The following is a 56,805-nucleotide window of genomic DNA, read 5'->3' on the forward strand; positions in this document are numbered from 1 at the left end:
CCGGCGCGGGTGGCTCGGGCGGCTCGGGTGGCGCGGGTGGCGCGGGCGCATGACGTCACTCGACCTCGCGTTCGCCGCGTGCGGAGCCCTGGCCGTCGTCGCCGGCCTGCTCGCGGTGACGACCCGGCAGGTGGTGCACGCCGCGCTCTGGCTCGTCGTCGCGCTCCTCGGCGTCGCGGGGTGCTTGCTCGTCCTCGGGCACGAGCTCGTCGCCCTCGTGCTCGTCCTCGTCTACGTCGGTGCGATCGTCGTGCTCGTCCTCTTCGCGCTCATGCTCACCCGCGCCCCGATCGGCCCGGACCGCGCGCACGAGGTGCCGTGGTGGCGGCGGGTGCTCGCGGCGCTCGCCGGTGCCGCGACGTCGGCGCTGCTGCTCATCGCTCTCCTGCCGCTCGCCGGCGACGCGGTCGAGCGGCGCGAGGTCACCAACGCCGCCGTCGCGACCGAGCTCTTCGGGACGTGGGTGTGGCCCTTCGAGGCGCTGTCGGTGCTGCTGCTCGCCGCCCTCGTCGCCGCGCTCGCGGTCTCGCGCAGCGGCCGCGACCGCTCGTCAACCGACCGACCTCTTGCCCGTTTGGGACACGTCGTCCCGGCCGAAGGCCGCTCCGACGTGTCGCAAACGGGCAATAAGTCGAAGCATGGGGGGGCCTCGTGATCCACCTCGCCGGCCCCTACGTCGTCGCCGCGCTGCTCGTCGGCCTCGGCGTCATGGGCGTGCTCGTGCGCCGCAACGCCGTCCTGCTCCTCATCGGCGTCGAGCTCATCCTCTCGGGCTCCCTCGTCCTCCTCGTTGCGTCCGGCGCCACCTCTGCGTCGCGGTGGGAGGCCTCGAGCGTCCTGCCGCTCTTCGTCATCACCATCGCCGCTGCCGAGGTCGTCGTCGCGCTCGCCGTCATCCTCACGGCGTTCCGCCTGCGCGGCTCGATCGACCTCGACGAGCCGCTGTCCGGTGCCACGAGCGGCGGTGACGACATATGAGTGCGCTCTGGGTGGCCCAACTGCTCGTCGGCATCCCCGTCCTCGCCGCCGTCGTCACGCTCGCGCTGCGGCGCACACCGGCGCTCGCGGCCCTCGTCGCCACGGGCGCGTCGCTGCTGTCCGTCGTCGTGGCCGTCGTCGGGATGGCCGTCGCCCCGGTGCGCGGTGAGAACCTCGTGCTGCTCCGCCAACCCCTCCGCGTGGGTGCGATCGAGATGCCCTTCGAGCTGTGGTCCGGTCCGGCCACCGCGGCGGTCGCCGCCGTCGTCGGGCTCGTCGCCGCGGCGGTCCTCGTCTTCACCCGCTGGTACCTCGCCGACGACGACCGCCTGGCCCAGTTCGCCGCCACGGTCTCGCTCTTCACCGCGGCGATGATGCTCGTCGTCCACGCCCGCGACCTCGTCCTCACCCTCGTCGGGTGGGAGGTCATGGGCTGGTGCTCCTACCTCCTCATCGGCCACTGGTCGCGCAAGGAGTCCGCACGCCGCGCGGCATACAAGGCCTTCCTTGTCACCCGCGTCGCCGACATCGGCTTCGTCCTCGGCGTCGTCGGGCTCAGCGCCGGCGCCGGCTCGACGGGCCTCGACAGGGTCGTCGCCTTCTGGTCGCATACCGGCGGTGGCTGCGTCGACACCGTGACGCAGACGGCCGCCTGCGTGGCCCCGCCCGAGCCGTGGCTGCGCTCGCTCCTGCTCTCGCTCCTCGTCATCGGCGTCCTCGGCAAGTCGGCGCAGTTCCCCTTCCAGGACTGGCTGCCCGACGCGATGGAGGGCCCGACGCCCGCGTCCGCGCTCATCCACGCGGCGACGATGGTCGCGGCCGGCACGGTCGTCCTCGCCCAGCTCTTCGAGGTCCTCGTCCTCGCCGACGGCGCGCGCTGGCTGCTCGGCCTCTCGACCGCCGCGACGATGGTCGGCGCCGCCGTCCTCGCGCTCGGCCAGTCCGACCTCAAACGCCTGCTCGCGTGGTCGACCGTGAGCCAGGTGGCGATCATGCTCTCGGCGCTCGCGACGGCGACGGCAGAGATCGGTCCCGACCCCGCGCTCTTCCACCTCTGGTCGCACGCGATCTTCAAGTCGCTGCTCTTCCTCACGATCGGCTGGCTCTCGGTCGTCGCCGGGTCGACCCTCGCCCGTGCCCTGCGCGGCAGCGTCGCCGTGCACCAGCTCGCCCGCGTCGCTTGGCTCTTCGGACTGCTCGCCCTCGCCGGCGCCCCCTTCGTGGTCGGCGGGCTCTCCAAGGAGCACGTCATCTCGACCGCCTACGAGGGCGCGATCGGCGCCGGCGGCCCCGGCGTCATCGTCCTCGCCGCGCTCCTCGTCACCGTCGTCCTCACCGCGGCCTACGCCACCCGCGCCTGGCTCGTCGTCACCGCGTCGGTCCCGGAGACGGAGTCCGCCCACGACCACGCCCGTATGCCGTCCGCCCCCGTCCTCGCTGCCCTCGCCCTCCTCACGGTGCTCTCGGTCGTCGGCGGTCTCGTGCTGCTCACGGGTCTGTTCGACATCCACGGCACGTCGCTCTGGTGGATGGTCCTCACCGTGCTCCTCATCGTCATCGGCGGCGGCATCACCTGGCTGGCCCGGGGCAACGAGGACCCGCGAGACTCCTTCGTCCGCACCCCGCGCCAACGCGCACTCGCCGACGGCGGGCTCGGGTTCGACACGGCATACCGACGGGGTGTCGCCGAGCCGGTGCTGGGACTCGCGCGGGTCGTCGCCTTCCTCGACCGAGAGGTCGTCGACGGCTACGTCCGGGGCGCGGCGGCCTCGGCCGGCATCGCCGGCTGGCTCACCGAGCGCGGGCACCGGCGCGAGGCGGCGTCGGGTGGCGTGGCGCTCGTCGCGCTCGGACTCCTCGTCGCGGCTGGGACGGCGGTGCTCGCGTGGCGCTGATCCTCATGCTCCTCGTGCCCGGCGCCGTCGGGCTCTGGCTCGTCACCGGCGGACGCGCCCTCCCGGCGTCGACGGCGCGGACGGTGGCCCTCGTCGCCGCCGGTGTCGGCGGCCTCGCGGCGATCACGGCCACGGTCATGCGGCCGGTCGTCGACCGCGCGTGGATCCCCGACCTCGGCGTGCGGTGGCACTTCGAGGTCGACGGCGTGAGCGCGCCGCTCGTCGTCCTCACCGCCGTCATCGGCGTGCTCGTCGTCGCCCACGCCTGGGTCGAACGGCCGTGGGCCGACGCGCCCGGCAGCGGCAGCGCCGCGACCTACCTCGGCTGCCTCCTGCTCGTCGTCGCCGGCGCCTTCGCCGCGTTCGCCGCCCGCGACGCGGTCCTCTTCTTCCTCGCGTTCGAGGTCGTCCTCCTGCCGATGTGGGTGCTCATCGGGCGCTACGGCGACCCGCACAGCGCTAGGGCCCGCGCCGACGCCTCGGCCCGGTTCATCCTCTACACCGCCGTCGGCTCGACCCTCATGCTCGTCGGCATCCTTCTGCTCGTCACGCGCGCGGGCACCGCCGACCTCGGCGAGCTGCCCGCCGCGGCCGCCACCCTCGGGACCGGCGAACAGGCCCTGGTCGCACTGCTGCTCACGATCGGGCTCGCCGTCAAGGTCCCGGTCTTCCCGCTGCACACGTGGCTGCCCGCCGCGCACACGACCGCGCCGACTGCCGGGTCCGTGCTCCTCGCCGCGGTCCTCCTCAAGCTCGGCACCTACGGCCTCGTCCGGCTGCCGCTGGCCAACGTCCCCGACGGGTTCTCCCGCATCGCCCCGGTCCTCGCCATCGCCGGGGTCATCGGCATCCTCTGGGGTGGGCTCATCTGCCTCGTCGAGCGCGACCTCAAGCGGCTCATCGCCTTCTCGTCGGTCGCGCACATGGGCTTCGTCGTCCTCGGCCTCGCCTCCGGCACCGAGACCGGCGTGCAGGCCGCGCTCATCGGCAACATCGCCCACGGGGTCATCTCGGCGCTGCTCTTCGTCATCGTCGGCGGGCTCAAGCACCGCTGGGGCTCGGTCGACCTCGCCGTCGTCCGCCCCGCCCTGCGCGAGGTGTCGCCGCGCCTCGGGTTCGCGCTCATCCTCGGCTTGGCCGCAGGGCTCGGGCTGCCCGGTCTCGCCGGCTTCTGGGGCGAACTCGTCGCGCTGCTCGCGGCGTGGAACCCGGCTCAGCACACCGGCATCCTCCGCACCTGCGCCGTCATCGCCGCTGTCGGCGCGGCACTCGCCGCGGCCTACTCGCTGCGCGTCGCCCGCATCGTCTGGGTGGGGGAGCGGGTCGCCGACGACGCCCGTGAGGCTGCCGTCGCGCAGACCCCCGACGCCCGCTCCGTCGAGCTCGGCGTCATGGCGTTGCTCGGCGCGGCCGTCGTCGTCATCGGCGTCGCGCCGTGGGTCGTCTTCTCGGTGACCGCCGACGCCGTGACCGCCCTCGTCGGAGGTGGCCGGTGACCCTCGACATCCAGTGGGCCCTCCTGCTGCCCGCCCTCCTGCCGGTCGCCGCGATGGTCCTCGTGCTACTCGTCGACGCCGTTGCGCCCCGGACCCGCCTCGCCGCACCGGTCCTCGGCGCACTCGGGCTGCTCGGCGGCGCCGTCGCAGCAGTGCCCGGCCTCGTCGCCACCGAGCCACGGCTCACCCTCTGCACCCCCGCGCCCGACGGCCGGTGCATGTGGGACGGCAGCCCGCTCGCGAGCACCCTCCAGCTCGGGGCACTGCTCGCGACCCTCGCCGTCCTCGCCCTCGTGTCCGTCCGCCGGGTCGGGGTGGTCGAGGTCGTCCTGCTGCTGGCCTCGGTCAGCGGTGCGGCAGCCGTCGTCGCCGCCCGGGACCTCGGCACGTGGCTCGTCACGCTCGAGCTCGCCACCCTGCCGGTCATCGCGCTCGTCGCCTGGCGCGAACGCCGCGCCGCCGCGCACGGCGCCCTCACCCTCCTCACGACCTCGCTCGTCTCGTTCGGGCTGCTCGTCCTCGGCACGGCGCTGTGGGTGACGGCGACCGGCGACCCGACCCTCACCGGCTCCTCGCTCGCCGCGGCGTGGGAGGTCTCCGAGCAGCGCACGCTGGCCGGGCTCGCCACGGTCGTCCTGCTCGCCGGCCTCGCCTTCAAGCTGTCGGCCGTGCCCTTCCACGCGTGGACTCCGACGACCCTCACCTCGGGGCCCCTGCCCGTGTCGGCCCTGCTCGCGTCGGCGTCGAAGCTCGCCGCCGTCGGCGCCCTCGTCGTCGTCCTCGCGCCCTACGAGTCCGTCCTTGGCGGTCGCCCTGGCCCGCACGTCGTCGTGGCCGCGCTCGTCGTTCTCGTCGTCGCGTCGATGCTCGTCGGCACGGTGATGGCGCTGCGCCAGACCGAGGTCGTCCGCCTCCTCGCGTGGTCGACCGTCGCCCAGGCGGGCTGGATCCTCCTGCCGCTCACCGCTCTCACCGTCGCCGGCCGCCAGGCTGCCGCGGCCTACGCCGTCGTGTATGCCGTCGCCAGCCTCGTCGCGTTCGCAGCCGTCCGCGCGGTCCACGGGTGGCGCGTCGAGGACGGTCGGAATTTGACGGCATACAGGGGGTTGTTGCGTCGGGACCCGGTCGCGGGCGGGACGCTCGCGCTGGCCCTGCTCGTCCTCGCCGGGCTCCCACCCGGCGTCATCGGCCTCGTCGCCAAGGTCGTCGCGCTGCGCCCGGCTGTCTCTGCCGGGTTGTGGCCGGTCGCCGTCGTCGCCGTCGTCGCGGCGGTGCTCGGGATCGCGGTCTACGTGCGCTGGTTCGCGGTGCTCTTCGGTGAGCCCGAGACGGGTGCCCCGGCACGTCCCCGACGCCGGCGTGCGAGCGTCGCCGTCGCGGTGGTCGGCGCCGCGGTCCTCGTCGTGACGAGCGTGCTCCCGCAGCTGCTCGTGGGTCTGGTGTCATGAAGGTTGTCGCGGAACGTTTCCGCACGGCTCGCGCGTTGGAGGAGACATGCACAACCATTTCAACGGCCTGAAGACCGCCGGGCTCTTCGGAGCGATCTTCGGACTGCTGCTGGCGCTCGGCTGGGCCGCGAGCGTCTACTTCGGCAACAGCTCATTCATCTGGATCTTCGCCCTCATCGGCGTCGCGATGACGTTCTACTCCTACTGGAACAGCGACAAGCTCGCCATCAAGGCGATGCACGCGTTCCCGGTGAGCGAGGCCGAGGCGCCGGCGATGTACCGGATCGTGCGCGAGCTGTCGACGAAGGCCGGTCAGCCGATGCCGCGTCTCTACGTCTCGCCCACCGAGGCGCCCAACGCGTTCGCCACCGGCCGCAACCCGCAGAACGCCGCCGTCTGCTGCACCCAGGGGATCCTCCAGCTGCTCGACGAGCGCGAGCTCCGTGGCGTCCTCGGGCACGAACTCATGCACGTCTACAACCGCGACATCCTCACCGGCTCGGTCGCGGCGGCCATCGCCGGTGTCATCAGCAGCGTCGGGCAGATGCTGTCGTTCAGCGCGATGTTCGGTGGCGGCAACCGCGACAACGACAACCCCGGCGGTGCGATCGCCGGGCTCGCCATGGCCTTCCTCGCGCCGATCGCCGCGATGTTCATCCAGCTCGCGATCTCGCGCACCCGTGAGTACGACGCCGACGAGGACGGCGCCACGCTCACCGGCGACCCGCTCGCCCTCGCGTCGGCGCTCGCCAAGCTCGAGGCCGGTGTCTCGCGCGCCCCGCTCGCCCCCACCAAGGACCTCGTCAACGCGAGCCACATGATGATCGCCAACCCGTTCCGGGCGCAGGACATCTCGCGGCTCATGGCGACGCACCCGCCGATGGCCGACCGCATCGCCCGACTCCAGGGCATGGCGACCGGCTACCGCCCGAACTGACCGGGGTCCAGCCCGGATGAACTGACCGTGCTCCAGCCCGGTCGACGGCCCGGGTCCGTGACACGGTGGAAACCGTGGTCCGGACCCGGGCCGTCGCACGTCGTCTGGAGGTCGTCATGGCGCACAAGGTCGGATATCTCATCGGAAGCCTGTCCAAGGACTCGATCAACCGGGTGCTGAGCCAGTGCCTCATCGCCGTCGCCCCCGACGACCTCGAGTTCCACGAGATCCCCATCAAGGACCTGCCGCTCTACAACCGCGACCTCGACGACGACTACCCCGCGGAGGCGACGGCGCTCAAGCAGGCGATCGCGGACTCCGACGCGCTGCTCTTCGTCACCCCGGAGTACAACCGCTCGATCCCCGGCGCGCTCAAGAACGCCATCGACTGGGCCTCGCGTCCCTGGGGCCAGAACTCGTTCGACCACATCCCCGCCGCCGTCATCGGTGCCTCGGTCGGCGCCATCGGCACGGCCGTCGGGCAGCAGCCGTTGCGCTCGATCCTCAGCTACTGCAACGCCCGTCAGATGACCGCGCCCGAGGCCTACATCCACTTCGACCCGGAGGTCTACCTGGCCAGCGGCGAGGTCACCGACGAGGAGAGTCGCGAGTTCCTCCGCGCGTTCATGACCGAGTTCCGCGACCACGTCGAGCGCGTCCTCACCGTCCTGCCGCGCGACTGACCGCGGGTCCGAACGGTGCCCCCGGGCGGCCCAGCGGCCCTGCGGTGCCGGTGTGGTGTGTGACACCATCTCGGCGTGCCATCTCTGACTCGCGACGAAGCCCGGCAGCGGGCGCAGCTCATCACCGTGAACCGCATGGAGGTCGACCTCGACCTCGACCGCGGCGCAGAGCACTTCAGCTCGACGACACGGATCCGGTTCTCCTGCAGCACTCCCGGTGAGGCGACGTTCCTCGACCTGCGGGCGGTGAGCGTCGAGGCGATCGAGCTCAACGGCACGCGCATCGAGCCCGCCGCAGTCGTCGACGGGCGCCTCCCGCTCGAGGGGCTCGCCGCCGACAACACCGTCGAGGTCACGGCGACGATGGCGTACTCGCGCGACGGCCAGGGCCTGCACCGCAGCACCGACCCCGCGGACGGCGAGGACTACGTCTACGGCCACCTCTTCCTCGACGCGGCCCCGACAGTCTTCGCCTGCTTCGACCAGCCGGACCTCAAGGCTCCGTATGTCGTGACCGTCCGCGCGCCGGAGGAGTGGGTCGTCCTCGGCAACGGCCGAGCGACGCGGACCGGCGCCGGAGAGTGGGAGCTGAGCGAGACGCTGCCGCTCGCGACCTACTTCGTCACCGTGTGCGCCGGTCCCTACGTGTCGGTGCACGACGAGCACGACGGCATCCCGCTCGGCATCCACGCCCGCCGGTCGCTCCGGACCGAGCTCGAGCGCCATGCGCCCCAGATGTTCGAGGTGACGAAGCAGAGCTTCGACCACTTCCACCGCACCTTCGACGTCCGCTACCCGTTCGGCGACTACGACCAGGTCTTCGTCCCCGAGTTCAACGCGGGTGCGATGGAGAACCCGGGCTGCGTGACCTTCCGAGACCCCATGCTCTTCCGCGGTGCGGCGACCCGCGAGCAGGTGCTGCAGCGCAGCAACACCATCTCCCACGAGATGGCGCACATGTGGTTCGGCGACCTCGTGACGATGGGCTGGTGGGACGACCTCTGGCTCAACGAGTCGTTCGCCGAGTTCATGGCCTACACCGCGACGTCGCGGGCGACCGAGTTCACCGACAGCTGGGTCGAGTTCGGCATCGTTCGCAAGCAGTGGGGCTACGCCGCCGAGCGCGCGCCGTCGACCCACCCGGTGGCCGGCTCGCCGGCCCCCGACGCCCAGAGCGCCCTCGCGAACTTCGACGGCATCTCCTACGCCAAGGGTGCGTCGGTGCTGCGCCAGCTCGTCGCGCACATCGGTGAGGAGGCCTTCAACGCCGGCGTGACGGCATACCTGCGTTCGCACGCCCACGGCAACGGCGAGCTGTCGGAGTTCCTCGCGGCGATGGAGGAGGCCGCAGGTGTCGAGCTGGACGGCTGGAGCAAGGCGTGGCTCGAGACCGCGGGCGTCGACGCCCTCGCGCTCGACCGCGAGGGGACCCTGCGACGCACGACCCCGACCGAGCACCCGGCCGACCGGCCGCACGCGCTCGACGTCGCGGGCTTCACCGAGGGCGCCGAGGTCTTCCGCACGACGTTCACCCTCGACGGCGACGAGGCCACGGTTGACGGTGTCGACACCGGCGCCGCCGTGCTCGTGCCCAACGCGGGCGATCTCACCTGGGCGCAGGTCGATCTCGACGAGGCGACGCTCGCCGCCCTGCCCCACGAGCTCCCGCTCGTCGAGGACGCGACCGCGCGGACCGTGCTGTGGGGAGGCGTGCTCACCGGGGTCTACCGCGCCACCGTCGACCCGCGGGTGGCGCTCGACGTCTTCACCGCGGTCTGGCCGCAGGAGCCGCACGACGCGCTCATGGCGCGCGTGGCGCTCGCCTTCACCGACCGGATCGTCCCGCAGTTCCTGCCCGAGGCCGTCGCGCAGGAGGCGCGCGGCCGCATCGCCGACGCCGCCCTCACGGCCTTCGAGGACGCCGAGCCGGGGACGGACCGCGCGCTGGTCGCCGCCCGCGTCCTCGCGGCGACGACGACCGACGAGGACCGGTTGCGTGCTTGGGTCTCCGGACGGTCGCTGCCGCAAGGGCTCGATGGCGACACCGACTTCCGCTGGGCCGTCGTGCAGTCGATGTCGCGGCTCGGCCTCGCCGACGACGCGCTCCTCGACGAGGTCGAGGCCGCCGACACGACCCTCTCCGGTCGGCTCGCCGGGCTCTCGGCCCGCGCCGCCCGCCCGGGCGCAGACGACAAGGCGTGGGCGTGGTCCGAGATCACGACCAACCGCGAGCGGTCCAACTACGAGCTCAACGCCCTCGCCACCGGCCTGTGGTCGAGCGGCTCCGTCGACGACCTGCGCCCGTATGCCGGCCGCTACGTCACCGACATCCCTCGCCTCGCCGAGTGGGTCGGGGCGGATGCCCACGACCGGGTGGCGACGCTCGCCTTCCCGTCGCGTGTCGTCGAGCCGGAGACCGTCGCGCTGGTGCGTGCGGCGCTCGGGCGTGACGACGTGCCGTCGGGTGTGCGCCGGTCGATGGCCGACGAGCTGAGCAAGCTCGAGGAGGCGCTGGCCTCCCGCTCACGCTGGAGCTGAGGTCGGTCGAGCGTCGGGCACAGCGGACACGCTCCGAGCCCAGCGTCCAGGGTCCTGCCTCCTCGCAAGGTGGGCCCGCCACGTCGTGCGCCCATGGCCCGGTGACCCTGTCCGGGCAGCCCCCGTCGAGCGCCATGGGTCCGTTCGGGGTCGAGTACCTATAGGTGCGCACGAACACCTATGGGTACTCGAGCTCGAAGAGCGTCATCGGGGGGCCGCGGTCCCGGCACGGATGGCTCGCGCGACCCGTCGATGCGGCTCGAAGACCTGCGAGGAAAGCGCGGGTCAGAGGCCGACGCGGGCCTGGATCTGGTCGGCGTAGGCGCGCTCACCTGCGGTGTTGGGGTGCACCGGCACGTAGTTGAGCGACGCGGCGAGCGGCTCGACCCAGCGCACCCACGGCAGCTGGCAGGCGTCGCGGCCGGCTGACGGACCCCACATGTCGACGAACGTCGCACCGTTGTCCTTGGCCGCCTGCTCGAGCGCGGCGTTGAGGACCTGCTCGATGCCGTTGACGTAGGGCACGTCCCCGACGGCGATCGGCATGGTCGCGTAGCAGCCGACGGTCGGCGGCAGGATCTGCGGGTAGCCCGGCACGACGATCCGCGCCCTGGGGGCCCGGGCCTTCGCGGCGGCGATCGCCGCACGCACGGCCGGGTAGGTCTTCGTCCGGATGGTGTCGGCGTAGGACGTGCCGTAGGTGTCCTTGCACGGACTTCCTTGGCCGAGCGTGGTCAGGCCGGCCGTCGCACACTGCTGGATGATGCTCGTGAAGACGCTCGAGTCGTTGCCGCCGATGCCGATGGTGACGAGGCGGGCCTCGGGCGTCACGGCGTCGAGCTGCGGGGCGACCCCGGGGAACTGGGAGCCGGTGAAGTCGCCGGTGTCGGCGCCGCCGCAGGTCACGTCGGTGAGCGCGCGGCCGGTGCGCTGTGCAAGGAGGTGCGGGTAGTTGAGCGCCGACTGCGTGCACTGGGGGTTGGCCGTGGCGCTGAGCGGCAGGACCCCGGAACCGGCGGAGAAGCTGTCACCGAGCGCGACGTAGGGGCCGTCGGCGACCCGTGGCGCACCTGAGGACGAGGCGCCCGGCGCCGCGAGCGCGGGGGCGGCGAGGCCGAGAGCGAGGGTTGTGGCGCTGGCAAGGGCAGCGAAGGCGAGGGTGGGGCGGCGCATCCTGAACTCCGTTGTTCGGTGGGCACGAGGTCGTCTGGCTACTTTCAGGTAACCACAGAATCGTGCGCCACCGGGGGCCGAGGTCGCGCACATCACGTGGGCGGACGGCATACCCGCCCGGGCGGACGGCATACCGATGCCTTCCGGAGGAAAGGTTGAGGGTCCGGAGGGACATGTTCCCTCCGGACCCTCAACGTCCCCTCATGGGGCGCACAAACTGCCGCCCGGGCGCCCGGCTCAGCGGTAGTTCGTGTACTGCAGCGCGACGTCGAGGTCGGCGCCGTTGAGCATGCGCTGCACGGCCTGGAGGTCGTCGCGCGACTTGCTCGACACGCGCAGCTCGTCGCCCTGGATCTGCGACTTCACGCCCTTGGGCCCCTCGTCGCGGATGAGCTTGTTGATCTTCTTGGCGTTCTCGGTGGAGATGCCCTGCTTGAGCGGGACGTCGAGCTTGTACTCCTTGCCCGACAGGCGTGGACCGGCCTCGGGGACGTCGAGGTGCTTGAGCGAGACCTTGCGCTTGACGAGCCAGGTCTGGACGACGTCGAGGACGGCGAGGCAGCGCTCCTCGGAGTTGGCCTGCATCGAGATGGACTCACCGGACAGCTCGACCTTGGCGCCGACGTTCTTGAAGTCGTAGCGGTTGGCGACCTCCTTGGCCGCAGCGTTGACCGCGTTGGCGATCTCCTGCTTGTCGTAGTTGCTCACGATGTCCATGGAGCTGTCGGCCACGGATCCTCCTCGTTCGGGTGCCCCGAGGGTGTCCTGGGAGCACGGTTTCGTTGTTGCGCGGTTGGCTTGCTATCCTTCCACGCGCACGGCGGGTTGCCCGAGCGGCCAATGGGAGTGGACTGTAAATCCATCGCGAAAGCTACGAAGGTTCGAATCCTTCACCCGCCACCCGTGCACGAAAGGGCCCCTGACCGGTATGCCGGTCAGGGGCCTTCGTCATGCGTCCCACCGTCCGTGCCGGGCACCGATCCGGTATGCATGACCTGACAGCGACGTGACGTGACGTGACGTGAAGCGGCGAGGAGGTGCACATGCCGGTGTGGGCGCAGGCGGGCCTGTGGGGCCTGCTCGCCGGTGGCGCACTCGTCATCGGCGCCGCCGTGGCGTGGTTCGTCCGGGTGCCGCAGCGCGTCGTCGCGACGGTCATGGCGTTCGGCGCCGGAGTGCTCATCTCCGCTCTGTCCTTTGACCTCGTCGACGAGGCCGAGCGGACCGGCGGGCTCGTGCCGACCGCCGGGGGCTTCCTCGCGGGTGCCGTCGTCTATGTCGCCGCCAACGTCCTGCTCGCCCGGCGCGGCGCCCGCCACCGCAAGCGCTCGCACGAGATGCAGGGCTCGGAGGAGGAGACGCCGGGCAGCGGCGCCGCCATCGCCGTCGGGGCCCTCCTCGACGGCATCCCCGAGTCGATCGTCCTCGGGCTGACGCTGCTCACGGGGGAGGGTGTCGGCGTCGCCGTCCTCGTCGCGATCTTCCTGTCCAACCTGCCCGAGGGTCTGTCGAGCGCGGCCGGGATGAAGGCCTCGCACCGCAGCGCCCGCTACGTCTTCGGCGTCTGGGGCGGCATCGCGGTCGCCAGCGGGCTCGCCGGTCTGGTCGGCGTGCTCGTGCTTGAGGGCGCCTCACCCGAGACCGTCGCGGCCATCACCGCGCTCGCGGCCGGCGCCATCCTCGCGATGGTCGCCGACACGATGATCCCCGAGGCCTTCGAGAAGACCCACCTGTATGCCGGTCTCGCCGCGACCGTGGGCTTCCTCTCGGCCTTCGTCCTCAGCCACGCCTGAGCGCGGGCTGCCTCAGGTGGCCGGTGGCGTCGGGCCCCGGCGGCGCCGACGCCCGAGGAGACCGGTGATGCGCAGCCGGTTGTAGCGCTGGATCGCGATGAAGGGCAGGTTGACGAGGACCCCGTAGGCGACGAGCAGGACCGACGGCAGCGGCGGGTTCCACAGGACGAAGAGCGGGGCGCACGCCATCGCCCACCAGTGCCCGAGCTCGGCCCGGCGCGTCTCACGGGTGAAGGCCTCGAGCCCGTCGTCGTCGAGCGACGCCAGCTCACGTTTGCTCACACCACCGGCGAAGAGGTTCCCTGCCTCGGGGAGCCGGTCCTTCCAGCGGTGGATGCGCAGGCGGTCGCGGTAGAACCGCGCGTCCTCGAAGGCCCGGGTCCGCAGGAGCCAGCCGTCGTTCTCGAGCCGGTGGCGCGGGAGCCGGTGCGCGAGGTAGCCGGTCACGGCGTGGAACAGGCCCCACGCGACGACGTCGATGACGACGACGAGCGGGAGCGGCACCTGCTGGGCCAGCATCACTCGCTCCGCAGCCGTGCGCCCACGGCCACGTCGCGCCCTCGCCACGTCACCCTGCCGAGGAGGTGGGTGAGGACCAGCGACCGGAGGAAGACGAGGGCGAAGAAGGCCAGCGGCACCGGGAAGAGGACCCAGGCCCACCAACGAAACGTGCCGATGCGTGCGAGCAGCCCGCGCAGGTGGGTCGCGGTCGCGACCCAGGCGAGCAGCCAGACGAGGACGGACAGCCAGGCCGAGACGGCCCCTCGGGTGGTCGCCACCGTGACGAGGGCCGAGACGACGCCACCCGCGACCGCACAGTGGGTCGCGACCCACAGCCCGGCGAGGACGGAGGAGCGAGGGTCGGCCTGCGTGGCGCCCGAGGCGAAGTTCTTGGTCCAGCCCTCGACGAGCTGGCGCGCGCCGCCGGGATACATGCGCATCGCCACGGCGGCGCCGCCCACGACGCACGACACCGGCAAGCCGGCTCGGTCGTAGGCGGCGGCGAGCGAGGCGTCGTCGAGGATCTCTCCCCGGATGGCCTCGTGGCCCCCGGCCGCGACGTAGTCGGCTCGGGACGTCACGAGGCACGGCCCGAAGGCCATGGGGACGCAGGGCGGACGGGGGGCGAACAGGCCCGTGCCCATGAGCGACACCGCGTTGAAGTAGGCGGACAGCTGCTCGTAGGCCCGGACCGGGCGGTGGTGCGGCTGGACCGAGACGAGACCTCCCTCGCGCGTGTGCTGCTCGAGGAGGGCCGGGAGGGCCTCCGTGGACAGGTCGGTGTCGGCGTCGAGGAAGACGAGCACCGAGCCGGAGGTCGCCTGCACGCCCAAGTGGCAGGCCCACGACTTGCCGACCCATCCCGCCGGGGGCTCCGGCGCCCGCAGGACGTGCGCGCCGCCCGCGGCGGCCAAGTCGGCGGTGCCGTCGGTCGAGCCGTCGTCGACCACGACGAGGTCGCGCAGCGAGGCGCGCACCGGGGCGAGCGAGGCCAGCAGCGCAGGGACCGAGACCGCCTCGTTCCGCGCGGGGACGACGACCGACACGTCCGGGAGGCCGGGCTCCTCCGGGCCCGGTGCTGCCGCCTGCGGGGCGGGGAGCGTGCGCAGCCGGGCGAGCTGGTGGCGTGCCAGGACGACCATGGACGCGACGAGGACGACGCAGAGCACGACGTCCCACGCGAGCGACCAGGCGGAGGCGGTCACGCCGAGGACCCGACCCGCGACGTGACGACGAGCCGCATGCCGCCGCGGGGGTGCAGCGCCACCCTGGCCTCGGCGAAGGGACGGGACCAGCCCGGTGGCGTGTCGAACCGGAAGTCCGCCAGCACCCGGGTGAGCACCACGACCATCTCGGCGAGCGCGAACTCGCGCCCGATGCACAGGCGTGGTCCCGCACCGAACGGCAGGTAGGCGCCGCGATGGTCCCGCCCGGCCGCGAAGCGTTCGGGGCGGAAGTCGAGCGGCGCCTCCCAGAGCCCGGGGTGGCGGTGGACGACCCACGGGCTGATGATCGCGAGCGTCCCCGCGGGCACGTCTCGGCCACCGATGGCATCCGCTGCGGCAGCCCGGCGCGAGATGGCCCACGCGGGGGGATAGAGACGCAGCGCTTCGTCGACGACCGCGCGGGTGAGCGGCGCTGCCGCCCCAGCACCGACGATGGGAGGAGGCACCGGCAGCCCCACCGCCTCCCGGTGCAGGTCGTCCTGGTCGGAGGGGTGCTCGGCGAGCAGCATGAGGGTCCAGGTGAGGCCGGCGGCGACCGTCTCGTGCCCGGCGATGACCATCGTCACGAGCTCGTCGCGGATCTCGTCGTCCGACAGCCCCGCGTCGAGGAGCAGGCCCAGCAGGTCGTCACCCGAGCCGTCGCGCCTGGCGGTCGAGCGCCGCCGGCCCGAGATGATCTCGTGCGAGAGCCGGTCGAACTCGCGGCGGGCGGCGCGGATCCGCCGGTTGAGCGGTGTGGGTGCGGCGTGCGGCAAGGGCAGGATCGAGCGACCTGCCTTGACGACGAGCACGGCCGCGGCGCTGGTCGCGTCGAGCAGGCGCTCGGCGTGCCCCGAGAGGTCCGAGCCGAAGAGGGCGCGTCCCACGACGTCGAGGGCGAGCCGGGCCATGACCTCGGAGACCTCGACCTCCCCCGGCCCTGCCCGCCCGACGTCCCAGCCGCGCAGGGCCTCGTCGGTCGCGCCGACGACGTGCTCGCTGACGGCGGCCAGCCGGTGCCGGTGGAAGGCCGGAGCCGCCGCCCGACGGTGCTCGATCCACGACGGCTCCGCGCTCGCGAGCAGCCCGTCGCCGGTGATCCGGCCCAGTGCGGAGTACTGGACGGTGTTCTTGGTCCACCGACGGGCCGAGGTCTGCAGGACGTGGCGGACGTCGTCGGGTCCCGAGAGCAGCAGCGCCGGTGTGCCCGGCACCGGGAAGGCCGCGACGTCGCCGAACTCGTCACGGACCTCGTCGAGGAAGCTCAGGGGGTCGGCTCTCACCCGACGGAAGGCCCGGGCCATGTCGAGGGCGCTCGGCCCGGGGAAGAGCATCGGCGCGCTCACGTCGTGCTCCGGGCATCCTCGCGGGGGCCCAGCCGAACCCAGACCGCACAGGTGAGCAGGAGCAGTGCGAAGCCGAACCCGAGGTCCTCGACCGGGGCGAACGCGATGCGCCCGTCGCCGAGGGCCTCGACCGCACCGCTGCCGAGGATGGCGTCGCCGTCGTAGCTGACGATGCGGCGACCGGTCAGCCACCCGTTGGTGAGCAGCTGGAAGCCCACGACGATGGCGTAGGACAACCACCAGGTGCTCGACGACGTCAGCCGGGTGCGCAACACCCAGCGGTCGAGGACGACGGAGGTGACCAGGGCGATGAGCGTGAGGGAGGTGTAGGTCACGTCGTCTCCTTCACCCGCGGTGCGTCGGTGCGCTCGCGCGCGAACCAGCGTCCCGGTCGCCCGCGAAGCGTCCGCACGGCCTCGTAGGTGAGGATCGCGCAGAGCGGGATGACGACGAAGAAGCCGATCTCCTCGAGCGGGATGCCGGCCACCCGCACCGGCAGCGTCTGCTCGGGGTCGAACCACCAGTGCCCCGCGTCGGTGGCCCACAGGTCCCAGAGCACGAACGGCCCGGCCGCGAGCAGGATCGTCAGGCCGAGCCGGCGCACCTGTCGCAGCACGCCGAGCCCGAGGACGAGCTCGAGCGGGATGGTGCCGACGAGGCAGAAGACGAGCATGGCGACATAGGCCCAGCTGCCCAGCGTCACGAGCCCCGCCCCGCCGTCGAGTCGTCGGCGCCGACTCCGGCCGCTCCGGTCGCCGTCGGGGTGAGCGGCTCCGGCAACGGCGTGGTCGACGAGTCGCCGCGCACCGACTTGAGCACGACCTCGGCGCTGATGAGGCACATGGGCAGCCCGATGCCGGGGATCGTGCTCGACCCCGCGAAGTGCAGCCCCTCGACGGTGCCGGACGAGACCCGGCCCCGGAAGAACGCGCTCTGCGTCGTCGTGTGGGCCGGACCGAGCGCTCCGCCGGACCAGGCGTTGAGGTCGGTCTCGAAGTCCTTCGGTCCGATGGTGCGGCGCACGACGACCCGTTCGGCGAGGTCGGGCACGCCGGCCCACGCGGCGATCTGGGCGATGGCGGCGTCGGCGATCCGCTCGACCGCCTCGTCACCGGCACCGTCCACACCACCGGCTCCGAGGCCGGGGTCGGCCGGCGTCGGCACGAGCACGAAGAGGTTCTCGTCGCCGTCGGGGGCGACGGTCGGGTCGGTCGCCGACGGACGGCAGACATAGATCGACGCCGGGTCCGGCATGGGGTCGCCCGACCCGTGGAGGACGTCGAAGTGGCGTTGCCAGTCCGTCGTGAAGAGGAGGGAGTGGTGGGCGAGCTCGGGCACCCGGCCGCGGACCCCGAGCAGGACGAGCACGGCGCCGGGGCCCGGGTCGCGGCGTTCCCACCACGCGTCGGAGTGCTCGCGCAGGTCGGCCGGCAGCAGCTCGGTCTCGACGTGGTGCAGGTCGGTCGCCGCCACGACGAGGTCGGCGGGCCGCAAGGACTCGCCGGAGTCGTCCCGGACGCGGACACCCGTGACCCGTGCGCGCCTCCCGCGCCCCTCGAGCGGCTCGGTCTCGATCGCCGTCGCGGTCGAGCCGGTGACGATGCGGACCCCCTCGGCCTCGGCCAGGGCCGCCATCCGGTCGACGAGCCGGGCGAACCCGCCGTGCGGGTAGTGCACGCCCTCGACCAGGTCGAGGTGGCTCATGAGGTGGTAGAGCGCCGGCGCCCGCTTCGGTGACGTGCCGAGGAAGACGGCCGGATAGCCGAGCACCTGGCGCAGCCGTACGTCGCGCACCTGCCCGGCGACGAACGACTCGAGCGGCTGGGTGAGAAGTCGTCCGAGGCGCCCGAGTCGTCGCAGGACCTGGAGCCGCACGAGCGGGGTGAACGACTCGAACGTCGTGTAGAGGAAGCGCTGCACGGCGAGGTCGTAGGTCGAGCGCGCGGAGTCAAGGTAGCGAGCGATCGCGTCGCCCGCTCCCGGCTCGACGGCCTCGAAGGTCTCCACGACCTCGTCGCGACCCGACCGGACCTCGAGCGGCGTCGGGTCGCCCTCGAAGAAGACCCGGTATGCCGGCTCGAGACGTTCGAGGTCGAGCTCGGCCTCGGTCGTGGTCCCGAGGAGACGGAAGAAGTGGTCGAAGACATCGGTCATGAGCCACCACGAGGGCCCGGTGTCGAAGACGAAGCCGTCGGACGCCCACCGGCCCGCCCGGCCACCGACGACCTCACCGCGGTCGTGCAGCTCCACGTCGTGCCCGTCGCGCGCCAGCAGTGCGGCCGCGGCGAGTCCGCTCACCCCACCCCCGATGACGACCACCCTGCGCCGCGTGCTCACGGCGTCAGTCCCCGGACGAGGGAGGTCATCGCGATCCGGTTCTTCACGCTCGAGGGGACCCGGACGCGCTGCTGCGGGATGAGCGACGCCGGTGTCGCGCGCAGACGGGCCGAGAGCTCGTCGAAGAGCGAGTGCGCGGCCGCCACGGCCACTCGGCTGCTCTTGGGCAGGGCGTCGACCGAGGCCTTGGACGTGGCGAGGTCGGAGTCGATGTCGTCGAGGATCCGGTGCTTGTCGGCCTCGGTGAGCGCATCCGGGTCGATGCCGGGGAAGTAGCGACGCCCCCGCACGTGGAAGTCCTCGCCCAGGTCGCGCAGGAAGTTGACCTTCTGGAAGGCCGCGCCGAGACGGCGGGCGCCCTCCTCCAGCTCCGCCGACGGCGTCACCACGACGGGTGCAGGTGCCCCGTCGATCATGAAGACCCGCAGGCACATGAGACCGACCACCTCGGCAGACCCGTAGACGTAGTCGAGGAAGCTCTGCTCGTCGTGCTCGGTGACGGTCAGGTCGGCCCGCATCGAGCGCAGGAACGGCGCGATGAGCTCGTCGTCGATGCCGCAGCGGCGTGCGGTCCCCGCGAACGCGTGCACGACGAGGTTCGGGCTGTAGCCGTCGACGAGGGCCTGCCGCGTCTCGTCCTCGAAGCGGTCGAGCGCCGCCTCCGCACGGTCGGGCCGCGAGACCCCGATGGGTCCGTCGACGATCTCGTCGGCGAGGCGCACGAACGCATAGACGTCGCGGATCCGGCCGCGGACGGGCTCGCCGAGCAGTCTCGAGGCGAGCCCGAACGACGACGAGTAGGTCCGGATGACCCGGGCCGCGGTGTCCCGGGCGACCGCGTCGAACTGGCGTTGTTCGGCCTGGGCCCATCCGGACGAGCCGTCCTTGGGGTGGCGACGGAGCATCACGCGGCGCTCTCCAGCATCTGGTCGGTGAGGGACGACAGCTCGTCCACGAGGGACGCGGGCAGACCGGAGGTCCGGGCCGTGCGCAGGCCCTCCCGCAGGTGGTTCTCGGCGAGCCGGGCGACGAACTCCCGCGACCCGGACTCCTCGAGGAGGGCCCGGACGCTGCGCGCGGTGGTCTCGGTGAGGGACCGGTCGCCGACGTGGGGGGCGATGCTCGACCACGCGGCGGTGCCCCGCGCGTGCACGATGAGGGGGGTGAGCTTGCCCTCCCGGAGGTCGCCGAGCGTGTCCTTGCCGGTGGCTGCCTCCTCACCGAAGACCCCCCGCAGGTCGTCGACGAGCTGGAAGCCGATGCCCACGAGCCGGCCCACGACGCCGAGGGGCTCGTGCGCCTCCGAGGGTGCGGACGCGAGGAGCGCACCGGCCTGGAGCGGCAGCCGGAAGGAGTAGGCGGCCGTCTTGCGGTAGTGCATGGCCACGATGTCCTCCACCGTCGTGTCCGTCGACTCGCACACCGAGAGCAGCACGTCGTCCAGCTCGCCGGCCGCGCTCACGGCGATGGCGTCGTCGAAGAGGTCGAGCAGGCGTTCGGTCCGCGCGGCGTCGGCGCCGCAGAGCGCGACGATGCGCATCGCCCCCGCGAGGGCGAGGTCGCCGGCGAGGACACCTGCCGCGACGCCGGCCGACGCGGAGCCGTCGGGCGAGGCGCCGCGCGCCGAGGCCCACGTGACGAAGGTGCCGGAGATGTTGTCGGCGCCACGACGCACCAGGTCGCGGTCGATGACGTCGTCGTGCACCAGGAAGGCCGTGTGCAGGAGCTCGAGGGCGGCGGCCACCCGCAGGGCGACCTCGTCCTCGTTCCCGCCGTAGCAGCGATGTGCGGCGAGGAGGAGCTGCGGTCGCAGCCGCTTGCCTCCGGAGGAGCAGCGGTCGAGGGCCGACCACAGCTCGTCGATGCCGGGACCGAGTGACCGGGCGCGGAGGCGGCCGCTCTCGAGCCACCGGCGCAGCTCGGCCTCGAGGGCCGGCGAGGACGGGGGAGCCATACCAGAAAGTACCTCGCGAACCTTCAGGCCCGTTCCTCCGCCGCCGGGGTCCACCTGACGTCTCGCGCCTCGACCCCCGGCCCCGAGTCCTCCGGGTCGGTCCGGCGCTCGCGAAGGAGGGTCGACAGCCGTGCCGTCGCGACGGCGGCGCCGGCGCCCAGCCACCCGGCGAGGACGTCGACGACGTAGTGCTCGCCGGTGTAGACGAGCGTCCAGGCCATGAGCAGGGCGTAGCCGCAGGTCGCCACGCGCCACCACCAGCGCGAGCCGGGCCAGAGGAAGACCGCGAGGAGCGCGGGGACCGCCGCATGCAGGGAGGGCATCGCGGCCACCGGGTTGCTGTCACCCTGCAGCCCTTCCAGGGCGGCGCCGACCGGCTCGAGACCGAGGCCCTCCCATCCGAAGGCGGACAGCCGCTCGACCGGCTCGACGACCCCGAGGTCGGCGGCGAGCCAGGGCGGTGACGCGGGGAAGAGCATGTAGGTCGCGATCGAGGCGAGGGTCAGGACGAGCACCGACGTCACCCAGCCGGCGAACCGCTGCCGCGCGAGGAACCACAGGCACCCGGTGGCGACGGGCAGCGCGACGTAGTGCGTCACGTAGACGACCGAGGCGACGACGTCCCACCACTGCGCCTCGGGGCGCAGGAGCAGGTCCTGCAGCCAGACGGTGGGGAGGGTGCCGAAGGTCGCGCGGTCGGCGGCGGCCGGCCAGATGATCTGCAGGCCCGCGCCGAGGCGGTTGACCTCGCCCTCGGTGAGCTCGCCGTGCGACAGCGGGGCACTCACCCACTGGGCGACGGCATACGCGACGAGGATGACCGAGAGGGGCGAGAGGGCGATGAGGAGCTGGGCCCACGCGGGACGCTCGGAGGCAGGGTCCTGACCTGGGGGGCGCTCCTCCCCCTCCGCGGTCGCCGCTCTGTTGTCGGCGGCCGTGGGATCCATGGACACAGTGTGCGTCAGCGGTGGCCCGGGAGGAGGATCTGGCGGACCTCGGTCCCCGCGTGCAGCCGGTCGAGCGCTGCGTTGACGTCGTCGAGCGGCACCGAGCGCGAGGTGACGAGGGCGTCCGCGGGCAGCAGCCCCGCGGCATACAGGTCGAAGAGCCGAGGCAGGTCGCGGCGCGGCACGGCCGAGCCCATGTAGGAGCCGAGGATCGACTTCTCCTCGCCGACGAGCGAGGCGATGGGCACGTCCACCGTGTGCCGCGGGTGGGGGAGCCCGGCGACGACGACGCGGCCGCCGACCCGGGTGGCCGCATAGGCCGTGGCCAGCGCGGCCGGGTGTCCGGCCGCCTCGACCGCCACGGTGACCCCGCCCCCGGTGAGCTCGCGGACCCCCTCGACGGCGTCGTCGCCCGCGAGGACACCGTGGGTGGCGCCGACCGCGAGGGCCGACGCGAGCTTGGACTCGACGGTGTCGACGGCGATCACGGGATGGGCGCCGGCGAGTGCCGCGGCCATGACGGCGGAGATGCCCACACCTCCGAGCCCGACGACCACGACCGAGTCGCCCGGACGGACCGCGGCGGTGTTGAGGACCGCGCCCGCGCCGGTGAGCACCGCGCACCCGAAGACCGCGGCGAGCTCGAGCGGCACGTCGTCGGGGACGGGCACGAGCGAGCGCGGCGAGACGACGGTGAGCTCGGAGAAGGCCGAGACGCCGAGGTGGTGGTGCAGCTCGGCACCGGACGCGTCACGGAAGGGGCGGCGGCCGGTGACGAGCCGGGCCTCGCGGTTCGCGGCCTGGGCGTCGGCGCACCGGACGGGGTGGCCGGCGGCACACTCGGCGCAGGTGCCACAGGACGGCACGTAGGAGCAGACGACCCGGTCGCCCGGCGCCACGTCCGTGACGCCGGACCCGACCTCTTCGACGACCCCCGCCGCCTCGGCCCCAGCACCATCGGCAGCGGTCGCGGCCGGTCGCCGTTGACGACGGAGAGGTCGGAGTGGCACAGGCCCGCGGCGGCGATGCGCACGAGGACCTCGCCGGGGCCGGGCCCGTCGAGCTCGACCTCCTCGACCGAGAGCGGGGCCGACTCGGCGAAGGGCAGGTCCCCGGTCGACCGTCGCAGCACCGCGGCCCTCGTCGTGATGCTCATCGGTGCCTTCCGTCTGGTCCATCGGGGTCGGTCGGATGGTGCCCATTGTTCACACCGCTCCGGTCCGAAGGCTGGGGAGCGCCGGACCGGGGTTCGGTGACACAGTGTGCGGATGGCTGACGGTGGGGTCGCTGGGCTGGTGCTCGCGGCGGGGGCGGGGCGGCGCATGGGCGGGCCCAAGGCCCTGCTGCGGCTCTCGCCGTGCGGACCCTCGCTGGTCGAGAGGGCGATCGACCGGCTGCACGCGGCGGGGGTGGGCGAGGTTCACGTCGTCGTCGGGTCGGCAGCCGCCAGCGTCACCGTGCACGCGGAGCACGCCGGCGGGGTCGTCGTCGAGGCGACCGACTGGGACGAGGGGATGGGCGCCTCGCTGCGCCGAGGGCTCGAGGTCCTCGACAGCACCGACGCCGAGGCGGTGCTGCTCATGCTCGTGGACCTGCCCGACGTGTCGTCCGACGTGCACGTCCGGTTGCTCGCCTCCGCGGGCGGCGACCTGACCGACGTCCTCGTGCGGGCGGCATACGGAGGGGTTCCCGGGCACCCGGTGCTCCTCGGGCGAGAGCACTGGAAGGGGGTGTGCGAGAGCGCCGTCGGCGACCACGGCGCCCGCGACTACCTCGCCTCGCAGCAGCCGCGCCTCGTCGAGTGCGCCGACCTCGCCACCGGGCGCGACATCGACCGGCCCGCTGACGTCTGACCCCGTCCGTGTGACGATGCACGGTATGGACCTCGCCCCCGGGAGCACCGCCACCGCAGCCGACCTGCGCGCCGCGCTCGAGGCCACCGGCTACCTCGTCGACGACGACCTCGCGACGATCGCCTGGCTCGCCACCCGGCTGTCGCGTCCCCTGCTCCTCGAGGGCGAGCCCGGCACCGGCAAGACCGCGCTCGCCGAGGCGCTCGCGGCTGCCGCGGGCGTGCCGCTCATCCGGCTCCAGTGCCACGAGGGCATCGACGCGAGCCAGGCGCTCTACGACTGGGACTTCCCCCGCCAGATCCTCCACCTGCGCGCGGTCGAGGCCGTCGACGGCGCCGGGGCCAACGGCACCGGATCGCTCGCCGAGGTCGAGGCGGGTCTCTTCGAGGAGCGCTTCCTCGTCGCCCGTCCCATCCTGCGTGCGCTGCGCGAGGCCCCTGCCGTGCTCCTCGTCGACGAGATCGACCGGGCCGACGACGAGTTCGAGGCGTTCCTCCTCGAGGTCCTCTCGACGTGGCAGGTGAGCATCCCCGAGCTCGGCACGGTGCGCGCCTCGGTGCCGCCGCTCGTCGTCCTCACCTCCAACCGCACCCGCGAGGTCCACGACGCGCTCAAGCGACGCTGCCTCTATCACTGGCTCGAGCACCCCTCTCTCGAGCGCGAGCTCGCGATCGTGCGGTCGCGGGCACCCGAGGTGGCCGAGGCGCTGGCGGCTCAGGTGGTCCGAGTCGTGCACGCCGTGCGCGACGACACCGAGCTCGTCAAGCCGCCCGGCGTCGCCGAGACCCTCGACTGGGCCCGGGCGCTGCACGAGCTCGGCGTGCGCGACCTCGACACCGCCTCGGCCGCTGCCTCGCTCGGCGTCGCGGTCAAGTACCGCGAGGACGCCGACCGCGTCCGCGCCTCGCTCGACCGGATCCTCGCCCGGTGACGTCGTGACCACCACCCGCGCTCCCGAGGAGGTGCTCCTCGGCTTCGCGCGCGCCCTGCGCGCCGCCGGCGTCCCCGTCACCGCCGATCGCGAGCGCACCTACCTCCTCGCCGTCGCCACCGTGGGCCTCGAGGACCGCGCGGCGGTGTATTCCGTCGGGCGGGCCACGCTCTGCGGCTCGCCTGCCGACCTCGAGCGCTACGACCTCGTGTATGCCGTGTGGTTCGGTGCCGAGCGCCCCGCTGCTGCGCGTCGCGCGCCCTCGACGCGGCCACCGGCCTCGATGGCCGACCTGCGCGACGGGCGCGACGACGGCTCTGGCGTGGAGCCGGACGAGCCCAGGGCGGACGACGTCCGAGCACAGGCGAGTGCGATGGAAGTGTTGCGGCACAGGGACATCGCCACGATGTCGGCTCGTGAGCGTGCTGCCCTGGCCCGGATATTCGCCGGGCTGAGGCCGCGTCCGCCGCGCCGCCGCACGCACCGCTGGACGGCTGCCCCGCGCGGCCGTGTCGACGCCCGCGCCACGATGCGCGAGATGGTCCGGCGCCATGGCGAGCCGGGTCCGGTCCGATGGCGGACCCAGGCCGAGCGCCCGCGCCGGGTCGTCGTCCTCCTCGATGTCTCGGGGTCGATGAGTGCGTATGCCGACTCCTTGCTCCGTCTCGCCCACGCCTGGTGCCGGTCGGCCGGACCCGTGGAGGTCTTCACGGTTGGGACGCGGCTCACCCACGTCACCGTCGCCCTGCACCAGCGCGACCCCGACCGCGCGCTCGTCGCCACGGGCCGCACCATCCCCGACTGGTCGGGCGGCACGCGGCTCGCCGACGGGCTCAAGGCGTTCCTCGACCTGTGGGGGCGCCGGGGCATGGCGCGCGGCGCCGTGGTCGTCCTCGTGAGCGACGGGTGGGAACGCGGGGACCCCGAGGGCCTCGCGGAGCAGATGCGGCGGCTGCGTTCGCTCGCGCACCACGTCGTCTGGGCCAACCCGCACCGCGGCCTCGACGCCTACGAGCCGGTCCAGCAGGGCATCGTCGCTGCGCTGCCGCACGTCGACTCCTTCGTCCCCGGCCACTCGATGGCCGCGTTCGCCGACCTGCTGGACGTGGTGGCCGATGCGTGAGGTGCTGCGCGAGCTGCGCGCGTGGTGGGAGGCGGGTGAGCCTGTCGCGATGGCCACGGTCGTCGACACCTTCTCGTCGTCGCCACGCCCGCCGGGTGCGTCGATGCTCGTCGGACCGGACGGCACCGTCGTCGGCTCGGTCTCCGGGGGCTGCGTCGAGGGTGCCGTCCACGACGTCGGTCTGGACGTCCTTGCCTCTGCCACACCGGAACTCGCGCACTACGGCGTCTCGGACGAGACGGCATACGGGGTGGGTCTCACGTGTGGGGGCGAGCTCGACGTCTTCGTCGAGAAGGTGACACCGGAGTCGTTCCCGGAGCTCGGCGAGGTCGCCGACGACATCGAGGCCGGGCGGCCGGTGGCGGTCGCGACCGTCGTCGCCCACCCGGACCCGGCATGGGTCGGCCGGCGGCTCGTCGTGCGACCGGACTCGGCGTCGGGGAGCCTCGGGCTCGACCGGGCCGACGCCGCCGTCACCGACGACGCCCGGGGCCTGCTCGACCACGGCACGACCGAGACCCTCACCTACGGGCCGGAGGGGGAGCGGCGCGGCGAGGGGATGCGGGTCTTCGTCGCGTCCTACGCGCCGCGCCCGCGGATGATCGTCTTCGGCGCCATCGACTTCGCGGCGGCGGTCGCCGAGATGGGCGCCTTCCTCGGGTATGCCGTCACGGTGTGCGACGCGCGTCCGCTCTTCGCGACGCCGGCCCGGCTGCCGGCGGCCGACGAGGTCGTCGTGTCCTGGCCGCACACCTACCTGCGCGACGAGGCCGGTGCGGGACGGGTCGACGCCCGGACCGTGCTGTGCGTGCTCACCCACGACCCGAAGTTCGACGTGCCGCTGCTCGAGGTCGCACTGCGGCTCCCCGCGGTCGCCTACGTCGGCGCGATGGGCTCACGCCGCACGCACGAGGACCGGATGCGGCACCTGCGCGAGGCTGGGCTCACCGAGGAGGAGCTGTCGCGGCTGTCGTCGCCGATCGGGCTCGACCTCGGTGGCCGGACCCCGCAGGAGACGGCGGTGTCGATCGCGGCCGAGATCGTCGCGCTGCGCTGGGGTGGCGCCGGCGACCGGCTGAGCGAGCGGCAGGGGCCGATCCACCCCTGACCCACCCGGCTCCTGCGACTTCTTGCCCGGATGCGACACGCTCGCTGGCGCTCGCTGTCGCATCCGAGCAAGAAGTCGAAGGACGGTGCGCGGGGGCGGTGCGACTTCTTGCCCCGTTGCGACACGCTCGCTGGCGCTCCCGTGTCGCAACGGGGCAAGAAGTCGGGGTCAGGCGGCGCGGTCGTAGGCGCGGGGGTCGTTGGCCTCGAGGTCGTGGACGATGCGGCGGACGTCGGCGTCGGAGTCGACGTGGTGGCGGAAGTCGTCGGACCACGGGGCGGTCTGCTGGCGACGGTTGCTCCGCTCGAGCGCCCAGACGAAGAGGGCGACGAGGATCAGCGCGGGGCCGACGGGGGCGATGTCTGCAAGGAATGTGCTCATGGCACAAGTTTGCTGCCCGACCATATCCTGCCACGAGTGGCAGGACTGCCCGTCTTGCACAAGATGCTGCCAACCTGTCATCCTGCGGGGATGACCCTGCGTTCCGTCGCCGTCGTGCTCCAGGATCCCGTCGCGCTCTTCGAGTTCGGGGTGCTGTCCGAGGTGTTCGGCATGGACCGCACCGACGACGGCGTGCCGCCCTTCGACTTCCGGGTCTGCGCCGAGGACCCGAGAACGCCGCTGACGACCGACGTCGGCGTGTCCCTCACCGCGACCCACGGGTTGGAGGCGACCGCGGACGTCGACCTCGTCGCGATCCCGGCCAGCCCCACGGCATACACGCCGTCCGAGGCGGTCAAGCAGGTGGTGCGCGACGCGGTCGACCGGGGCGCCCACGTCCTCTCGGTGTGCTCCGGTGCGTTCACGCTCGCGGCGGCCGGAGTGCTCGACGGGCGCGAGTGCACGACGCACTGGATGCACACCGACCGGCTGGCCGCGGACTACCCGCTCGCCCGGGTCAACCCCGACGTCCTCTATGCCCACGACGGCAACGTCATCACGAGCGCGGGCACGGCCGCCGGCATCGACGCCTGCCTCCACCTCGTGCGCAGCGAGCACGGGGGAGCGGTCGCCAACCGGATCGCACGACGGATGGTCGTCTCGCCGCACCGCGACGGCGGGCAGCGCCAGTTCATCGACCGGCCGGTGCCCGTCACCGAGGCCGACAGCCTGGGGCCGGTGCTCCAGTGGATGCTCGAGCACCTCGACGAGGCGCACACCGTCTCGGCCCTCGCGCGGAGGGCGTCGATGTCGTCGCGGACGTTCGCGCGGCGGTTTGTCTCCGAGACGGGCACGACGCCGCACCAGTGGGTCACCGACCAGCGGGTGCTGCGGGCGCGCGAGCTCCTCGAGGAGACCGACCTGTCGATCGAGCAGATCGCGGGTGACGTCGGCTTCGGGTCTGCCGCGTTGCTGCGTCACCACTTCTCGCAGTGCACCGGGCTCACCCCGACCGTCTTCCGGACGCGGCACCGCTCCCCGGCCTGAGCCGAGGAGCGGTGCGGCGACTGTTTGCGTCCGCACCTCTGGTGGCTTGGCCGTCACCTTGCCGGACGCAAGACTGCGGCGACTGCTTGCGTCCGCAACTCTGGCGCTGATGGCCACCAGAGGTGCGGACGCAAGCGAGTCAGGGTGTCACTTCGGTGCGTTCGGCACGAGGCACATCACCGACGCGGAGCGGTTGCCCGACCCGTCGACGGCCCACACCTCGGCGTCGCCGCGACCCTTGAGGTTCCACTCGACGACACCGTCGCCGGGCTTCTGGCTGGGCTTGGCGCCGTTGGCCTCGACGTACTTGATGTCGGTGTCGACGGCGAACGGTCCCCACGTCGTCGAGCTGCCCGAGTCCTTGACGAAGAGGTCGAGGTCGCCGGCCGGCCACACGTCGTCGGTGGCGACGAGCCGGTAGAAGCCGTCCTGGTTCTGGCCCTGACCCCCGTTGCCGGGAGCGCCCGGGACGTCACCGTCCGGGTTGGTCGACTCGACACATCGCGCGACGGGCGGCGTCGTGTCCTGCCACAGCTTGGAGACCGACCGGGTCGTCTCGTCGCCGTTGATCGTCGCGGTCGCCGAGATCGTGTCGGTGCCGAGCGAGGCCGGCTCCTTCGGCACGGTGTAGGTGAACGTCACGACTCCCGACGCGTCGGTCTCGCACGAGGCGGGGGCACAGGTGCCCGCGTCACCGGCGTTGGGACCGGCCGAGATCGAGAACGCCACCAGGTGGCCGCCGAGGTCGGAGGCCGGTCCGGTGACCGTCGCGGTCACGGTGTGCGTGTCGTCGCTGCCGAGCTCGTTCGTCGCCGTCGGCGGCGTGAGCGCGAAGGCGAAGACCGAGAAGCTCTCACACCGCGTCACCGAACCCGTGGCGGTCGGGTCGCTCGCGGGGCCGACGCCGGTCGCCGTCGCGCAGACCTCATGCAGGCCGGGAGCGAGGTTGTCGCCGGGGGCGGTCCACGTGATGTCGGCCGGTCCCGCGGTCGGCAGCGCGGTGCTCGTCGTGGCGGGGACGGGGTTGCCGTCGAGGGTCACGGTGAGCCCGGTGAGGGTCGTGGCGGTGACGTTCTTGATGACGTTCGGCAGGTTGGCCGGGTTCGGCACCGCGAAGCACGTCGTGCCGCTCGCGGCTGCCATCTGGTCGAGCGTCCCGACCGAGCCGCCCCCACAGGAGCTGCCCGCCCCGACGGCGAACGGATAGATGGTCGCGCCCGCCGCCACCGCGGTGAGTGCAGAGGTGAACTGCGCGCTCGTCCCCGCGTTGGACTCGCCGTCGGACAGGAAGACGACGTTGACCTGGGTCCCCGACGCCGCAGCGACGAGCGACTGTGCCGCTTGGAGGCCGGCGGCGTAGTTCGTGGCCGCGTCGCCGACGTTCTTCGTCGTGAACAGGTTGATCCGACCGGCCTGCAGCGAGCTGATGACCTGGTCGACCTCGGGGCTGGCGGGGTCGATGAACTGCTGGTCGCCCGCCGCGGAGGACATGTCGGCCGTGGCAGAGCCGCTGCCGAAGGCCGCGAGCCCGCTCTCGAGCGCGGAGCCGTCCGTGACGACGAGGTCGTTGAGCCCGGCGACCGCGACCTTCTCGCAGGTGAGGATGGTGCGGGTCGAGTCGCAGGGAAGGTCGGTGCTGCCGGAGACGTCGACGACGTAGATCCAGCTCGTGCTCGGTGCACCGGTCGCGATGCTGGCCGTGCCCGACAGTGGCACGTCGACGGTGCTCGCGCCCTCCGGCACGAGGAACGAGTCGCCGTCGACCGGCGACGTGACACCCACGGTGAGCGCGGCGCCGTTGGGGAGGCTCCCCGACGACGACCCGGCCACGGCCGCGGGCACGACGAGAGCGGCGACCGCGAGTGCGGCACCGCCCGTGAGACAGGCGCGTCGGCGCGCCCGAGCTGGTGAGCTCATGATGAATCCCCTTCTGTGTCTGACGACCGCTGCCCGTCCCCCGACGGGCGGCGTCGCGGCCGCTGACGGGAAGGAGGCCCGCACGCGGCCCCAGATACACGCCCCACGGCATACGACTGGACCCGTATGCCGTTCGCTCATCTTCACGAGATCTCCACAGGTCGCGCCCACGCGCCGTGCAGCAAGGCTCCTACTGTCGGTGCCATGACAGGAACAGGTGCGGGGACCGGCGGCCAGGCGAAGGCGACCGTGCTCGTCGTCGAGGACGAGCCGACGATCAACCAGGCCGTCACCGACCGTCTCCGCGCCGAGGGCTACGCCGTGCACCAGGCCCACGACGGCCCCGGCGCCGTCGAGGCGTTCGGCGAGCACGACCCAGACGTCGTCGTCCTCGACGTCATGCTGCCCGGGTTCGACGGGCTCGAGGTGTGCCGTCGCATCCAGGCGATCCGCCCCGTGCCGGTCCTCATGCTCACCGCCCGGGACGACGAGACCGACATCCTCGTCGGGCTCGGCGTCGGCGCCGACGACTACGTCACCAAGCCCTTCCGCATGCGCGAGGTCGTCGCCCGCATCCACGCCCTGCTGCGGCGGGTCGAGCGGGCCGCCGAGCTCGCGTCGGTGCCCGCGCCGACGACCCAGCTAGGTGCCGTGAGCATCGACGGACCGGCACGCCGCGTCATGGTCGAGGGCGCCGAGGTCCACCTCACCCCGCTCGAGTTCGACCTGCTCGCCGCGTTGGCCGCCCACCCGGGCGCCGTCCGCTCGCGCGAGCAGCTCATGAGCGAGGTCTGGGGCTGGTCGGACGCGTCCGGCACCCGCACCCTCGACAGCCACGTCAAGTCGCTGCGCGCCAAGATCGGCGCGAGCCGCGTCCGCACCGTCCACGGCGTCGGCTACGCCCTGGAGACGACGTGAACACCGTCGAACCCCTCGAGGGCGTCGGCTCGATCAAGGCCAAGCTCGGCCTCCTCGTCGGCGCGAGCTGCGTCGTCGCCGCGCTCTTCGCCACGATCGGCGACCGCGCGGGAATTCCGTTGTGGCTCACCCTTCCTGTGACGGTCGCGGCGGCCCTGGCCGTGGTGCAGTGGCTCGCCCGGGGGATGACCGCGCCCCTGCGCGAGATGACCTCGGCGGCGAGCCGTATGGCGGCCGGTGACTACGCCCAGCGCGTCTCGACCGCGTCGACCGACGAGGTCGGCCAGCTCGCCCGCGCCTTTAACGCCATGTCGTCGGACCTCGCCTCCGCCGACTCCCAGCGCCGCCAGCTCATCGCCACGGTGTCGCACGAGCTCCGCACGCCGCTCACGGCGCAGCGCGCGCTCCTCGAGAACCTCGTCGACGGGGTCGTTCAGCCGGACGATGCAGCGCTCAGGGGTGCGCTGACCCAGTCCGAACGCCTGAGCGACCTCGTCGGCGACCTCCTCGACCTCTCCCGCATCGACGCCGGCGTCGCCCCGCTGCGGCTCGAGGAGGTCGGTGTGGTGGCGTTGTTGCGTGGGGCGGTCGCCGAGGCGGAGCTCGGCTCCCGCACCGTCCGTCACGTATGCCGTGTGGTCCCCGAGGACCTCACGGTCACCGCCGACCCCGCTCGCCTCGCGCAGCTCGTCGCGAACCTCCTCGACAACGCCGCCCGGCACAGCCCTCCCTATGGTGAGATCCGGCTCACCGCAACGGCGCTCGACGACGACTCGTGGTCGCTCGAGGTCGTCGACGACGGCCCCGGCATCCCCGCCGACAAGGCGGCCAGCGTCTTCAGCCGCTACGGCACCGGCGACGACTCAGGTGGAGGGACGGGCCTCGGCCTTGCCATCGCCGCCTGGGTGTGCGAGCTGCACGGCGGCTCGGTCTCCGTCCTTCCCACCCCGCCGGGCGGCAGGGGAGCGCGACTGCGCGCGGTGCTGCCACGGCATACCCGATCCCGCGTGCGCGAGGCGAGCCTGCCGACCGCCCCACCGACCTCGGAGGTCACGATGACGACGACTCCCGCCCAGCCGCCGGCGCAGCCCGCCCAGCCTGCCGCGGTGGCTGGTCCCGGCACGACGGTCGCGAGGCCCGGGCCGCCGCCGTTCACCGACCAGCTCTTCGGCAAGTTCTGGCCCGAGTCGGGTCTTGGCCCTCAGCCGGCGCTGCTCATCGGTGCCCTGCTCATCGGTCTGCTCGCGTCGATCCTGCTGCCGGACAGGCGGATCGGGCTCGCGGCCGGTCTCGTGACGTTCGCGGCGGCGGCGCTCATCCTCTGGCCGTCGCAGAGCAGTGGCAGCCCGTGGAGCATTGCGTGCGTCGCCGTCGGGGTCGGTCTCACGGCGATGACGTTCGTGCGGGCCACCGAGTGGATCGCCGTCCTGGCGGTGCTCATCGCGGCCCTGCTGCTCGCGGCGACGGTGACGCGGGCGCGCTCGTTCGTCAGCATCCCGCTGTCGGCGATGTCGTGGGTGCTCGCCGGGCTGCGCGGCTTGCCGCTGCTCGGGCGCACGCTCACGGCGACGAGCCGCACGCCGCTGCTGTGGCCGGTGCTGCGCACGGTCGCGATCGCGGCGGTCGGGCTCGTCCTCTTCGGCGGGCTCTTCGCATCCGGTGACGCGATCTTCGGGTCGTGGGCGCAGTCGCTCATCCCCGACCTGCGGTGGGACTCGATCATCGCCCGCATCTTCGTCTTCGTCTTCGTCGCCGGCATCGCGCTGGCCGGTGCCTACCTCTCGCTCAACCCGCCGCGCATCGCCGACCTCGACGTGCCGCGCGGTGCGCCGGTGCGGCACCGGTGGGAGTGGCTCGTGCCGCTCGGCGTCGTCATCGCCCTTTTCGCGATGTTCCTCGTCGCCCAGGCGGCGGCGATGTGGGGTGGGCACGAGTACCTCCGCGAGACGACCGGTCTCACGTATGCCGAGTACGTCCACCAGGGGTTCGGCCAGCTCACCACCGCGACGTTCCTCACCCTCGTCGTCGTCGGCATCGCGACCCGCAAGGCGGCTCAGGAGACGGCGTCCGACCGGATGGCGCTGCGGGTCTCGCTGCTCGCGCTGTGCACCCTCACGCTGGCGGTGGTGGCCTCGGCGCTCTACCGGATGTCGCTCTACCAAGAGGCCTACGGCTACACCGTGCTCCGCGTCTTCGTCGACGGCTTCGAGCTCTGGCTCGGGCTCATCGTCGTCTTCATGATGGTCGCGGTCGTGCGGCTCAAGGGCACGTGGGTCCCGCGGGCGGCGCTGCTCTCCGGGGCGCTCTTCTTCCTCGGCTTCGGCCTGATGAACCCCGACGCCTGGGTGGCGACGCGCAACATCGAGCGGTTCGCCGCGACGGGCGAGCTCGACACCTACTACCTCGCCGGGCTCGGGGTCGACGCGACGCCGGCGATCCTCGAGGGGCTCGACGACAAGCAGGCGGCCTGCGTCGTCACGTGGCACATGGAGAAGAGCGACGACCGCGACGACGACCTGCTCGAGTGGAACCTCGGCCGGGCTCGGGCGTTCGACGCCGCCGAGGGCAGGGACCTCACGGTGGACCCGACGTTCTGCCGCACCTTCGGTGAGGGCTTCGTCCCCACCGGGACCCGCTCCGAAGTCTTCGACTGACAGACGGAAACCCCGACTTATTGCCCAAAGGGGACAGTTTCGGCCGCTCTGAGCGCCCCGAACTGTCCCCTTTGGGCAATAAGTCGCCGAGGAGGTGGGCGGGGGATGGGCGGAAGGGGCGGGCTGAGGTGGGCGAACGGCATACTCGGCGCATGTCCTCCGATGCGCTCGACTCCTCACACGCGCTCGACGCGACGACGGTGCTCGTCCTCAACGGACCCAACCTCAACCTGCTCGGCGAGCGCGAGCCCGACATCTACGGCCACGACACGCTCGCCGACGTCGAGCAGCTGTGCAAGGGCGCGTGCGACGCCGCCGGGTTGACGCTCGACTTCCGGCAGACCAACTCCGAGGGCACGCTCATCGACTGGGTCCAGGAGGGGCGGCACGGGATCGCGGGCATGGTCGTCAACGCGGCCGGCTATACCCACACGTCGGTCGCGCTGCGCGACGCGCTCTCGGCGGTCACGGTGCCGAAGGTCGAGGTCCACATCAGCGACATCTCGAAGCGCGAGGAGTTCCGGCACTTCTCCTACCTCACCGACGTCACCGACCACCACGTCATCGGCCGCGGGGTGCCGGGCTACGTCGAGGCCATCGTGTGGGTGGCGGCGCGACGGTGACCGACCTCCCGGCCCGGTGGCGCAGCGATGAGTGGCGGGCCGAGCTCGAGGGGTGGCTCGTGCCCGCGATCGAGGCGACGGGACGGCGGGTCACGGGACCGCTCGTCCAGGAACGTGTCAGGTTCTGGTCGACGGTGCTCACCGTCGAGACCGACCACGGCAAGGTCTGGGTCAAGGAGAACGCGCCGTCGCAGGCGTTCGAGGCCGCGCTGGCGCAGGTCGTCGAGGAGGTCGTGCCCGGGACCGGCGCGCCCATCGTCGCCGTCGAGCCCGACCGGGGCTGGCTCGCCACCGCCGACCTCGGAGCGCCGATGTGGCACGACGACACGGTGCCGCCGCTGGAGAGCTGGGTGGCAACGGCACGGCAGTACGCCACGGCGCAGCGGTTGCTCGCCGACCACGAGGACCGGATGCTGGCGTCCGGTCTCAGCCGCTTCGCCAGCGAGCCTGAGCGGGTCGTCGCGTGGTGCGAGGCGTTGCTGTCGAGCCTGCTCGGCCTGCCCGCGGACGACCCGCGACGTCCCACGACCGACGAGGTGTCGCAGGTCCGGGACGGGCTGGGTCGGGTCGAGGAGGCAGCTGCGGCGCTCGAGGCGAGCGGGCTGCCCCACTCGCTCCAGCACAACGACCTGCACCTGCGGAACGCCTTCCCGCTCGGCGACGGCGCGGCCATCATCGACCTCGGCGACGCCCTGTGGGCGCACCCGCTCACCGTGACCCGGATCCCGATGTGGATCCTGCGCAGCCGCGGTGACCTCGCACCCGACCATCCGGACCTGCGGGCAGTCGAGGACGCCTTCCTCGAGCCGTGGGCCGACGTGGGCGACGCCGGTGGTGTCGAGTCGTTGAGGGCACTGTTGCCGGCCGCCGACCGGATCTCGTGCCTGCACCGGGCCGAGTCGTGGCGGCGGCTCATGGGCGATGTGCCGTTCAGGTGCGTCGACGAGGTCTTCCAGCGCTCGGTCACCGAGTGGCTCGTGGACGCGACGGCGCCCGACCCCTACTCCTCGGCCATCGCCCGCTGAGACTTCGCGCCTCCTCCCACATGAGGTGCGCAGGCGCTACGTTGGCCCCACGCCGGATCCACGGGCAGCAGGGGAGGCACGCATGGTCTACATCGTCGTCGGGATCGTCGTCGGGATCGGGCTGCTCGCGTGGTTCCTCAGTCGGCGCGACTCCTCCAGTCACGCGCAGGACCCGTGGCACTCGTCGGCGGACGCGCAGGCTCCGTTCCGCCAGGAGGGCAACGGCGGCAGCTTCGGCAGCGGCTCCTACACCGGCGGCGGCAACACCTGACTCCGGGTTTCACTCCTGTCCAAAGGTCACCACGACCGCTAGGTTGAGCCCACGCTGGACGTTCCAGCAGCAGGGGAGGCAGTCATGTGGCAGCTCATCGTCGGTTTCGTCGTCGTCGTAGCCCTGCTTGCGTGGGTGCTCCATCGACGCGGCAACTCGGGCCTGAGCGGCAGTCCGGCGCGGGACTCGGTCGAGGGTTCCTTGGGATCGTCCCGCCATGAGGGTTATGGCGGCGGCTTCGGCGGCACCAACCCCTGAGACCGTCAGGTCGAACCCGCCTACTGCTGAGGCACGATCTGCTGCAGCGTCCAGTGGTTGCCGTCAGGGTCGGCGAATCCGACGAACCGGCCCCACGCCTGCTCTTCGACCTCACTTGCGTCGACCCCGGCCTCCAGCAGCGCCGCCCGCGTCGCATCGGCGTCGTCGATGACGACCTGGACGTTGCGCAGCGACCCCGGCTCGTCCTCGCTGATCCCCTCACCGAACGCGATCGAGCACGCCGAGCCCGGCGGAGTCACCTGCACGAACCGCAGCCCCTCCTGCACGGTGTAGTCGTGGTCGACGTTCCACTTGAGCTTGCCCTCATAGAACTCCTTCGCCCGGTCGGTGTCCGAGACGGGCACGAAGATGAGCTCGATGCGGTAGTCCATGGCTGTTCCCCTGTCGACTCGCCACCCGGACGCCGTCGTCCGAGCACTAAGGACGACGCTAGACCCGCCCACCGACAGCGGCACCTCCAGACTGGACCCGCCCCCGAAGGCGCCGACCACCAGCCCAGACCCTTCGTGACTTCCGGGTAGTTAGTAGGACGTCCTACTATTTCTCCCATGACTGCGACGTCGCCCCAGGCTCCCGAGCTCCACGTGCCCACGAACCCGGTGCGCATCGTCACCGCCTCCAGCCTGTTCGACGGGCACGACGCGTCGATCAACATCATGCGGCGGATCATGCAGAGCCAGGGCGCCGAGGTCATCCACCTCGGTCACAACCGCTCCGTGCAGGAGGTCGTCGACGCGGCGATCGAGGAGGACGTCCAGGGCGTCGCCGTGAGCTCCTACCAAGGCGGCCACGTCGAGTACTTCGAGTACCTCGTCCAGCTCCTCCGCGAGGCGGGCGCCGGCCACGTCAAGGTCGTCGGCGGTGGCGGCGGCGTCATCGTCGCCGACGAGATCGCGCGGCTGCGCGAGGCCGGCGTGACGATCTTCAGCCCCGAGGACGGCCAGCGCCTCGGCCTCGTCGGCATGATCAACACCGTCATCAAGGACTGCGACACCGACCTGTATGCCGTCCGCTCGGCTTCCGTCGCCGGTGTCCTCTCGGGCGACCGGGCCGCCGTCGCCCGTGCCATCACCGGCGCCGAGACAAGCAAGCTCAGCGACGAGGACCGCGCCGAGCTCACCAAGGCAGCCGAGGGCCGCCACGTTCCCGTCCTCGGCATCACCGGCACCGGCGGCTCGGGCAAGTCGAGCCTCACCGACGAGCTTGTCCGCCGCCTGCGCGTCGACCAGCAGGACAAGCTCCGCGTGGCCGTCGTCGCCGTCGACCCGACCCGCCGCAAGGGTGGCGGCGCCCTCCTCGGCGACCGCATCCGGATGAACTCGCTCGACGGTGATCGCATCTTCTTCCGCAGCCTCGCGACCCGCGGCGGCCGCGAGGTGCCCGAAGCGCTCGAGGACGTCATCACGATCCTCAAGGCGGCGGCATACGACCTCATCGTCATCGAGACGCCCGGCATCGGTCAGGGCGACGCCGCGATCGTGCCGTTCGCCGACGTGTCGATGTATGTCATGACGCCAGAGTTCGGCGCGCAGAGCCAGCTCGAGAAGATCGACATGCTCGACTTCGCCGACCTCGTCGCCATCAACAAGTTCGAGCGGCGCGGCGCCATGGACGCGCTGCGCGACGTCGGCCGCCAGCTCGTCCGCAACCGCAACGCCTTCGGCAAGAAGCCCGAGGACATGCCGGTCTTCGGCACCTCCGCCGCGACGTTCAACGACGACGGCGTCACCGCGCTCTACCAGGAGCTGCGCAGCCTGCTCTCCGAGAAGGGACTCGAGTTCTCCGAGGGCGTCCTGCCGCCCGTCTCCGTGCGCCACTCGTCGGTGCTGCGCCAGATCGTGCCAGCTTCGAGGGTCAGGTACCTCTCGGAGATCGCCGACACCGTCCGTGGCTACCACTCACAGACCGAGGCGTATGCCGCCCACGCCCGTCGCGTGCAGCGGCTCGAGTTCGTGGACGACGAGCTCGCTGCGGCCGGTCACGAGGATCACGCCGTCGATGCTCTGCTTGTCGAGGCGCGCAAGGCGCTGCCGACCGAGGTGGGCGAGGCGATCGAGAAGTGGCCCGCGACCGTCGAGGCGTATGCCGGTGACGAGCAGGTCGTGCGGATCCGCGACAAGGAGCTGCACACGTCGCTCGTCAAGGAGTCGCTGTCGGGCAACAAGATCCGCCGCGTCTCGGTGCCGTCGTTCGCCGACCACGGAGACCTCGTGTCGTTCCTGCGGCGCGAGAACCTGCCGGGCTTCTTCCCGTTCACCGCGGGCGTCTTCCCCTTCAAGCGCGACAACGAGGACCCGGCGCGCATGTTCGCCGGCGAGGGCGACCCGTTCCGCACCAACCGCCGCTTCAAGCTGCTGTCGGAGGGGCAGCCGGCGACCCGCCTGTCGACGGCGTTCGACTCGGTGACGCTCTACGGCCGCGACCCCGACCCACGCCCCGACATCTACGGCAAGGTCGGCACGTCCGGCGTCTCGGTCGCGACACTCGACGACATGAAGGCGCTCTACGACGGGTTCGACCTCACGTCGCCGTCGACGAGCGTCTCGATGACGATCAACGGCCCGGCGCCGACGATCCTCGCGTTCTTCCTCAACACGGTCATCGACGGCGAGATGGCGAAGTTCACCGAGCGCGAGGGGCGCGAGCCCAATGAGGAGGAGGCGGCCGGCATACGGGCGCTTGCTCTTGCGTCGGTGCGCGGCACGGTCCAGGCGGACATCCTCAAGGAGGACCAGGGACAGAACACGTGCCTGTTCTCGACCGAGTTCTCGCTGCGGATGATGGCCGACATCCAGGAGTGGTTCATCGAGCAGCAGGTGCGCAACTTCTACTCGGTGTCGATCTCGGGCTATCACATCGCCGAGGCCGGGGCGAACCCCATCAGCCAGCTCGCGTTCACGCTGGCGAACGGGTTCACGTATGTCGAGGCGTACCTCGCGCGTGGCATGGACATCAACGACTTCGCGCCGAACCTGTCGTTCTTCTTCTCGAATGGCATGGATCCCGAGTACTCGGTCATCGGTCGGGTGGCTCGCCGGATCTGGGCGGTGGCGATGCGCGAGAAGTACGGCGCCAACGAGCGGTCGCAGAAGCTGAAGTACCACGTGCAGACGTCCGGTCGGTCGCTGCACGCGCAGGAGATGGACTTCAACGACATCCGCACGACGCTGCAGGCACTCATCGCCATCTATGACAACGCGAACTCATTGCACACCAACGCTTTTGACGAGGCAGTGACGACCCCGGGGCCGGACTCGGTGCGTCGGGCGCTGGCGATCCAGATGATCATCAACCGTGAGTGGGGGCTCGCGATGAACGAGAACCCGCTGCAGGGGTCGTACGTCATCGACGAGCTGACCGACATGGTCGAGGCGGCGGTGCTGGCTGAGTTCGACCGGATCTCGGAGCGCGGCGGAGTGCTCGGGGCGATGGAGACCGGGTACCAGCGCGGCAAGATCCAGGACGAGTCGATGCTCTATGAGCACCGCAAGCACGACGGGTCGCTGCCGATCATCGGCGTCAACACGTTCCGCAAGCCCGACGCCGAGGGCGGCACGCCGCAGCACGTCGAGCTCGCGCGTGCGTCGGAGTCCGAGAAGGAGTCCCAGCTGGCCCGGGTCCGCGCGTATCGCGAGGCGCACTCGGTCGAGGCCGAGGAGGCGCTGGGCCGGCTGCGCGAGGCGGCGATGTCGGGTGACAACGTGTTCGCGGTGCTCATGGATGCGGCTCGGGTGTGCACGCTGCAGCAGGTGACCGACGCCTTCTTCGAAGTCGGGGGCCAGTACCGCCGCAACGTCTAGGAGGCAAGGCCGACCACTTCCGGCGCATCACTCCGCCCACAAAGACGCGGGGGTCTCCTCTTGGAGGGAGTTTCTGGTCGCTACCAGGGACGGCGGTCGCGCCGGACCACTACCCTTCAGGCTAGGGGAAGATAGCTGCGGACTTCGTGACCGACGACTGAACTGCGAACCGGCCACGATTGTCTTGGTGAAGTGGACTGGTGACTGAACAATAAACCCGTATAAACCATGTCCTTCGGCAAGGATCGAGCGTTGATGTCCGTTGACGAACCGAGAATGAATGATCGCCAAGTGCGCATTTACAACGCCCTGTTGGAGAGGGACCGTTCCGATCTGGCGGACATGTACCGATCAGCGTTGGATCTGCTCGCGACGACGGCCCTTGCAGGCAACGAGCGAACTCGGATCTCATACATCTGCCACTCGATGCGCGAAGTAATGAACCGAGTGCTCAGCGTCGTGGGAACCAGTCCGAATCCAACGATCAAGCCGTCTGCCGCGGTCCAGGTCCAAGCGCTGCCGGACGTTGTCGCACAGTATCCCGAACTGAACTTGGACGCAGAAAGCGAATCGGTCCCTGTACCCCAAGCAGTTGCGGCGATGTTCGATAAGCTCGTCAAAACGGCTATCCAAGAAAAGCGTCGTAGCCGTGACCACGTTGCGGCCCTGCTCACGGACGATGGAAATAGTGATCACGCCGCAGTGAAGCGCTGGGTGGAGGCGCGTGGCTTCTTTGTCGAGTGGACCCATCTCGAGGGAAGACAGCGCCACCAGTCTGAGCTGCCGGGTGACGGTGAGATCCGAGAACACATCGAGGTCTTCGAGGAGTTGCTTGACGGGGTGATGACCGACTTCTTTGCGCTGAGGCACTCAATCGATGATCTACTGAACGAGATCAATGCCAAGGTCGCGGAGGGCGGCGATGAGTGACTTCAACGCACCCAGGCCGGAGGACGTCCGGGCGGCGCTCCTCAAGATCCCGACCTTTCAACTTCGCCGTGTCTTCTATGAAGGACTCTTAAACCCCCACTGGGTTCGGCCGTTAGCGGAAGCCGGCGCCTTCTCATCCCCACCTGAGCCAGAAGCGACGGGCGATGGCTATGTACGTGACATCTACTGGCCCGAACTCTCATATTTGACCCGCATCGCCGCAACTCGCCCAACGGACGTTGTCGACGTCCTTCTAACCCTCAAGGAGAGCAACAACGCTTGGGTGCGTAGAGCGGTCTTCGAGATCGGGGCGAAGATTCCTGCTAGCGAGGGAAGACGCCTTCGACCACTGTTGGAGGCCTGGAAAACGACGGGCTTCGGTTGGCGGACTGATCCTCGCGAGTTGGTCTCCTTCGCGGTCACCCTCTTTGAAGGCGGGGAGCAGAGGACGGGGCGTTGGCTTGCCAACGTGCTCTTTGAGCCACGGGCGCCACGCACGGATGCCATGCTCAAGAAGCCTCATGTCGAACTTGAGGACTATTGGTACCAAGAGGAATTGCCACGGGTATTGACAGCGCTCGGGGACGACGCGCTTAAGGCGGCGACCGGGTGGCTCGCACGGTACGCCAGGTTGGCCGGTCACTCTGGTGCCGGTCGCGATTTCAGCGGGATGATTCGTCCGTCGATCCGCACTCGTGGCGATGCCCACCCCGATCCCGAGCACGCCTTGATCGACGCGGTGCGAGACCTGGCGTTGCCGGCGATGCTCAGGGAGCCAGAGTCGACACTGGAGGTACTGCTCAGTTCCCGGGTTCAGCTCTTGAGAAAGATCGCCATGCATGTGGTCGGCGAGGCGCTTCGAATACGGGCCGAGGAGGGCAGCGACGCGACACCCTTGGCCCGCATCGCCGAGCGGCTCCTGGGCGACTCCGCCGCCGATGACGCGTACCTGCGTGTGGAGTACGCGGAGTTGGCTCAGGCAGTGGCAAAGGTCGATCTCAACGCTTTGAACGTCATCAACGGGTTTATTGTCGCAGCCTACGAGGAGGACCTCCGGTGGATGAATGAGAGGTTGACCGAGCAAGACGCCTCTGCTGACGACGCTGAACCTCAAATCACCGAGCGGGCTGATCGCTACATGCATCACTGGCTTTCAGCGATCGGCGCAGATGCCCTCCCGCCGCAACTGCGTGACACTTTGGCGTCGCTGGATTCCAGGTTCGGCGTGTTCGAAAATCCACTAAATCCCCCTGGGCTGGTTACAGGGTGGACGGGACCGAACCCGTACCTGAGCCAGGACGAGATGGCGTCGATGGGTCCGCAGGAGCTCGTGGGTCAACTGGCGAGCTGGCACGACTCCGGAGATGGCTGGGGCCCGGAGCCGTCTCACGAGGGCCAAGGTAGGGAGCTGGCGGCCCTTCTCACTACCAATCCGTTCGCTGTGTCAGGAGTTGCTGATCTGGCTCTTCAACTCCGGCCAACGTACCTTCGGGCGATCCTCCAGGGTTGGGAAGCAGCCCTGAAGGCAGACCTGGAACTTGACTGGGCGCAAGTTGCTGACCTTGTCCGCGACGTCTTGGAGCATCGGATCGATTCTCCCTTCCCCGTGGAGGGCGGCGACTTTGACGACGACAAGGACTTCCGTGGAGCAAAGGGCGCCGCGATCAGTCTGCTCTCCGAGTTGGTGCAGGCGCGGAAAAGTTTGGCGATTCCCTCGGAGTCAGTTTTGCGATTTGCAGAGCTGCTCATCGTGCAAGCACACGACGACGACGCGTGGGCCGAGTACGAGGCCTATGAGCCCGGTGACAGCTCGTGGGACCCGCTCACGATGTCGCTGAACTGGCAGTGGCCAGAACGGGTCCGTGGCCTTTTCCGCTTGGCCCTTCACGAAGAGGGCGCCGCCTGGAAAGCCGCGGCCTTCTCTGCCCTGGAAGCGGAACTCGCCCGACCAGACAAACATGGTGCCGGGCGTGCCGTGCTCGGTGAAAACCTCGGCCGGATGTACAACCATGCACCCGAGTGGCTTGGCGCTCGTCTCGTCGAGTTCTTCGGATCAGCGGACGAAGTGCCTGTTCCACAGCAGATCGCGCTGACAACGGCCATGGCTATGCACTATTACCATCGAGATCTCTTCGACCTGTTGTCCTCGCCGATGATCGGCGCGATCGCAGTCGGGGAGGATCTCGTGAGCGGGTGGCACTCGGACTCGGATCCCCTGCAGCGGATCGGTGAATGGGCGATCGACGCCATCCTGTTCGGCCACAAGACGATGGACGATCAAGTCGTGCGCGCGTTCCTCACCTCGGCTCCAGCGAAGGTTCGTGGCGCAGCAATCGGCAGAATTGCGTGGTCGTTCTTTCACGCAGAGAAAGTCGACGACGAAATTCGAGACAGGTTTGCGGGCTTCGTCGACGACCGCATTGCTCATGTGCAATACCACCGCGACGATAGTGCGGAACTCACGGGATTGTATTGGGTTGCCAAGGGAGAGAAGTTTCCCGTCGAGTGGTGGCTGCCCCGCTTGCGGCACGCGCTCGAACTGGAACCAAGCATCGCCACGGAGCGCTACATGATCGGTACCGAACTTGCGAAGGCGTCCATCGTCGATCCGAGAAATGCACTTGCCGTATTGCAGCTCCTCATGGCTGGACGAGACCAAGGCGGTATGGTCTCGTTCGACCTTTCACGGAACGCGGTGCCAATGGTGATAGCCAGCGCGATGTCGTCTGGAGATGACGCCCTGCGACAAGAGGCTGATCGCTACATGAACGAACTCGGCGCGCAAGGCAATCTGAGTCTTGAGGATGACGTGAACGCGATTCTCGACGGCCAAGTTACTGTCGACGACCTTAACGAACCAATCTGAAGGGGCGCCGCAGATGCGCCTGACAGGTGAGCCAGCCACACAGAGGGGGTGTCGATCGGCGAGTCGGACGCGGGGAGGCGCATCCGCGTGACGCTCGACAAGGTCCAGGTCTGGCCCTGTGCATCCATCTTCACCTCCCTTGCAGGACCTCAACTTCGAGCTGACGCGACGAGTGGCACCTTCGGCCCTGTCGGAGCTCGCGAAGGCCGGCTTGGACGTAGCAGCAGAGCACCTGTTAACAATTCGCACGCTCGTCGAAGCCGGCCTAGTGCGTCGCCAGCAGCAGCCTCGATCTTGTGAGCGGTAGTAGGGGGTGCTGGGGTCTCAGCCGCGCCTGCGACGGGGCCTGCGACGGGATTGATTCCTCACGTGGTGACCTGCCCTGGCTCAAGTAGACGCGAGGACTTTCGGGCACCTCACACAACCGCTCTCGCACGGGAGGGCCGGTTGAAGCCATTGCGAGGCGCGCGCCAGCGCTCGCTCAAGCCCGCGCCCGGCGGGCACCCTCGCGGGCACGGCATGTGCGCAGGTCCCCGGTGAGAACTCCTAGTCGATGATGTACGCCTGTGAGAAGTCGACGTGTTCGACACGCACCAGGCCAACCGCCGTCTGGTCTGGCTCCAACTCAACCTCCGTCGGTTGGCCGTCAACCAGAATCGGTTCCCGGACCCGCCACACGATGAAGTGGTCGTCGTCTTGCTCTCGCGCCAAAGTGAGGACCGACAGCGGGAGCGTCGCTACGCGGGCACGTTCTCCAACTGTGACGTTTTCCGCTGCCTCGCCCCGAAGGGCCCGGAGAAAGACATTCGCGATGACGTCTGGCTTGACAAAAGGATGCAGCACCTTCTCAAGGTCCTGCTGCACTTGTGCGCGGCGCTCGGGCGAGATTTGGCCGGTCGCCACCCAACCGGCATCGGCCGGGTGAACCGACCACTCGTGCTTGAACGAGGTCATGATCTTGAACGTGTGAGGGTCCTGATTGGTCACCGTGGCCACGACGGGCGTAAGAGAGTCGTCGCTCTCGTTCAGAACCCAGCCGGCAATCGTGACGATGAGAGGCATGCCCTTGACGTCGCCACGCTGGAACCGCGCATCCAGCTCTTGCGCGAGTGCCGCGAGTCCGGCCTCGAGGTCTAGGTCGGACTTCTCGAACTTTCTGCGCAGCCAGTCCGTGGTCGGGATTCGACTGAACCCTGCAACCCCGGCGAAACCAAATAGGAGGCCGCGTGTGTGAGCGAACTTGATCGCGTCCTCGTTGAAGGGGATGAGCTTGCCCGTTTTCGGATCGGGTATGCACAGTCGTGTGTCGCCGACCATGACGTCGTAGTCGCGCGAGACGTAAGTCAGGACGAGGGTCACAGCCAGTCACCGCTTCCCCCGCACAGCCTCATTGGTGAAGCCTACTCGGGCTTCCTCCCACCCTCGTCCTGTCGCTTGCGCTATAGAGCTGCGGCGTTCGGAGACAAGTCGCTCGCCACGTGATGTAGACCTATCTGGGTTGGCGGGCCGGCGCTAGAGCAGCTTGAGGTCGGGGAAGGCCATCCTGATGAGGTAGCCGAGTAGCTCTCCGCCGGTGAGCTCCACCTCGACCAGTCCTGCTGCAGGCGTAGATGGGATGAGCTGGACCACCAGTATCGGGATGCTGCTGTCAGTCACCTCGATGTCCATGGTCCCCGTGCGATTCGGATCGGCCTTGTTCTCTATCTTGAGCCGGCCATCGCTCACCGTGGCTAGGGCGATGCCATGTCTCTTCGCGAATCTGACGGCACCGCTCTGAAAGCCCGACGCTGACACCAGGAGCCCCTTGTGTGCCCCGGTACTTCGCAACTTCTGATGGAGTACCGCGACCAGCTCTCGTTTGATGGGGTCCTTATGCCGCTTGGCCTCGACGAGAACGAGGAAGGCGAACCCTCCCACCTCGAAGGTCGCGGTCGCGTCGATGTCGTAGGTGCCGTCGTCCGCTTCAAGAATCGTGTGGCGTTCGATCGTGAACCCCTCAGCTGCGCTCATGACTTCTTCGACCAAACGAGCCGTGAGGTCCTCGAAGTCGTCGGGAGTCATGTCCCCAGCTGACGGAGGAAAGGGGGGAGCTCGCCGTCCGCGTTCATGTCGCTCATTCCTACCCTTGCCTTGGTCGGGAGTGCGCAGATCGGGTGCTCCTCGCCACCAGACGCGCTCTTGCGAGACCATAGTCGAGCTAGCCATGAGTCGATTGGGACCTCCTACCGCCCTCTGCCACTCCGATGGCTCCTAGGAAACCTAGCCGAGGCATTTATCCCCTCGCTCGCTCGTCTCTCGCCTACCCCGTCCCTTGGCTAATGTGCCTATTTCCCGCAGTCGCACCCGTCGAGAACGCCGCGGCCTCATCCCGTGCTGTAGCCACTAAACCCAACGATTGCGGACTTGGAAGGCGCGTCTGGCCAAAGCGCCGCGTCGAGCACTGACAGCCAGCGGCGAGTCACGCGCGCGGCCGGCCACAACCGCTCCGAGGTGCGTCTTTCCGCCGCCAGTTCGCAGAGCGCAACGTCGACCAGCGCGGCGGGACTCGGGAGTGTCTTGGCGACTGCGCTCAACGGCACAACGCGAGGGCGCGCCAGCGACGCCGATAGCCTCAGTTCCGTGAAGGTAAAGGCTTGGCTACGAGGGCATGACTTCGATCTGCAGGATCTGATTAACCTTCTACCGGGCGGCGAAACCCGTGTCGTAAAGGTCGAGGACGGCCACTATCTAGAGTCCATCGAGATTGACGAGCCACCAGACGGCGTTCCGTTCTATGAGGCAGCTCCTCGCGTGCTCCGGCGCATCAATGGCCTAGCCCGGGCGAGAAATCCGAACTTTGAGTTGGTCGAGTTGACGGGCAACTACTCGACGGACGGCTGGGACCACACCGTTGTATCGATGGCCTCCATCAAGGCGCGGGCAAGGATTCAGGCGACTGGAGTGGTTCGGAAGCCGAACGGCGCGGTGTTGCCGGCGCAGCCAGCGGACGGACCCGCCCGCGCCCAAGTCGCGGCCTCGACACCAGCGGTGGACGAGGCGCTCGACATCATGGGTCAACTGGATGTCTTGAGCTGGCCACAGCTCTACAAGGTCTTCGAGATCGTGCGCGCAGACATAAAGCCCCAGTCTTTGGTCGACCTCGGTTGGGCGTCCGCAGATGAAATCAGTGCCTTCACTGGATCGGCCAACCGGCCCGATGTCAGCGGCACTCGAGCACGCCATGCCCGGATGGGCGGGGCTCCGCCTCACCGACAAATGAGCGAAGAAGGCGCGAGAGAGCTCATCAGTCGGCTCGTAACAACGTGGATCGACTCCAAGAGGTAGGCCCCCAGATAGCCGGCGGCTACACCGCTACGCTCATGGACGGCGGAATGGCATCTCATGCACAGGAGACATTCTGCCCCGCCCCGACCGCACCCGTGGCTGCCACCAACTCTGACATGATGACCATATGGTGAGCGAGCGCGGCTTTTATACATGGCGGGAAGCCCCCGCTGCACTTCGCGAGCGGGGTGAGCAGGGCTGGTATGTCTCCGGTATGCAGGGCGTCCGAATCAATGAGGATGGTGGCGTACAAGATGACCCCGAATGGGCACTCGCAGACGACCTCGAGATCGAGGATGCAATCGCTGCCTTGGACGCGTGGCCTCACGATGAGAACTTCGGCGTCTACATCGATCTAACACGTTCTCCGATTTAGCAGCCACCGTCTGCGTACTGGCGCCCACCGCCCTCAGCGCCGCAGGCGCGTCGTACCGCCGCGTGCCGGGGCGCGGCATGGGTCCGCCCATGCCGAGATCCACAAGTTGAGGCGCTCTTCCCGCAGGACGAGCCGGACCTGTATCCGCAGAAGACGCTCACAGAGGCAGCTGCCGAGGTCACCGTCCCTGCTGACTGCTCCGCGGCGGGTGCCCAGCGAGGGGTGCGGGATGATCGAGGCATGACCTTGGACGTGCAGGTGGAGATCGTCATCGACCGCCCTATCGCCGAGGTGGCCGCGTACGCAGGCGACCCGCGCAACGCCCCCGAGTGGTACTCCAACATCACCTCGGTGGCCTGGCAGACGCCACCGCCCGTCGCAGTCGGCTCGACCATGGACTTCGTCGCCCAGTTCCTCGGTCGCACCCTCTCCTAGACCTACCGCGTCGTCGAGCTCGGACCTCAGCGCCGACTCGTGATGCGGACGACCGACGGCCCCTTCCCGATGGAGACGACCTACGCCTGGACCGAGGTCGGCGAGGCGCGCACCCGCATGACGCTGCGCAATCGCGGCGAGCAGCCGGGTTCGCGCGGCTCACCGCACCCATGGTCGAGCGCCCCATGCGGCGTGCCACGACGAAGGACCTCGACCGGCTCAAGAACCTTCTCGAGAACCGATAGGTCATCAGCCCGACGCGAGGGTGTGGGCCAGCCCGGGCCCTGCCCGACGGGCTCGCCCACCCGGAGGGTTGCCCGACTGTCACCGGTGCTGGGTTACTGGTTTGGTGCCGCCGTGTCCCCCAGCCGGGGTGACACCGCCCAGACCGACGATGTTTCCGAACGCGACGCACGCCCATGCTTCAGTGCGCGCAGGAGGAGTCATGCACCACTCACGTCGTCGTACCCTCGCAGTTCTCACAGCGGTCGGGGCCCTGCTCGGCGCCCTCGGCACGTCGAGCGCCACCGCCGCCGCTCCACCGTCGACCGACAGCAGCGAGGTCGTCCACTGGAACCAGGTCGCGGCGAGCACGCTCGGAGCGATCCCCGGTCCCAACGGCGGTGCGCCGCCGGCGTTCCAGATCAACATGGGCATGGTGCAGGGTGCCGTCTATGACGCGGTCAACGCCATCGGCCGCGTGACGCACCGCGCCTACCTGCTCGAGACCCGGACGGGAGCGCGAGCCTCTGAGGACGCGGCCACCGCCACCGCGGCATACGACGTCATCACGTGGCTGCTCTCCACGGCACCGGAGCGCGCGCCCTTCCCGGCGCGGGCCGCGCTGCTGGGCACGGTGAACGCGGCCTACGACGCCTCGCTCGACGCCATTCCCAACAACGCCTTCAAGCGTCAGGGTGTGGCCGTCGGCCACGCGGCGGCGGCGGCCATGCGGGCCGCGAGAGAGGGCGACGGTCGCTTCGGGCCGTCACCGTGGGTGTCGAATCCCGCTGCAGGACACTGGCAGCCGCTCATCGTCAACGGCGCACCCGCACTCGACCCGACCCCGTGGGCGGGCAACGTCACGCCTTTCATGATGACGAGCCCGTCGCAGTTCCGCTCGGCCCCACCGCCAGCGCTCGACAGCATGCAGTGGGCCACCGAGTTCAACGAGGTCAAGGCGCTCGGGCGAGCCACTGGCTCCACGCGCACCGATGAGCAGACCTACATCGCGAGGTGGTGGCAGAGCGCGCCGGTCTTCAGCTGGAACGAGGTGGCCCGACAGCTCATCACCCGAGCCGGCCTCACCGCCGAGGACAGCGCCCGCCTGCTGGCGCTGCAGAACATGGCCGGCGTGGACGCGTCGATCAACTGCTGGAACGACAAGTACCACTTCGACTTCTGGCGACCGTGGAACGCGATCACCGCCGACGCCACCCACGACGACGACAACCCGCTGACGCAGGAGGACCCGACGTGGACCGCACTCATCACCGCGCCCTACCCGGAGTGGATCTCGGGGCACAACTGCCTCGACGCCGCCCACGCTCTGGTGCTGCGTGCCTGGTTCGGTGACGACCCCGCCGGCGGACCGTTCCAGATCACGAGCATGGCGACGAACCACGGCGGCGCGGCCGTCCGCTCGTTCGACACCTTCACCCAGCCGCTCACCGAGCTCATCGAGGCGCGGATCTGGGCAGGTCTGCACTACCGCAGCGCCGACGTGGCCGGACAGCTCCTGGGCCGCAACGTGGCGAGCTACGGCATGTCGCACTACCTCCAACCCGTGGGATCCGGTGGGTGACCGCCTCTGATCCGTATGCCGTGCGATGGGGTCCGCTTCCAGCGGGCCCCTCGTCGTGGTCACCGAGCCTCGGTCGCCGATCCGGCCCTGGATTCGCGGCTAGTCGGACGCCTGACCGACAGCAACCCTGCGCTCGGCCCGGTTCTGGGCGAGCAGGTCGCGCAGCTCCGGGTCGGACTGCACGAGGTAGACGAGACCGCAGTTGTGCGGCCCGTCCGCCCCCGGGAAGCAGAGACTGCACGGGTCGCCCGGACGGATCGGGCAGGCCGGTTGCGGACGTCGGGACATGGCACCTCCTGCTCCACCCACGCTAAAGAGAAGTGGGCGAGCCGACCCGGGCCCTTCGTCCCGTTCTCTGCGACGCGCCGCCGCGAGGCCTCGCCAACCCGACCCCGCCACCCCGCCCGCCCATCGGCTCCGCCCCATCCCGGTCCGCCGGCTGACAGAGTGAGGCGGGTGAGCGAGTGGTTCCTCCCCACCTCGGAGCGGCCCTGGACGGCCGGGAACCTCGTCGTGCCCCGGGTCCACGGAGCCGGCTACTTCGCCCGTCTGCTCGAGCTCGTCGAGGCGACGACCAGCGGAGACCGGATCTTCCTTACCGACTGGCGCGGCGACGCCGACGAGCGCCTCACCGCCGACGGCCCGACCGTCGCCGACCTCCTGAAGTCAGCGGCCCACCGCGGCGTCGAGGTCCGCGCCCTCCTGTGGCGCTCGCACCCCGGCCGGCTCAACAGCGAGGAGAACAACGAGCTCGGTCAGGTCATCAACGAGGCGAACGGCGAAGCTCTCCTCGACGAGCGGGTGCGCCGCGCCGGGTCTCACCACCAGAAGCTCGTCGTCGTCCGCTTCAAGGGCCGGCCCCAGGACGACGTCGCCTTCGTGGGCGGCATCGACCTGTGCCACGGCCGACGCGACGACGCCGACCACCATGGTGACCCGCAGGCACCGCCGCTCGACGAGCGCTACGGCCCCACACCGCCGTGGCACGACGCCATGGCCGAGATTCGCGGACCTGCCGTGGCCGACGTCCTCGAGACGTTCGCCGAGCGCTGGGACGACCCGACCCCGCTCGACCACCGCAACCCCTACCGGGCGGTGCACCACCGCATCGTGCGCATGCCACGCCACCCCGAGCCGCTGCCGCAGCGCTGGGACCCGCCGCCGGAGGCAGGCCTGCACCAGGTTCAGGTGCTGCGGACCTACCCACGCAAGCGGCCGGCATACCCGTTCGCGCCGGAAGGTGAGCGGTCGATCGCGCGCGCCTACACGCGGGCGTTCCAGCGGGCGCGACGGCTCATCTACATCGAGGACCAGTACTTCTGGTCCGACGTCGTCGCCGCGACCCTCGCCGAGGCGCTGAGACGCGAGCCGGAGCTGCAGGTCATCGGCGTCGTGCCGCGCTACCCGGAGGAGGACAACCGGGTCAGCGGTCCACCGATGATGTACGCGCAGCGGCTCGCCTGGGACGCGCTGCACGAGGCGGGCGGTGACAGGTTCGCCCTCTTCGACATCGAGAACGCCGAGGGCACACCGATCTACGTCCACGCCAAGGTCTGCGTCGTCGACGACGAGTGGATGACGATCGGCTCCGACAACCTCAACCGGCGCTCGTGGTCGCACGACTCGGAGGTCACCTGCGCCGTCGTCGACGAGGACGGAGAGCTGCCCCGCTCACTGCGGACCTTGCTCTGGGCCGAGCACCTCGGCCTGCCCGACGACGACCTGCGGCTGGCCGACCCCAGCACGGCCATGGAGCTGTGGACAGAGCGCGAGGGCGCCCCCGGCGGCCGCATCCACCGGCACGTCCCGCCCGTCCTGTCGCGGCGCACGCGCGCGTGGGCGCGACCGGCGTACCTCGCGCTCTACGACCCGGACGGTCGGCCGCGCAGGCTCCGCGGGACGACCGACTTCTGAGCAGTGCCGGGGTAGGGCGAGCCCACCCGGGCCGTGGGTCCCGTGGTCCCGCCGGTGCCGACGAACCATCGACGCCGGCCCCGCGTCGGGTCGACACTGGACTCGACGTCGACGAGCAGGAGGTCGAACGATGAAGAACGTGCGATGCCTCATGGGACGCCACACCTGGGAGCGACACGTCACCCCCGGCATGGGTGGACCGAGCGCGGTCTTCCACACCTGCAGTCGGTGCGGCACCGAGAAGCCGGTGCACGAGCCCGCGAAGTACCTCTCGCGCGTCATCCCCGGCTGAACCGATCCCGTATGCCGACCACACGGCATACGAGATCCGTCGCCTTTGGGGACCACCGCGGAGCGCGACGACTCGACTCACCCGGGAGGCCGGGTGCCGTGTCTAGAGCTTGGTCATCTTCCGGAACGGCGTGGGGATCCGGACGGTGCTGCTCGTGAAGTCGACCGTGGCGCCGCTGGCGTCGACGCCGATGACCCGCCCGAGGCCGTAGGCGTCATGCAGGACGCGATCGCCGGTCACGAACAGCTCTACCTCCGGCTCCGGGCGGGGAGCGAAGGGGCTGTTGGCGTGACGAGGGCGCGGGCGCTCAGATGACGGGACCATGTCCTCGAAGTATGCGCCCTCTCGGCGCGGGCGGCGAACATCGCAGGTCAGGGGTTGACACCGGCCCTCGCCGGGTCGACCTTGAGGGGGTGCCGGACACGTCGTCGATGGTGCCGGCAAGGCACCGGCTCACCCCCGCGCCCGGGCGCGGCCGGCCGTCACAGGAGGAGCGCGTCATGTCCACGTCGATCTTCGTCCGCATCGACTCGATCAAGGGGGAGTCGCGCGAGCGCGGCCACGAGGACGAGATCGAGGCGTCGTCGTGGTCGTGGGGTGTCGCCCAGGCCACGGGCGCAGGAGGCCCGGGACACGGCGGCGGTGTCGGGCGCATGGGTCGAGCGACGTTCTCCGAGTTCACCTTCGTGCACCATGTCGACGCCGCGACACCGTTGCTTCTGAAGGCGTGCGCGACCGGGCAGCACCTGCCCAAGGCGCGGGTCACCGTGCGCAAGGCCGGGCAGGGTCAGCACGACTTCCTCGTCATCGACCTCACCGAGGTGAGCGTGTCGAGCGTCGCCACGTCCATCAGCGCCGACGCCGGCGCGGGCGACGAGGTCGTCGTGCTGTCCTTCGCGAAGGTCGACCTCGAGTACGTCCCTCAGGGAGCAGACGGCAGGCCCGAGCCCGGCATCCGCTTCACCCACGACCTCAGGACGCGCTGAGCGGTCAGGACGCGCTGAACGGACTGAACGGGCTCACGCTCGGTGCGGCGAGCGGCGCGGCCGTCGCCTGGGCGGCGGCGTCACCCGCCGGACCCGGTGCTCCCGTCCCACCGGGCAGCGCGACCGCCCGCTCCTTCTCGAGTGCGTCCGTGAGCAGAGACACGAGCGCCTCGAGCTGGACGTCCGCCGACGACCCGACCTCCTCGTCGGACCCGTCGAGCGCCCGGGCGGCGAGCCCGGCCTTGTCGTCGATGAGCTGGGCGAGGCGGGAGTCGATCGTCTGCGCGGCGATGATCCGCCACGCCGTGACCGGCTCGGTCTGGCCGATGCGGTGCACGCGGTCGATGGCCTGCGTCTGCTCGGCCGACGTCCACGAGAGCTCAGCGAGGACGACGTTCGAGGCGACCTGCAGGTTGATGCCGACGCCGGCCGCGGTGAGCGAGCAGACGATGATCTCGACCTCGGGGTCGGTGAGGAACGCCTCGATGTTCTCCTTGCGCGACTTCGCGCTCTGGTCGCCGCGGATCGAGGCGTAGCCGATGCCGCGCTTGGCGAACGTCTCCTCGGCGACGTCCATGACGTCGAGGTGCTTGGCGAAGAAGACGACCTTGCCGACGTTGCGGGCGAGCTGCGCGGCGTAGTCGGCGGCGAGCCCGGCCTTGGCCTGGCCGATCTTGCGCATGAGCGTGAAGACGTTGTCGCCCTTCTCGCCCGAGCCGGTGCCCGTGTTCTTGAGCTCGGCCGCCGCGACGCGACGGATGAGCGCGTGGTCGAGGCCGTCCCCGTCCTCGTCGCCGTCCGAGCCGTCCACGGCGCCCCCGAGTCCCGACTCGGCGCGGGTCGACAGCGTGTAGCGGTAGCGCTCGACGAGCCGTGCCGCGAGCTCGGCCTCGGCCGCGCGGATCGACCGCCCCAGGGCGTCGTCGAGCTCGACCGGCAGGTCGGCCACCCGGCGTGCGGGGATGTCGGAGGCGACGTCGACCTTGCGCCGACGGACGATGCCCATGTCGATGACGGTGTTGCGGGCGGAGGTGTAGAACCCGTGGTCCGACGGCGCGAGGCCCTTCGCCTCGAGCGCCGCCATGAGCGCCGGGCGCGGCTTCTTGTCGTCGATCCACCCGAGGAACTGCCAGATCGCGCGGAAGTCCTCGATGTCGTTGATGAGCGGGGTCCCCGTGAGCGCCATGAAGAGCGCGTTGGGGCTCCACTCGCGGATCCTGTCGGCCAGCGCGAGCACGTGCTGCGAGCGCTGCGAGGTCTTGTTCTTGATGAAGTGCGCCTCGTCGACGACCATGCCGCGGAAGCCGTGACGACCGAGCCAGCCGACGTGCCGGTCGAGGATCTCGTAGTTGACGATGACGATGTCGGCGAAGCCGTCGATGCCCTCGCCGTCGCCGTGGATGACGGTCGCGGTGCGGCGCGGCGTCCACAGCTCGGCCTCGTGCGCCCAGTTCGCCTTGACGACGTTGGGCACGACGACGAGCAGCGGGAAGGCGTTCGCGGCGTCGGCGGCGAGCAGCGCCTGGGCGGTCTTGCCGAGACCGGGCTCGTCCGCGAGGAGGAAGGTGCGGTGTCCCTCGGCGGCGGCCGCGACCACCTGCCCCTGGTGATGCATGAGCGCGAGGTCCTTGATGCCGTGGACGACGCTCGACGGCTCGGGGAGCGGCATCGACGTTGCGTCGCCTCCGTACTCGAACGACCGGAAGAGGGGGCTGAGCAGCTCCCAGTTCGCGAGCCGGTTGGTCGTCGGCTTCGGCGTGCGCGCGGCTTCGAAGTCGGGCGCGAGGAAGGGGTTGGCGAGCTGCCGTGCGATGACCGTCTGCGGCACGACGCCCTTGGGCGCCGGGGCCGCCGCCACGGTGTCGTCGGACTCCGCCTCCGGCTCCGGCTCCGGGTCGGGCTCGCGCCCCGCGGCGGCGAGCATGTCGTTGCGCAGGCTCGCCGCGGCCGGCGAGACCGCGGCCCCGTCGGCGAGGAGTGCGAGCAGCGAGGTGTCGCGCGCGGCCGTCTTCGCGAGGATCGTCGCGATCCCGTCGAGCCGCGTCATCATCGCGGTCCGCTCGCCCTCGGAGATCGACGCGTCGGTCTTCACCCGCGCGCGCTCCTCCCGGACCAGCAGGGCCACCACTTGGTATGCCGTGCGCTGGTTGGGGCGGATCTTCCCCCGCTGCGCTGCAGCCTCGACCTGGCGCACGGCCTTGGCGAGCACGGGGATGAGTCCCTCGCCGTCCTGGTGGCGGCGGTCGCGGGACTGGTGACGTGACGCGTTCTGCGTGCCGCCACGGCGTTGAGGTCGCTGGGCCAAGCGAAAAACCTTCTCTGGTCAGGCACGGCATGGGCGCGGATTCGGCGCCGGACCACCGTGCAGGGGCCACGCACGTCCGACACCGGATGCACGGCATACGCACGGCATACGGGCTCGAAGGCGAAGGCGTGACGGGGGTGGGACCCCGGCCCCTTGTCGCTGATGCGCCACCGTCGAACGACGGGACGCCCTCCAAGGTTACGTCCAACAGGGCCCGCAGGGCCATCTCGGGGGACGACAATGAGCCGTGGCCAAGGATCTGGGCGACGTCGCCTGGCCCGTGTCGACGGCACGGTTGACCCTCCGGCGCGCCCGACCGGACGACGCCGAGGCGGTCCGGTCCTACCGCGAGCACACGACGTCGACCCAGTGGCTCGGCCCGCTGCCGGAGAACTTCACCGAGAGGTTCGTCGCCCCCGAACGCCTCGGGCTCCTCCTCGCGATCGAGCGCGACGGCGAGCTCATCGGCGACGTCATGGTGAGCATCGGACACGCCTGGGGGCCGGCCGCGATGGCCACGCAGGCGCACGACGTGCAGGCCGAGCTCGGCTGGGCGCTGCGACCCGAGGAGACCGGTCACGGCTACGCGACCGAGGCGGTCGAGGCCGTGCTGCGGATCTGCTTCGAGGACCTCGGGCTGCGACGCGTGACCGCGAGCTGCTTCACGACCAACACGGCGTCGTGGCGGCTCATGGAGCGGCTCGGGATGCGGCGCGAGGCGCACACCGTCGCCGACGGGCTGCACCCGTCGGGGGAGTGGCGCGACGGCTACTCCTACGCCCTGCTCGCCGACGAGTGGCGTCTCCGGAACCCCTGACCCCGGCGCCCCTGCTGTCGATACGCTCGGGTCGTGACTTCCTCCGGCGACTGGCCCACCCTCGACGAGCTGGCGCGGCAGGAGGCGGAGGTCGTCCTTCCCGAGCTGACCGAGCAGGTCGCGTGGGACCTCGGCCGGGCCGCGACCGACGCGGCGTGGGCCGAGCAGCTGCCCGTCGTCGTCGGCATCTGGCGCGGCACGCACCAGCTCTTCCACGCCGCCCTCCCCGGCTCGACCGCCGACAACGACGAGTGGCTCCGTCGCAAGGGCCGGGTCGTCACCCGATTCGAGCACTCCTCCCTCTACATGGGTCAGGTGTGCCGTGACGCCGGGACGACGTTGCAGGGCAAGTTCCTGCTTCCCGAGTCGGAGTACGCGGCGCACGGCGGCGCCGTCCCGCTCCGGGTCGCGTCGGCGGGTGTCGTCGGCTGGATGGGCGTCTCCGGGCTGCCGCAGCGCGACGACCACGCGTTCGTCATCCGCATCCTGCGCGAGCACCTCGCAGCCGCCCGCCACTGAGCCCACTTGCCGAGCGCGGTCCGGCGCCGAGCGAGTCACAGATTCCCGAGCCGAGCACCCGTGGGTGGCTCGCTCGCCCATGAGTGGCTCGCTCGACGGCGAACGGCTCCGGGGCCGCATCCTGTCGCCCACCTCCTTCGCCTCCCCTCACCTGACGGTTTGGGTCGGTCGCGCGACCGAGTGGCACGATGACGCCCATGCAGATCGCCCAGACCTCCGCCATCGTCACCGGCGGCGCCTCCGGCCTCGGTTCCGCGACGGCCGCCGCCCTCGCCGAGCACGGCGCCTCCGTCTTCGCCCTCGACCTCGACTCGGCCATCGAGCAGGCCCCCCAGGTCGACGGCGTCACCTACGTCGCCACCGACGTCACCGACGAGGAGCAGGTGCGCGCCGCCGTCGCCCAGGCCGCCGGCAACCCGGACGCGCCCCTGCGGATCGTCGTCAACTGCGCCGGCATCGGCCCGAGCGCCCGCATCCTCGGCAAGAAGGGTGTCCACGACCTCGGCCTCTACCGCAAGGTCGTCGAGATCAACCTCCTCGGCTCGTTCACGGTCCTCGCGCTCGCGTCCGAGGCGATCGCGCAGACCGAGCCCGACGAGCACGGCCAGCGCGGCGTCGTCGTCAACACCGCGAGCATCGCGGCCTTCGACGGCCAGGTCGGCCAGGCGGCATACAGCTCCTCCAAGGGCGGCATCGTCGGCCTCACCCTGCCGGCGGCCCGCGACCTCGCGCAGTACGGCATCCGCGTCTGCACCATCGCCCCCGGCATCGTCGAGACCCCGATGCTCGCCACCGTGTCCGACGAGTTCCGCGCCGGCCTCGCCGCGGGCGTGCCCTTCCCGCAGCGCCTCGCGATGCCGACCGAGTACGCCAAGCTCGCGCTCGCGATCGTCGACAACGACTACCTCAACGGGGAGACCATCCGCATGGACGGCGCCCTCCGCATGGCCCCCCGCTGAGGGGCTCGTCCCACATGCGTCCGTATGCCGTCAGGTCACGCTGACGTGAGCCTGCACCTCGAGCTGCTGCCGGGCGTCGACTGGTCGATCCACGTCGTCGACCTCGGCAGCGGCGAG

At 70.7% G+C, this 56,805-nt stretch carries 54 protein-coding genes, 1 tRNA gene and 1 pseudogene (1 of these 56 only partly in view); 35 read left to right on the top strand and 21 right to left on the bottom strand.

The annotated features are described in order from the left end of the window. The first annotated feature begins 49 nt into the window (after window positions 1-49). The 8 genes from N798_RS05260 to pepN all read left to right on the top strand — a co-directional run bounded on the left by N798_RS05260 (window position 50) and on the right by pepN (window position 9,975). Entirely contained in the window at window positions 50-655 is a 606-nt protein-coding gene (locus N798_RS05260) for an NADH-quinone oxidoreductase subunit J family protein (protein ID WP_052116975.1), read from the top strand. Next, window positions 652-978: an NADH-quinone oxidoreductase subunit NuoK gene (nuoK, locus tag N798_RS05265; RefSeq protein ID WP_035946856.1), complete on the top strand. Its 327-nt coding sequence runs from the start codon at window positions 652-654 to the stop codon at window positions 976-978. Before N798_RS05260 ends, nuoK begins: the two co-directional genes overlap by 4 nt. Then, complete coding sequence (locus N798_RS05270) at window positions 975-2,873, top strand: NADH-quinone oxidoreductase subunit 5 family protein (protein WP_035946857.1); 1,899 nt, start codon at window positions 975-977, stop codon at window positions 2,871-2,873. The genes nuoK and N798_RS05270 overlap by 4 nt, the downstream gene beginning before the upstream one ends. Continuing rightward, the gene (locus N798_RS05275) at window positions 2,864-4,369 is read left to right on the top strand and encodes a complex I subunit 4 family protein (protein ID WP_052116945.1); all 1,506 of its coding nucleotides are present in this window, start codon (window positions 2,864-2,866) and stop codon (window positions 4,367-4,369) included. Before N798_RS05270 ends, N798_RS05275 begins: the two co-directional genes overlap by 10 nt. Then, a complete protein-coding gene (locus N798_RS05280) occupies window positions 4,366-5,817 on the top strand; it encodes a proton-conducting transporter transmembrane domain-containing protein (RefSeq protein ID WP_035946858.1) in 1,452 nt (483 codons plus the stop codon). The genes N798_RS05275 and N798_RS05280 overlap by 4 nt, the downstream gene beginning before the upstream one ends. 46 nt (window positions 5,818-5,863) lie before the next feature. Further along, window positions 5,864-6,754: a zinc metalloprotease HtpX gene (htpX, locus tag N798_RS05285; protein WP_035946859.1), complete on the top strand. Its 891-nt coding sequence runs from the start codon at window positions 5,864-5,866 to the stop codon at window positions 6,752-6,754. A gap of 116 nt (window positions 6,755-6,870) precedes the next feature. After that, a complete protein-coding gene (locus N798_RS05290; RefSeq protein WP_035947107.1) occupies window positions 6,871-7,437 on the top strand; it encodes an NADPH-dependent FMN reductase in 567 nt (188 codons plus the stop codon). Between the two features lie 75 nt (window positions 7,438-7,512). Further along, window positions 7,513-9,975, top strand: a complete 2,463-nt coding sequence (gene pepN / locus N798_RS05295; RefSeq protein WP_035946860.1) for an aminopeptidase N — start codon at window positions 7,513-7,515, stop codon at window positions 9,973-9,975. Window positions 9,976-10,260: 285 nt separating this feature from the next. On the opposite strand, the gene N798_RS05300 is transcribed toward pepN, so the two are convergent. Together N798_RS05300 and N798_RS05305 are read right to left on the bottom strand one after the other, a co-directional pair. Continuing rightward, window positions 10,261-11,148: an SGNH/GDSL hydrolase family protein gene (locus tag N798_RS05300; protein WP_052116946.1), complete on the bottom strand. Its 888-nt coding sequence runs from the start codon at window positions 11,146-11,148 to the stop codon at window positions 10,261-10,263. Window positions 11,149-11,385: 237 nt separating this feature from the next. Further along, window positions 11,386-11,880 (bottom strand): YajQ family cyclic di-GMP-binding protein, encoded by a 495-nt coding sequence (locus N798_RS05305; protein ID WP_035946861.1) that lies wholly within the window; start codon window positions 11,878-11,880, stop codon window positions 11,386-11,388. An 87-nt stretch (window positions 11,881-11,967) separates the two neighbouring features. Here N798_RS05305 and N798_RS05310 point away from each other — a divergent pair. Next, a tRNA-Tyr gene (locus tag N798_RS05310) sits at window positions 11,968-12,048 on the top strand. Between the two features lie 143 nt (window positions 12,049-12,191). Then, window positions 12,192-12,941, top strand: a complete 750-nt coding sequence (locus tag N798_RS05315) for a ZIP family metal transporter (protein ID WP_035946862.1) — start codon at window positions 12,192-12,194, stop codon at window positions 12,939-12,941. A 12-nt stretch (window positions 12,942-12,953) separates the two neighbouring features. Here N798_RS05315 and N798_RS05320 read toward each other — a convergent pair whose 3' ends face one another. The 11 genes and pseudogenes from N798_RS05320 to N798_RS18975 all read right to left on the bottom strand — a co-directional run. Then, on the bottom strand, window positions 12,954-13,460 hold the full coding sequence (locus tag N798_RS05320; protein WP_035947110.1) for a glycosyl-4,4'-diaponeurosporenoate acyltransferase CrtO family protein: 507 nt from the start codon (window positions 13,458-13,460) through the stop codon (window positions 12,954-12,956). Continuing rightward, a complete protein-coding gene (locus tag N798_RS05325; protein WP_052116948.1) occupies window positions 13,460-14,647 on the bottom strand; it encodes a glycosyltransferase family 2 protein in 1,188 nt (395 codons plus the stop codon). Before N798_RS05325 ends, N798_RS05320 begins: the two co-directional genes overlap by 1 nt. Then, complete coding sequence (locus N798_RS05330) at window positions 14,644-15,993, bottom strand: cytochrome P450 (protein ID WP_052116949.1); 1,350 nt, start codon at window positions 15,991-15,993, stop codon at window positions 14,644-14,646. The genes N798_RS05325 and N798_RS05330 overlap by 4 nt, the downstream gene beginning before the upstream one ends. Continuing rightward, on the bottom strand, window positions 15,990-16,328 hold the full coding sequence (locus tag N798_RS05335) for a lycopene cyclase domain-containing protein (RefSeq protein ID WP_035946863.1): 339 nt from the start codon (window positions 16,326-16,328) through the stop codon (window positions 15,990-15,992). Before N798_RS05335 ends, N798_RS05330 begins: the two co-directional genes overlap by 4 nt. After that, the gene (locus tag N798_RS05340) at window positions 16,325-16,696 is read right to left on the bottom strand and encodes a lycopene cyclase domain-containing protein (protein ID WP_198030712.1); all 372 of its coding nucleotides are present in this window, start codon (window positions 16,694-16,696) and stop codon (window positions 16,325-16,327) included. Before N798_RS05340 ends, N798_RS05335 begins: the two co-directional genes overlap by 4 nt. After that, the gene (gene crtI, locus N798_RS05345; protein WP_052116950.1) at window positions 16,693-18,330 is read right to left on the bottom strand and encodes a phytoene desaturase family protein; all 1,638 of its coding nucleotides are present in this window, start codon (window positions 18,328-18,330) and stop codon (window positions 16,693-16,695) included. The genes N798_RS05340 and crtI overlap by 4 nt, the downstream gene beginning before the upstream one ends. Next, entirely contained in the window at window positions 18,327-19,235 is a 909-nt protein-coding gene (locus tag N798_RS18650; RefSeq protein WP_052116976.1) for a phytoene/squalene synthase family protein, read from the bottom strand. Before N798_RS18650 ends, crtI begins: the two co-directional genes overlap by 4 nt. Continuing rightward, the gene (locus N798_RS05355) at window positions 19,235-20,284 is read right to left on the bottom strand and encodes a polyprenyl synthetase family protein (protein WP_035946866.1); all 1,050 of its coding nucleotides are present in this window, start codon (window positions 20,282-20,284) and stop codon (window positions 19,235-19,237) included. The genes N798_RS18650 and N798_RS05355 overlap by 1 nt, the downstream gene beginning before the upstream one ends. Window positions 20,285-20,307: 23 nt before the next feature. Next, window positions 20,308-21,231: a phosphatase PAP2 family protein gene (locus N798_RS05360; protein WP_052116951.1), complete on the bottom strand. Its 924-nt coding sequence runs from the start codon at window positions 21,229-21,231 to the stop codon at window positions 20,308-20,310. A 14-nt stretch (window positions 21,232-21,245) separates the two neighbouring features. After that, entirely contained in the window at window positions 21,246-21,749 is a 504-nt protein-coding gene (locus N798_RS18970) for a zinc-binding dehydrogenase (RefSeq protein ID WP_308738193.1), read from the bottom strand. Window positions 21,750-21,947: 198 nt separating this feature from the next. Next, window positions 21,948-22,555 (bottom strand): annotated as a pseudogene (locus N798_RS18975) (alcohol dehydrogenase catalytic domain-containing protein); the annotation flags it as partial. On the opposite strand from N798_RS18975, the gene N798_RS05370 reads away from it, so the two are divergent. The 4 genes from N798_RS05370 to N798_RS05385 are packed head-to-tail and all read left to right on the top strand — an operon-like array spanning window position 22,500 to window position 26,246. Then, window positions 22,500-23,084, top strand: coding sequence for a nucleotidyltransferase family protein (locus N798_RS05370; protein WP_035946867.1), 585 nt, complete (start codon window positions 22,500-22,502; stop codon window positions 23,082-23,084). The pseudogene N798_RS18975 and the gene N798_RS05370 sit on opposite strands and share 56 nt — an antisense overlap. Before the next feature lie 25 nt (window positions 23,085-23,109). Then, complete coding sequence (locus N798_RS05375) at window positions 23,110-24,015, top strand: AAA family ATPase (protein ID WP_035946868.1); 906 nt, start codon at window positions 23,110-23,112, stop codon at window positions 24,013-24,015. 4 nt (window positions 24,016-24,019) lie between these two features. Then, window positions 24,020-25,138, top strand: coding sequence for a vWA domain-containing protein (locus N798_RS05380; RefSeq protein WP_035946869.1), 1,119 nt, complete (start codon window positions 24,020-24,022; stop codon window positions 25,136-25,138). Further along, on the top strand, window positions 25,131-26,246 hold the full coding sequence (locus N798_RS05385) for an XdhC family protein (protein ID WP_035946870.1): 1,116 nt from the start codon (window positions 25,131-25,133) through the stop codon (window positions 26,244-26,246). Before N798_RS05380 ends, N798_RS05385 begins: the two co-directional genes overlap by 8 nt. A gap of 168 nt (window positions 26,247-26,414) precedes the next feature. On the opposite strand, the gene N798_RS05390 is transcribed toward N798_RS05385, so the two are convergent. Beyond that, window positions 26,415-26,627 carry a hypothetical protein gene (locus N798_RS05390; RefSeq protein ID WP_035946871.1) on the bottom strand — a complete coding sequence of 71 codons (213 nt, stop codon included), beginning with the start codon at window positions 26,625-26,627 and terminating at the stop codon, window positions 26,415-26,417. 90 nt (window positions 26,628-26,717) lie between these two features. Here N798_RS05390 and N798_RS05395 point away from each other — a divergent pair, with 90 nt between their 5' ends. Continuing rightward, window positions 26,718-27,674: a GlxA family transcriptional regulator gene (locus N798_RS05395; protein ID WP_035946872.1), complete on the top strand. Its 957-nt coding sequence runs from the start codon at window positions 26,718-26,720 to the stop codon at window positions 27,672-27,674. A 147-nt stretch (window positions 27,675-27,821) separates the two neighbouring features. Here the strand turns inward: N798_RS05395 and N798_RS05400 are convergent, their stop codons facing one another. Next, window positions 27,822-29,591, bottom strand: a complete 1,770-nt coding sequence (locus N798_RS05400) for a vWA domain-containing protein (RefSeq protein WP_035946873.1) — start codon at window positions 29,589-29,591, stop codon at window positions 27,822-27,824. A 204-nt stretch (window positions 29,592-29,795) separates the two neighbouring features. Here N798_RS05400 and N798_RS05405 point away from each other — a divergent pair, with 204 nt between their 5' ends. The 6 genes from N798_RS05405 (at window position 29,796) to N798_RS18035 (ending at window position 35,340) form a co-directional block, all read left to right on the top strand. Further along, window positions 29,796-30,509: a response regulator transcription factor gene (locus tag N798_RS05405; RefSeq protein WP_052116952.1), complete on the top strand. Its 714-nt coding sequence runs from the start codon at window positions 29,796-29,798 to the stop codon at window positions 30,507-30,509. Then, the gene (locus N798_RS05410; RefSeq protein WP_035946876.1) at window positions 30,506-33,163 is read left to right on the top strand and encodes a DUF4153 domain-containing protein; all 2,658 of its coding nucleotides are present in this window, start codon (window positions 30,506-30,508) and stop codon (window positions 33,161-33,163) included. Before N798_RS05405 ends, N798_RS05410 begins: the two co-directional genes overlap by 4 nt. A gap of 152 nt (window positions 33,164-33,315) precedes the next feature. Next, entirely contained in the window at window positions 33,316-33,786 is a 471-nt protein-coding gene (locus N798_RS05415; RefSeq protein WP_035946878.1) for a type II 3-dehydroquinate dehydratase, read from the top strand. Beyond that, window positions 33,783-34,811, top strand: a complete 1,029-nt coding sequence (locus N798_RS05420) for a protein kinase family protein (protein WP_156971623.1) — start codon at window positions 33,783-33,785, stop codon at window positions 34,809-34,811. The genes N798_RS05415 and N798_RS05420 overlap by 4 nt, the downstream gene beginning before the upstream one ends. An 82-nt stretch (window positions 34,812-34,893) precedes the next feature. Next, the gene (locus tag N798_RS05425; RefSeq protein WP_035946880.1) at window positions 34,894-35,082 is read left to right on the top strand and encodes a hypothetical protein; all 189 of its coding nucleotides are present in this window, start codon (window positions 34,894-34,896) and stop codon (window positions 35,080-35,082) included. Between the two features lie 84 nt (window positions 35,083-35,166). Then, window positions 35,167-35,340 carry a hypothetical protein gene (locus N798_RS18035; protein ID WP_156971624.1) on the top strand — a complete coding sequence of 58 codons (174 nt, stop codon included), beginning with the start codon at window positions 35,167-35,169 and terminating at the stop codon, window positions 35,338-35,340. Window positions 35,341-35,360: 20 nt separating this feature from the next. Here the strand turns inward: N798_RS18035 and N798_RS05430 are convergent, their stop codons facing one another. Next, window positions 35,361-35,732: a VOC family protein gene (locus tag N798_RS05430; protein WP_035946881.1), complete on the bottom strand. Its 372-nt coding sequence runs from the start codon at window positions 35,730-35,732 to the stop codon at window positions 35,361-35,363. Between the two features lie 177 nt (window positions 35,733-35,909). Here N798_RS05430 and icmF point away from each other — a divergent pair, with 177 nt between their 5' ends. The 3 genes from icmF to N798_RS05445 all read left to right on the top strand — a co-directional run bounded on the left by icmF (window position 35,910) and on the right by N798_RS05445 (window position 42,957). Beyond that, the gene (gene icmF, locus N798_RS05435) at window positions 35,910-39,161 is read left to right on the top strand and encodes a fused isobutyryl-CoA mutase/GTPase IcmF (RefSeq protein ID WP_035946883.1); all 3,252 of its coding nucleotides are present in this window, start codon (window positions 35,910-35,912) and stop codon (window positions 39,159-39,161) included. 228 nt (window positions 39,162-39,389) lie between these two features. Next, the gene (locus N798_RS05440) at window positions 39,390-40,091 is read left to right on the top strand and encodes a hypothetical protein (RefSeq protein ID WP_156971625.1); all 702 of its coding nucleotides are present in this window, start codon (window positions 39,390-39,392) and stop codon (window positions 40,089-40,091) included. After that, the gene (locus N798_RS05445; protein WP_156971626.1) at window positions 40,084-42,957 is read left to right on the top strand and encodes a hypothetical protein; all 2,874 of its coding nucleotides are present in this window, start codon (window positions 40,084-40,086) and stop codon (window positions 42,955-42,957) included. The genes N798_RS05440 and N798_RS05445 overlap by 8 nt, the downstream gene beginning before the upstream one ends. 546 nt (window positions 42,958-43,503) lie before the next feature. On the opposite strand, the gene N798_RS05450 is transcribed toward N798_RS05445, so the two are convergent. Then, a complete protein-coding gene (locus N798_RS05450) occupies window positions 43,504-44,316 on the bottom strand; it encodes a hypothetical protein (RefSeq protein ID WP_035946890.1) in 813 nt (270 codons plus the stop codon). A 153-nt stretch (window positions 44,317-44,469) separates the two neighbouring features. Next, window positions 44,470-45,018, bottom strand: a complete 549-nt coding sequence (locus N798_RS17230; RefSeq protein WP_052116953.1) for a restriction endonuclease — start codon at window positions 45,016-45,018, stop codon at window positions 44,470-44,472. A 558-nt stretch (window positions 45,019-45,576) separates the two neighbouring features. On the opposite strand from N798_RS17230, the gene N798_RS05460 reads away from it, so the two are divergent. The 4 genes from N798_RS05460 (at window position 45,577) to N798_RS05475 (ending at window position 48,896) form a co-directional block, all read left to right on the top strand. Continuing rightward, entirely contained in the window at window positions 45,577-46,281 is a 705-nt protein-coding gene (locus tag N798_RS05460; RefSeq protein ID WP_156971627.1) for a hypothetical protein, read from the top strand. Between the two features lie 130 nt (window positions 46,282-46,411). Next, window positions 46,412-46,657 carry a hypothetical protein gene (locus N798_RS18040; RefSeq protein WP_198030713.1) on the top strand — a complete coding sequence of 82 codons (246 nt, stop codon included), beginning with the start codon at window positions 46,412-46,414 and terminating at the stop codon, window positions 46,655-46,657. Between the two features lie 240 nt (window positions 46,658-46,897). Then, on the top strand, window positions 46,898-47,092 hold the full coding sequence (locus N798_RS18655; RefSeq protein WP_229708352.1) for an SRPBCC family protein: 195 nt from the start codon (window positions 46,898-46,900) through the stop codon (window positions 47,090-47,092). A gap of 445 nt (window positions 47,093-47,537) precedes the next feature. After that, a complete protein-coding gene (locus tag N798_RS05475; protein ID WP_052116955.1) occupies window positions 47,538-48,896 on the top strand; it encodes a vanadium-dependent haloperoxidase in 1,359 nt (452 codons plus the stop codon). Window positions 48,897-48,995: 99 nt separating this feature from the next. Here the strand turns inward: N798_RS05475 and N798_RS18325 are convergent, their stop codons facing one another. Then, the gene (locus N798_RS18325) at window positions 48,996-49,184 is read right to left on the bottom strand and encodes a DUF6767 domain-containing protein (RefSeq protein ID WP_035947124.1); all 189 of its coding nucleotides are present in this window, start codon (window positions 49,182-49,184) and stop codon (window positions 48,996-48,998) included. 168 nt (window positions 49,185-49,352) lie between these two features. Here N798_RS18325 and N798_RS05485 point away from each other — a divergent pair, with 168 nt between their 5' ends. Together N798_RS05485 and N798_RS18045 are read left to right on the top strand one after the other, a co-directional pair. Next, on the top strand, window positions 49,353-50,810 hold the full coding sequence (locus N798_RS05485; protein WP_052116956.1) for a phospholipase D-like domain-containing protein: 1,458 nt from the start codon (window positions 49,353-49,355) through the stop codon (window positions 50,808-50,810). A 130-nt stretch (window positions 50,811-50,940) separates the two neighbouring features. Further along, the gene (locus tag N798_RS18045) at window positions 50,941-51,102 is read left to right on the top strand and encodes a hypothetical protein (RefSeq protein WP_156971630.1); all 162 of its coding nucleotides are present in this window, start codon (window positions 50,941-50,943) and stop codon (window positions 51,100-51,102) included. 102 nt (window positions 51,103-51,204) lie between these two features. Here the strand turns inward: N798_RS18045 and N798_RS18330 are convergent, their stop codons facing one another. Then, entirely contained in the window at window positions 51,205-51,342 is a 138-nt protein-coding gene (locus tag N798_RS18330; protein WP_198030717.1) for a hypothetical protein, read from the bottom strand. A gap of 260 nt (window positions 51,343-51,602) precedes the next feature. Here N798_RS18330 and N798_RS05490 point away from each other — a divergent pair, with 260 nt between their 5' ends. Continuing rightward, window positions 51,603-52,088: an Hcp family type VI secretion system effector gene (locus N798_RS05490; protein ID WP_035946894.1), complete on the top strand. Its 486-nt coding sequence runs from the start codon at window positions 51,603-51,605 to the stop codon at window positions 52,086-52,088. Window positions 52,089-52,092: 4 nt separating this feature from the next. Here N798_RS05490 and N798_RS05495 read toward each other — a convergent pair whose 3' ends face one another. Next, on the bottom strand, window positions 52,093-54,393 hold the full coding sequence (locus N798_RS05495; RefSeq protein ID WP_084100153.1) for a DEAD/DEAH box helicase: 2,301 nt from the start codon (window positions 54,391-54,393) through the stop codon (window positions 52,093-52,095). 247 nt (window positions 54,394-54,640) lie between these two features. Between N798_RS05495 and N798_RS05500 the strand changes: the two genes are divergently transcribed. The 4 genes from N798_RS05500 to N798_RS05515 all read left to right on the top strand — a co-directional run. Next, the gene (locus tag N798_RS05500; protein WP_035946895.1) at window positions 54,641-55,210 is read left to right on the top strand and encodes a GNAT family N-acetyltransferase; all 570 of its coding nucleotides are present in this window, start codon (window positions 54,641-54,643) and stop codon (window positions 55,208-55,210) included. 33 nt (window positions 55,211-55,243) lie between these two features. Beyond that, window positions 55,244-55,729 carry a heme-degrading domain-containing protein gene (locus N798_RS05505; RefSeq protein WP_035946897.1) on the top strand — a complete coding sequence of 162 codons (486 nt, stop codon included), beginning with the start codon at window positions 55,244-55,246 and terminating at the stop codon, window positions 55,727-55,729. Window positions 55,730-55,926: 197 nt separating this feature from the next. After that, window positions 55,927-56,688, top strand: coding sequence for an SDR family NAD(P)-dependent oxidoreductase (locus N798_RS05510; RefSeq protein WP_035946898.1), 762 nt, complete (start codon window positions 55,927-55,929; stop codon window positions 56,686-56,688). Window positions 56,689-56,733: 45 nt separating this feature from the next. Further along, on the top strand, window positions 56,734-56,805 hold the 5' end (the start) of the coding sequence (locus tag N798_RS05515; RefSeq protein ID WP_229708350.1) for a serine hydrolase. Its footprint extends 741 nt past the window's final position; the window shows 72 of its 813 coding nt (coding positions 1-72); it begins with the start codon at window positions 56,734-56,736; its stop codon lies off the right edge, out of view.

It is taken from the genome of Knoellia flava TL1, from assembly GCF_000768675.1.
Taxonomy (GTDB): Bacteria; Actinomycetota; Actinomycetes; order Actinomycetales; family Dermatophilaceae; genus Knoellia; species Knoellia flava.

Excerpts from the sequence above, each read along its gene's own strand:
- N798_RS05260 (WP_052116975.1), top strand. The coding sequence starts at position 50 with ATGACGTCACTCGACCTCGCGTTCGCCGCGTGCGGAGCCCTGGCCGTC.
- N798_RS05270 (WP_035946857.1), top strand. The coding sequence starts at position 975 with ATGAGTGCGCTCTGGGTGGCCCAACTGCTCGTCGGCATCCCCGTCCTC.
- htpX (WP_035946859.1), top strand. The coding sequence starts at position 5,864 with ATGCACAACCATTTCAACGGCCTGAAGACCGCCGGGCTCTTCGGAGCG.
- N798_RS05290 (WP_035947107.1), top strand. The coding sequence starts at position 6,871 with ATGGCGCACAAGGTCGGATATCTCATCGGAAGCCTGTCCAAGGACTCG.
- N798_RS05300 (WP_052116946.1), bottom strand. The coding sequence starts at position 11,148 with ATGCGCCGCCCCACCCTCGCCTTCGCTGCCCTTGCCAGCGCCACAACC.
- N798_RS05315 (WP_035946862.1), top strand. The coding sequence starts at position 12,192 with ATGCCGGTGTGGGCGCAGGCGGGCCTGTGGGGCCTGCTCGCCGGTGGC.
- N798_RS05320 (WP_035947110.1), bottom strand. The coding sequence starts at position 13,460 with ATGCTGGCCCAGCAGGTGCCGCTCCCGCTCGTCGTCGTCATCGACGTC.
- N798_RS18650 (WP_052116976.1), bottom strand. The coding sequence starts at position 19,235 with ATGCTCCGTCGCCACCCCAAGGACGGCTCGTCCGGATGGGCCCAGGCC.
- N798_RS05355 (WP_035946866.1), bottom strand. The coding sequence starts at position 20,284 with ATGGCTCCCCCGTCCTCGCCGGCCCTCGAGGCCGAGCTGCGCCGGTGG.
- N798_RS05360 (WP_052116951.1), bottom strand. The coding sequence starts at position 21,231 with ATGGATCCCACGGCCGCCGACAACAGAGCGGCGACCGCGGAGGGGGAG.
- N798_RS18970 (WP_308738193.1), bottom strand. The coding sequence starts at position 21,749 with ATGGCCGCGGCACTCGCCGGCGCCCATCCCGTGATCGCCGTCGACACC.
- N798_RS05370 (WP_035946867.1), top strand. The coding sequence starts at position 22,500 with ATGGCTGACGGTGGGGTCGCTGGGCTGGTGCTCGCGGCGGGGGCGGGG.
- N798_RS05375 (WP_035946868.1), top strand. The coding sequence starts at position 23,110 with ATGGACCTCGCCCCCGGGAGCACCGCCACCGCAGCCGACCTGCGCGCC.
- N798_RS05385 (WP_035946870.1), top strand. The coding sequence starts at position 25,131 with ATGCGTGAGGTGCTGCGCGAGCTGCGCGCGTGGTGGGAGGCGGGTGAG.
- N798_RS05390 (WP_035946871.1), bottom strand. The coding sequence starts at position 26,627 with ATGAGCACATTCCTTGCAGACATCGCCCCCGTCGGCCCCGCGCTGATC.
- N798_RS05395 (WP_035946872.1), top strand. The coding sequence starts at position 26,718 with ATGACCCTGCGTTCCGTCGCCGTCGTGCTCCAGGATCCCGTCGCGCTC.
- N798_RS05400 (WP_035946873.1), bottom strand. The coding sequence starts at position 29,591 with ATGAGCTCACCAGCTCGGGCGCGCCGACGCGCCTGTCTCACGGGCGGT.
- N798_RS05405 (WP_052116952.1), top strand. The coding sequence starts at position 29,796 with ATGACAGGAACAGGTGCGGGGACCGGCGGCCAGGCGAAGGCGACCGTG.
- N798_RS05415 (WP_035946878.1), top strand. The coding sequence starts at position 33,316 with ATGTCCTCCGATGCGCTCGACTCCTCACACGCGCTCGACGCGACGACG.
- N798_RS05425 (WP_035946880.1), top strand. The coding sequence starts at position 34,894 with ATGGTCTACATCGTCGTCGGGATCGTCGTCGGGATCGGGCTGCTCGCG.
- N798_RS18035 (WP_156971624.1), top strand. The coding sequence starts at position 35,167 with ATGTGGCAGCTCATCGTCGGTTTCGTCGTCGTCGTAGCCCTGCTTGCG.
- N798_RS05430 (WP_035946881.1), bottom strand. The coding sequence starts at position 35,732 with ATGGACTACCGCATCGAGCTCATCTTCGTGCCCGTCTCGGACACCGAC.
- icmF (WP_035946883.1), top strand. The coding sequence starts at position 35,910 with ATGACTGCGACGTCGCCCCAGGCTCCCGAGCTCCACGTGCCCACGAAC.
- N798_RS05440 (WP_156971625.1), top strand. The coding sequence starts at position 39,390 with ATGTCCTTCGGCAAGGATCGAGCGTTGATGTCCGTTGACGAACCGAGA.
- N798_RS05445 (WP_156971626.1), top strand. The coding sequence starts at position 40,084 with ATGAGTGACTTCAACGCACCCAGGCCGGAGGACGTCCGGGCGGCGCTC.
- N798_RS17230 (WP_052116953.1), bottom strand. The coding sequence starts at position 45,018 with ATGACTCCCGACGACTTCGAGGACCTCACGGCTCGTTTGGTCGAAGAA.
- N798_RS18655 (WP_229708352.1), top strand. The coding sequence starts at position 46,898 with ATGACCTTGGACGTGCAGGTGGAGATCGTCATCGACCGCCCTATCGCC.
- N798_RS05475 (WP_052116955.1), top strand. The coding sequence starts at position 47,538 with ATGCACCACTCACGTCGTCGTACCCTCGCAGTTCTCACAGCGGTCGGG.
- N798_RS18325 (WP_035947124.1), bottom strand. The coding sequence starts at position 49,184 with ATGTCCCGACGTCCGCAACCGGCCTGCCCGATCCGTCCGGGCGACCCG.
- N798_RS18045 (WP_156971630.1), top strand. The coding sequence starts at position 50,941 with ATGAAGAACGTGCGATGCCTCATGGGACGCCACACCTGGGAGCGACAC.
- N798_RS05490 (WP_035946894.1), top strand. The coding sequence starts at position 51,603 with ATGTCCACGTCGATCTTCGTCCGCATCGACTCGATCAAGGGGGAGTCG.
- N798_RS05510 (WP_035946898.1), top strand. The coding sequence starts at position 55,927 with ATGCAGATCGCCCAGACCTCCGCCATCGTCACCGGCGGCGCCTCCGGC.